Annotated in this window: 49 protein-coding genes and 1 pseudogene (1 of these 50 cut by a window edge); 23 read left to right on the top strand and 27 right to left on the bottom strand. The window is 62.7% G+C overall.

Annotated elements, in window-relative coordinates:
* The 11 genes from lhgO to ACIOVD_RS15695 all read left to right on the top strand — a co-directional run.
* On the top strand, positions 1-971 hold the 3' portion of the coding sequence (gene lhgO, locus ACIOVD_RS15745; protein ID WP_401128910.1) for an L-2-hydroxyglutarate oxidase. Its footprint begins 223 nt before the window's first position; 971 of the gene's 1,194 nt are visible here — the last part of the coding sequence; the start codon falls outside the window, past its left edge; its stop codon occupies positions 969-971.
* A gap of 65 nt (positions 972-1,036) precedes the next feature.
* On the top strand, positions 1,037-2,365 hold the full coding sequence (locus ACIOVD_RS15740; protein ID WP_095168800.1) for an MFS transporter: 1,329 nt from the start codon (positions 1,037-1,039) through the stop codon (positions 2,363-2,365).
* Between the two features lie 456 nt (positions 2,366-2,821).
* Positions 2,822-3,781 (top strand): MoxR family ATPase, encoded by a 960-nt coding sequence (locus ACIOVD_RS15735; protein WP_020800601.1) that lies wholly within the window; start codon positions 2,822-2,824, stop codon positions 3,779-3,781.
* A gap of 5 nt (positions 3,782-3,786) precedes the next feature.
* Entirely contained in the window at positions 3,787-4,731 is a 945-nt protein-coding gene (locus ACIOVD_RS15730) for a DUF58 domain-containing protein (protein ID WP_095168801.1), read from the top strand.
* The gene (locus tag ACIOVD_RS15725; protein WP_095168802.1) at positions 4,728-5,222 is read left to right on the top strand and encodes a DUF4381 domain-containing protein; all 495 of its coding nucleotides are present in this window, start codon (positions 4,728-4,730) and stop codon (positions 5,220-5,222) included. Before ACIOVD_RS15730 ends, ACIOVD_RS15725 begins: the two co-directional genes overlap by 4 nt.
* The gene (locus ACIOVD_RS15720; protein ID WP_401128905.1) at positions 5,215-6,291 is read left to right on the top strand and encodes a vWA domain-containing protein; all 1,077 of its coding nucleotides are present in this window, start codon (positions 5,215-5,217) and stop codon (positions 6,289-6,291) included. Before ACIOVD_RS15725 ends, ACIOVD_RS15720 begins: the two co-directional genes overlap by 8 nt.
* Entirely contained in the window at positions 6,288-8,051 is a 1,764-nt protein-coding gene (locus ACIOVD_RS15715; RefSeq protein ID WP_401128903.1) for a VWA domain-containing protein, read from the top strand. Before ACIOVD_RS15720 ends, ACIOVD_RS15715 begins: the two co-directional genes overlap by 4 nt.
* On the top strand, positions 8,048-9,688 hold the full coding sequence (locus tag ACIOVD_RS15710; RefSeq protein WP_401128900.1) for a BatD family protein: 1,641 nt from the start codon (positions 8,048-8,050) through the stop codon (positions 9,686-9,688). Before ACIOVD_RS15715 ends, ACIOVD_RS15710 begins: the two co-directional genes overlap by 4 nt.
* A 113-nt stretch (positions 9,689-9,801) precedes the next feature.
* Positions 9,802-11,046, top strand: a complete 1,245-nt coding sequence (locus tag ACIOVD_RS15705; protein WP_401128898.1) for an exonuclease SbcCD subunit D C-terminal domain-containing protein — start codon at positions 9,802-9,804, stop codon at positions 11,044-11,046.
* Positions 11,043-14,684 (top strand): AAA family ATPase, encoded by a 3,642-nt coding sequence (locus tag ACIOVD_RS15700; RefSeq protein ID WP_401128895.1) that lies wholly within the window; start codon positions 11,043-11,045, stop codon positions 14,682-14,684. Before ACIOVD_RS15705 ends, ACIOVD_RS15700 begins: the two co-directional genes overlap by 4 nt.
* The gene (locus tag ACIOVD_RS15695; RefSeq protein WP_401128892.1) at positions 14,681-15,292 is read left to right on the top strand and encodes a glutathione S-transferase; all 612 of its coding nucleotides are present in this window, start codon (positions 14,681-14,683) and stop codon (positions 15,290-15,292) included. The genes ACIOVD_RS15700 and ACIOVD_RS15695 overlap by 4 nt, the downstream gene beginning before the upstream one ends.
* 154 nt (positions 15,293-15,446) lie before the next feature.
* Here ACIOVD_RS15695 and ACIOVD_RS15690 read toward each other — a convergent pair whose 3' ends face one another.
* The 11 genes from ACIOVD_RS15690 to ACIOVD_RS15640 all read right to left on the bottom strand — a co-directional run bounded on the left by ACIOVD_RS15690 (position 15,447) and on the right by ACIOVD_RS15640 (position 27,882).
* Complete coding sequence (locus ACIOVD_RS15690) at positions 15,447-15,626, bottom strand: hypothetical protein (protein WP_095168809.1); 180 nt, start codon at positions 15,624-15,626, stop codon at positions 15,447-15,449.
* 156 nt (positions 15,627-15,782) lie between these two features.
* Positions 15,783-16,958 (bottom strand): lactonase family protein, encoded by a 1,176-nt coding sequence (locus ACIOVD_RS15685; protein WP_401128889.1) that lies wholly within the window; start codon positions 16,956-16,958, stop codon positions 15,783-15,785.
* The gene (locus ACIOVD_RS15680) at positions 16,945-17,241 is read right to left on the bottom strand and encodes a DUF5629 family protein (protein ID WP_401128887.1); all 297 of its coding nucleotides are present in this window, start codon (positions 17,239-17,241) and stop codon (positions 16,945-16,947) included. Before ACIOVD_RS15680 ends, ACIOVD_RS15685 begins: the two co-directional genes overlap by 14 nt.
* 118 nt (positions 17,242-17,359) lie before the next feature.
* The gene (locus ACIOVD_RS15675; RefSeq protein ID WP_371917593.1) at positions 17,360-19,735 is read right to left on the bottom strand and encodes an RND family transporter; all 2,376 of its coding nucleotides are present in this window, start codon (positions 19,733-19,735) and stop codon (positions 17,360-17,362) included.
* A 37-nt stretch (positions 19,736-19,772) separates the two neighbouring features.
* Positions 19,773-20,825, bottom strand: a complete 1,053-nt coding sequence (locus ACIOVD_RS15670) for a WD40/YVTN/BNR-like repeat-containing protein (protein WP_401128884.1) — start codon at positions 20,823-20,825, stop codon at positions 19,773-19,775.
* 537 nt (positions 20,826-21,362) lie between these two features.
* The gene (gene pepN, locus ACIOVD_RS15665; protein WP_401128881.1) at positions 21,363-24,020 is read right to left on the bottom strand and encodes an aminopeptidase N; all 2,658 of its coding nucleotides are present in this window, start codon (positions 24,018-24,020) and stop codon (positions 21,363-21,365) included.
* Between the two features lie 13 nt (positions 24,021-24,033).
* Positions 24,034-24,864 (bottom strand): DUF2797 domain-containing protein, encoded by an 831-nt coding sequence (locus tag ACIOVD_RS15660; protein WP_401128878.1) that lies wholly within the window; start codon positions 24,862-24,864, stop codon positions 24,034-24,036.
* Complete coding sequence (locus tag ACIOVD_RS15655; RefSeq protein WP_095168815.1) at positions 24,861-25,121, bottom strand: YeaC family protein; 261 nt, start codon at positions 25,119-25,121, stop codon at positions 24,861-24,863. The genes ACIOVD_RS15660 and ACIOVD_RS15655 overlap by 4 nt, the downstream gene beginning before the upstream one ends.
* Positions 25,122-25,154: 33 nt before the next feature.
* The gene (locus ACIOVD_RS15650; protein ID WP_095168816.1) at positions 25,155-26,024 is read right to left on the bottom strand and encodes a rhomboid family intramembrane serine protease; all 870 of its coding nucleotides are present in this window, start codon (positions 26,022-26,024) and stop codon (positions 25,155-25,157) included.
* Positions 26,021-26,992, bottom strand: coding sequence for a metallophosphoesterase (locus tag ACIOVD_RS15645; RefSeq protein ID WP_095168817.1), 972 nt, complete (start codon positions 26,990-26,992; stop codon positions 26,021-26,023). The genes ACIOVD_RS15650 and ACIOVD_RS15645 overlap by 4 nt, the downstream gene beginning before the upstream one ends.
* Positions 26,992-27,882 (bottom strand): NAD(+) kinase, encoded by an 891-nt coding sequence (locus tag ACIOVD_RS15640; RefSeq protein ID WP_095168818.1) that lies wholly within the window; start codon positions 27,880-27,882, stop codon positions 26,992-26,994. Before ACIOVD_RS15640 ends, ACIOVD_RS15645 begins: the two co-directional genes overlap by 1 nt.
* A gap of 104 nt (positions 27,883-27,986) precedes the next feature.
* Between ACIOVD_RS15640 and ACIOVD_RS15635 the strand changes: the two genes are divergently transcribed.
* Positions 27,987-28,937: a DUF1853 family protein gene (locus ACIOVD_RS15635; protein ID WP_401128873.1), complete on the top strand. Its 951-nt coding sequence runs from the start codon at positions 27,987-27,989 to the stop codon at positions 28,935-28,937.
* 129 nt (positions 28,938-29,066) lie between these two features.
* Here ACIOVD_RS15635 and ACIOVD_RS15630 read toward each other — a convergent pair whose 3' ends face one another.
* From ACIOVD_RS15630 to ACIOVD_RS15620, 3 genes are all read right to left on the bottom strand, one after another.
* A complete protein-coding gene (locus ACIOVD_RS15630) occupies positions 29,067-30,350 on the bottom strand; it encodes an arsenic transporter (protein WP_159995787.1) in 1,284 nt (427 codons plus the stop codon).
* A 43-nt stretch (positions 30,351-30,393) separates the two neighbouring features.
* Complete coding sequence (locus ACIOVD_RS15625; protein ID WP_095168821.1) at positions 30,394-30,741, bottom strand: metalloregulator ArsR/SmtB family transcription factor; 348 nt, start codon at positions 30,739-30,741, stop codon at positions 30,394-30,396.
* 209 nt (positions 30,742-30,950) lie between these two features.
* Positions 30,951-31,508, bottom strand: a complete 558-nt coding sequence (locus ACIOVD_RS15620) for an NADPH-dependent FMN reductase (RefSeq protein WP_095168822.1) — start codon at positions 31,506-31,508, stop codon at positions 30,951-30,953.
* Positions 31,509-31,692: 184 nt separating this feature from the next.
* Here ACIOVD_RS15620 and ACIOVD_RS15615 point away from each other — a divergent pair, with 184 nt between their 5' ends.
* Complete coding sequence (locus ACIOVD_RS15615) at positions 31,693-31,929, top strand: hypothetical protein (protein WP_095168823.1); 237 nt, start codon at positions 31,693-31,695, stop codon at positions 31,927-31,929.
* Positions 31,930-32,016: 87 nt separating this feature from the next.
* Positions 32,017-32,910, top strand: a complete 894-nt coding sequence (locus tag ACIOVD_RS15610) for a LysR substrate-binding domain-containing protein (protein ID WP_401128868.1) — start codon at positions 32,017-32,019, stop codon at positions 32,908-32,910.
* Here the strand turns inward: ACIOVD_RS15610 and ACIOVD_RS15605 are convergent.
* The 11 genes from ACIOVD_RS15605 to ACIOVD_RS15555 form a co-directional block, all read right to left on the bottom strand.
* Entirely contained in the window at positions 32,876-33,490 is a 615-nt protein-coding gene (locus ACIOVD_RS15605; protein WP_095168825.1) for a GNAT family N-acetyltransferase, read from the bottom strand. The genes ACIOVD_RS15610 and ACIOVD_RS15605 overlap by 35 nt on opposite strands.
* Positions 33,491-33,504: 14 nt before the next feature.
* On the bottom strand, positions 33,505-35,760 hold the full coding sequence (locus tag ACIOVD_RS15600) for an Orn/Lys/Arg decarboxylase N-terminal domain-containing protein (RefSeq protein ID WP_401128864.1): 2,256 nt from the start codon (positions 35,758-35,760) through the stop codon (positions 33,505-33,507).
* A gap of 304 nt (positions 35,761-36,064) precedes the next feature.
* Complete coding sequence (gene dnaQ / locus ACIOVD_RS15595) at positions 36,065-36,823, bottom strand: DNA polymerase III subunit epsilon (protein WP_095168827.1); 759 nt, start codon at positions 36,821-36,823, stop codon at positions 36,065-36,067.
* Between the two features lie 89 nt (positions 36,824-36,912).
* Complete coding sequence (locus tag ACIOVD_RS15590; RefSeq protein WP_095168828.1) at positions 36,913-37,686, bottom strand: 1,6-dihydroxycyclohexa-2,4-diene-1-carboxylate dehydrogenase; 774 nt, start codon at positions 37,684-37,686, stop codon at positions 36,913-36,915.
* 146 nt (positions 37,687-37,832) lie between these two features.
* Complete coding sequence (gene benC, locus ACIOVD_RS15585) at positions 37,833-38,846, bottom strand: benzoate 1,2-dioxygenase electron transfer component BenC (RefSeq protein ID WP_401128860.1); 1,014 nt, start codon at positions 38,844-38,846, stop codon at positions 37,833-37,835.
* 10 nt (positions 38,847-38,856) lie between these two features.
* Positions 38,857-39,345: a benzoate 1,2-dioxygenase small subunit gene (gene benB / locus ACIOVD_RS15580; protein WP_095168830.1), complete on the bottom strand. Its 489-nt coding sequence runs from the start codon at positions 39,343-39,345 to the stop codon at positions 38,857-38,859.
* Entirely contained in the window at positions 39,342-40,706 is a 1,365-nt protein-coding gene (benA, locus tag ACIOVD_RS15575; protein WP_095168896.1) for a benzoate 1,2-dioxygenase large subunit, read from the bottom strand. Before benA ends, benB begins: the two co-directional genes overlap by 4 nt.
* Positions 40,707-40,822: 116 nt before the next feature.
* Positions 40,823-41,779: an AraC family transcriptional regulator gene (locus ACIOVD_RS15570; RefSeq protein WP_095168831.1), complete on the bottom strand. Its 957-nt coding sequence runs from the start codon at positions 41,777-41,779 to the stop codon at positions 40,823-40,825.
* Between the two features lie 154 nt (positions 41,780-41,933).
* Positions 41,934-42,863, bottom strand: coding sequence for a catechol 1,2-dioxygenase (gene catA, locus ACIOVD_RS15565; RefSeq protein WP_095168832.1), 930 nt, complete (start codon positions 42,861-42,863; stop codon positions 41,934-41,936).
* Positions 42,864-42,913: 50 nt separating this feature from the next.
* Positions 42,914-43,204 carry a muconolactone Delta-isomerase gene (gene catC, locus ACIOVD_RS15560; RefSeq protein WP_159995779.1) on the bottom strand — a complete coding sequence of 97 codons (291 nt, stop codon included), beginning with the start codon at positions 43,202-43,204 and terminating at the stop codon, positions 42,914-42,916.
* Positions 43,205-43,214: 10 nt separating this feature from the next.
* Positions 43,215-44,363 (bottom strand): muconate cycloisomerase family protein, encoded by a 1,149-nt coding sequence (locus tag ACIOVD_RS15555; RefSeq protein ID WP_401128854.1) that lies wholly within the window; start codon positions 44,361-44,363, stop codon positions 43,215-43,217.
* A gap of 127 nt (positions 44,364-44,490) precedes the next feature.
* On the opposite strand from ACIOVD_RS15555, the gene ACIOVD_RS15550 reads away from it, so the two are divergent.
* Complete coding sequence (locus tag ACIOVD_RS15550; protein ID WP_095168835.1) at positions 44,491-45,372, top strand: LysR family transcriptional regulator; 882 nt, start codon at positions 44,491-44,493, stop codon at positions 45,370-45,372.
* A 280-nt stretch (positions 45,373-45,652) separates the two neighbouring features.
* On the opposite strand, the gene rnhA is transcribed toward ACIOVD_RS15550, so the two are convergent.
* Together rnhA and ACIOVD_RS15540 are read right to left on the bottom strand one after the other, a co-directional pair.
* On the bottom strand, positions 45,653-46,096 hold the full coding sequence (rnhA, locus tag ACIOVD_RS15545) for a ribonuclease HI (protein ID WP_095168836.1): 444 nt from the start codon (positions 46,094-46,096) through the stop codon (positions 45,653-45,655).
* A 92-nt stretch (positions 46,097-46,188) separates the two neighbouring features.
* Positions 46,189-46,947 carry a class I SAM-dependent methyltransferase gene (locus ACIOVD_RS15540; RefSeq protein ID WP_095168837.1) on the bottom strand — a complete coding sequence of 253 codons (759 nt, stop codon included), beginning with the start codon at positions 46,945-46,947 and terminating at the stop codon, positions 46,189-46,191.
* 65 nt (positions 46,948-47,012) lie between these two features.
* Between ACIOVD_RS15540 and gloB the strand changes: the two genes are divergently transcribed.
* From gloB to fabI, 8 genes and pseudogenes are all read left to right on the top strand, one after another.
* Entirely contained in the window at positions 47,013-47,780 is a 768-nt protein-coding gene (gene gloB, locus ACIOVD_RS15535) for a hydroxyacylglutathione hydrolase (protein ID WP_320334561.1), read from the top strand.
* A gap of 99 nt (positions 47,781-47,879) precedes the next feature.
* Positions 47,880-49,307 (top strand): transglycosylase SLT domain-containing protein, encoded by a 1,428-nt coding sequence (locus ACIOVD_RS15530; protein WP_401128849.1) that lies wholly within the window; start codon positions 47,880-47,882, stop codon positions 49,305-49,307.
* A gap of 252 nt (positions 49,308-49,559) precedes the next feature.
* On the top strand, positions 49,560-51,392 hold the full coding sequence (locus ACIOVD_RS15525) for an extracellular solute-binding protein (protein WP_320334462.1): 1,833 nt from the start codon (positions 49,560-49,562) through the stop codon (positions 51,390-51,392).
* Positions 51,389-53,230 carry an extracellular solute-binding protein gene (locus ACIOVD_RS15520; RefSeq protein WP_095168841.1) on the top strand — a complete coding sequence of 614 codons (1,842 nt, stop codon included), beginning with the start codon at positions 51,389-51,391 and terminating at the stop codon, positions 53,228-53,230. The genes ACIOVD_RS15525 and ACIOVD_RS15520 overlap by 4 nt, the downstream gene beginning before the upstream one ends.
* 1 nt (position 53,231) lies before the next feature.
* Positions 53,232-54,305, top strand: coding sequence for a microcin C ABC transporter permease YejB (locus ACIOVD_RS15515; RefSeq protein WP_095168842.1), 1,074 nt, complete (start codon positions 53,232-53,234; stop codon positions 54,303-54,305).
* 1 nt (position 54,306) lies between these two features.
* Positions 54,307-55,326 carry an ABC transporter permease gene (locus ACIOVD_RS15510; RefSeq protein ID WP_095168843.1) on the top strand — a complete coding sequence of 340 codons (1,020 nt, stop codon included), beginning with the start codon at positions 54,307-54,309 and terminating at the stop codon, positions 55,324-55,326.
* Between the two features lies 1 nt (position 55,327).
* Positions 55,328-56,938: an ABC transporter ATP-binding protein gene (locus ACIOVD_RS15505; protein ID WP_320334461.1), complete on the top strand. Its 1,611-nt coding sequence runs from the start codon at positions 55,328-55,330 to the stop codon at positions 56,936-56,938.
* A 19-nt stretch (positions 56,939-56,957) separates the two neighbouring features.
* Positions 56,958-57,280 (top strand): annotated as a pseudogene (fabI, locus tag ACIOVD_RS15500) (enoyl-ACP reductase FabI); the annotation flags it as partial.

The raw sequence follows: 57,280 nt of genomic DNA, 5'->3' as shown, positions 1-57,280 counted from the left end.
AGGCGTTCTGCACCGAGCACCAGATCAAGTTCGACGTCTGCGGCAAGTTGTTGGTGGCCTCGACGCCGCTGGAAGTCAGCCGCATGCATGCCCTGTATGAGCGCTCGAAACAGAACGGTCTGAAAGTCGAGCAACTGGATGCGGCCGAACTGCGCCGCCGCGAGCCAAACATCGTCGGCCTGGGCGGACTGTTTCTCGATGCCACCGGGATTGTCGACTACCGCCAGGTATGCCAGGCCATGGCTCGGGTCATCGAGGCCGCAGGCGGCGAAATCCGCCTGCAGACCAGCGTTACCGCGATTAGCGAAAGCGCCGACAGCGTCACCGTCAGCAGCCTCGACCAGGTCTGGCAGGCCCGGCAACTGGTGGCGTGCGCCGGCTTGCAATCCGACCGCCTGGCAAAGCTGGCCGGGGTCAAGATTGACCATCAGATCATTCCGTTCCGTGGCGAGTACTACCGCCTGCCAGCGTCCAGGAATGAGATCGTCAACCACCTGATCTACCCGATTCCCGACCCGGAGCTGCCGTTCCTCGGCGTGCACCTGACGCGGATGATCGATGGCAGTGTCACGGTCGGCCCCAACGCCGTACTGGGCCTGGGCCGGGAGAACTATCGCAAGTTCTCGATCAACTGGCGCGACGTCGCCGAGTACGCGAGCTTTCCGGGCTTCTGGAAAACCATCTGGAACAACCTCGGCTCCGGCACCACGGAAATGAAGAACTCGCTGTTCAAGCGCGGCTACCTGGAACAGTGCCGCAAATACTGCCCGTCGCTGGAAGTCGACGACTTGCTGCCCTATGAGGCCGGGATCCGCGCCCAGGCGGTCATGCGCGACGGCACCCTGGTGCATGACTTCCTGTTCGCCGAGACGCCGCGCATGGTCCACGTGTGCAACGCCCCTTCGCCGGCCGCGACCTCGGCCATTCCCATCGGCCAGATGATCGCAGAGAAAATCCTCAAGAATCGCTGAACCCCGCTGCACGGGTGGCTTCACCCACTAAAAAATAACTACAAAGACCCACAAGGAAATCACCGATGTCGGTACATCAAGCGGCCCCGACCGCCCCGGAAACTCCGCTGCAAAAGCAAAAACGCCTGCGCAAGGTGGCTGCCGCGACAATCTTCGGCTCGATGCTGGAGTGGTACGACTTCTACCTGTACGCCACCATGGCGGCGATCGTCTTCTCGAAAATCTTCTTTGATCCGAGCAACCCCGCAGTCGCCTCGCTGCTGGCCTTCTCGACTTTTGCCATTGGCTTTATCGCCCGTCCGTTCGGCGGCATTCTGTTTGGCTACCTGGGCGACCGTTTCGGCCGCAAGCAAGTACTGGTCATCACCTTCTGCATGATGGGCGTGTGCACCACCCTGATCGGGCTGATTCCCAGCTATGCCGCGATTGGCATCTGGGCGCCGATCATCCTGGTGCTGGTGCGGATCATCCAGGGCCTGGGCGCGGGTGCCGAACTGTCTGGCGCTGCGGTCACTTCCTACGAACACGCCAGCGAAGGCAAGCGCGGCAGCCAGGGTGCCTGGCCGGCCCTGGGCCTGAACCTGGGCTTGCTCCTGTCGTCGCTGACCGTCTACGTGCTGACCATGAATGGCAACGACTTCCTGCTGTCCGGCGGCTGGCGCATTCCGTTCATCTGCAGCATCGTCCTGGTGGGTGTAGGCCTGTGGGTGCGTCGCAGCATTCCGGAAACCCCGCAGTTCAAGGAACTCGACGCCACTGTTGCCAAGGAACAGGTTTCGCCGCTCAAGTTGCTGTTCAGAAATGACATGAAGGGCCTGGTGGTGGTGCTGTTCGTAGCGATTGGCTACAACGCCCTGAGCTACATCTTCAAGACCTTCTCCCTGGCTTACCTGACCCAGTTCAAAGGTGTCGAAGCCCACGTCACCTCGTTGTCGGTGACCATTGCCAGCCTGGTGGCGATCGTTGCCGTGCCGTGCTTCGGCTGGCTCTGCGACAAGTGGAGCAGCAAAAAAGTGCTGATGCTCGGCGGTGTGCTCTCGGCGCTGTTCGCCTATCCGTTCCTGACCCTGCTCAACACTGGCGAGCCGCTGATGATCTACCTGGCCATTGCTATCGGCACCGGGATCCTCGCGCCCATGATGTTCGCGCCCCAGGGCTCGTTCCTCAGCCGGCAGTTCCCGACCCAGACTCGTTCTTCGGGGTTTGGCACCGGCCGTGAAATCGGCACCGCGATCGCCGGTGGTCTGGCGCCTTTGGGTGGGCTGGCGTTGGTGGCTAACTCGGCGACCCACTCTACCGATGGCGTGGCGGTGATTTTGCTGATTTCCGGGGTACTGGTGGTGGTGTTTGCGCTGTTTGACCAGGGGCGTAAGCATTCGAGCTTCAAGAACTGATTACGGGTTGGGGTCGCGCGTATGGGGGCATATCCGTTTCTGCGGTGAGGCCTGATCAGGCCAGCTCCCATAGGCTTGGTGAGTGTATGCAACATCCTGAGCCCCCAACACCATTGTAGGAGCGAGCTTGCTCGCGATGGTCTCGAGAGCGCTGGGTTCATCCTGAATGCCTGCGTTATCGTTGACGACCATCGCCAGTTCAAGCCGCAAGCGGGCGCCCGCTCCTACAGTGGTTGCGGCTGCCCACTGGAAAAACCTGGCCGCCGTGCTTTTGATCTTGATGCACAGCCCGAACGTCAGTGGCAAGAACGCTAGGTTACTTGCGCCCACCTACTTATTTGCAGATTTTTCCCCGGTGCCGTTAGTCGCCAGGGGCCCGGATAGATTAAAGTAGCAGCCCCCGCCCGGGCGCTCTTGATGCTGTGTACCCCGGGCCTCTTCCAGGAACACTCGACGATGGAACACCGTGAAGCGCTGCTGGCGCTGCGAACCTTTCTTTCCACGCAGATTCTCGGCCAGGAAAAACTCATCGAGCGTTTGCTCATCGCCTTGCTCGCCGACGGCCATATGCTGGTCGAGGGCGCACCGGGCCTGGCCAAGACCAAGGCCATCAAAGAGCTAGCCGAAGGGATCGAAGCCCAGTTCCATCGTATCCAGTTCACCCCCGACCTGTTGCCCGCCGACATCACTGGCACCGAAATCTATCGCCCGGAAACCGGCAGCTTCGTGTTCCAGCAAGGGCCGATCTTCCACAACCTGGTGCTGGCCGACGAGATCAACCGGGCTCCGGCCAAGGTCCAGTCGGCGCTGTTGGAGGCTATGGCTGAGCGCCAGGTCAGTGTCGGGCGCAGCACTTACGAGCTGTCACCGCTGTTCCTGGTGATGGCCACGCAGAACCCGATCGAGCAGGAAGGCACCTATCCGCTGCCCGAAGCCCAGCTCGACCGCTTCCTGATGCACGTAAAAATCGGCTTCCCGGACGCCGCCGTCGAGCGACGGATCCTGCAACAGGCACGCGGTGAAGCGCTCAATGGCGAAACCAAACCCGAACGTCGAGTCAGCCAGCAAGCGATTTTTGCCGCGCGCAAGGAAATCCTCGGCTTGTACATGGCCGACGCCGTGGAGGAGTACCTGGTCCAACTGGTGATGGCCACCCGCACACCGGGCAAGTTCGACCCGGAAATGGCCGAATGGATTGCCTACGGCGCCAGCCCGCGGGGTTCGATTGCCCTCGACCGCTGCGCCCGGGCCCACGCCTGGCTGGCTGGCCGCGACTTCGTCAGCCCCGAGGACATCCAGGCGGTACTGTTCGACGTGTTGCGCCACCGCATCATTTTGTCCTTCGAAGCCGAAGCCGCCGGTATCGACCAGGACCGCGTGGTCCAGCGGATTCTCGACGTCGTAGCCGTCGCTTGACCCCGATGAGCACCCCCGCAGCGCCCGAGCCGGGCATCCGTGTCAGCCTCTCGGAGCTGATCGAGATGCGCCATCGCGTGCGCGAAGTCCAGCTGTTTTCCACACCGAGCCAGCGCAGCCCGCTGATCGGCCTGCACCACTCCAAGCTACGCGGGCGTGGCGTGGACTTCGACCAGGTGCGGGTCTACCAGGCTGGCGACGACGTGCGCACCATCGACTGGCGCGTCACCGCACGCACCCAGGAACCCCACACCAAGCTGTTTCACGAAGAACGCGAACGCCCGATCTTCATCATGGTCGAGCAAAGCCGCCGCTTGTTTTTCGGTTCTGGGCTGATGTTCAAGTCAGTCCTCGCCGCCCAGGCCGCGAGCCTGATCGGCTGGGCCGCGCTCGGCCACAACGACCGGGTGGGCGGACTGGTCTATGGCGACAACGAACACTACGAGATCAAACCACGACGCAGCAAACAGAGCCTGCTGCAGTTGCTCAACCGCCTGGTGCGAGTCAATCAGAGCCTGAGCACCGAAGGTGAACCGCCCAGCGACGACCTCGGCATGGCCCTGCGTCGCGCCCGGGAAGTGTTGCGCCCCGGCAGCCTGGTGATCGTGATCTGCGACGAGCGCGCCCTGACCGAGGGCGCCGAGCAGCAGCTGAGCCTGCTGTCACGCCACTGCGACCTGTTGCTGCTGCCGCTGTCCGACCCCTTGGACCACGCCCTCCCCGCCGCCGGCCTGTTGCGCTTTGCCGAGCGCGGCGCGCAACTGGAGCTCGACACCCTGAACGTCGAACTGCGCCAGAGCTATCGCGCCCAGGCCGAAGCGCGGATCGCCCGCTGGGAGTTGCTGGCGCAAAAACTGCGGGTGCTGCTGATGCCACTGAGCACCCAGAGCGAAATGGTCGAGCAACTGCGCGAATACCTCAACCCGCAACGCCCGGGGAAAAGCCAATGAGCAGCCTCGAGCAACTGCAACCGCTGATGACGCCCCCGCCGATCCCGTTCTGGCCGCCTGCCCCGGGCTGGTGGCTGTTGCTCCTGCTGCTGCCTGCGCTCGGCTTTGGCCTGTGGCAGTTGCGCCGGTTGCTGCCGGTCAAGCGCAACCTGGTGCGCGCCGACCAACCTCTGGACCCACTGCGGGTCGCGGCGCTGGCCGAGCTGGCGCAGATGCCCAAGCCCTACGACGGCGCACCGGCCGGGGCCTGGCTGCAACAACTCAACGGGTTGCTCAAGCGCCTGTGCCGCAACGACTATCCCTACAGCCAGAGCCACACCCTCAACGGCCGCAAATGGCTGGCGTTCCTCGATAACCGTTGCCCCGCTGCCGGCCTCACCCGCTGGATGATCCTGGTCGAAGGCGCCTACAAGCCGGAATGCAAACTCGATGACAAGGCCATCGCCGGCCTGACCCAGGCCATCGACACCTGGATCCGCAAACATGTTTGAGTTCGCCTGGCCGTGGATTTTCGCCTTGCTGCCGCTGCCGTGGCTGATGCGCGTGCTGCTGCCGGTGGCCGACAGTGGCGAGCCGGCGCTCAAGGTCAGCTTCCTCAGCGACCTTGAAGGCCTGGCGCGCCGTCGCGCCCGAGCCAACCTGCCGGCCTGGCGCCAGCAGGCACCGTTCATACTCCTGTGGTTGCTGCTGCTGGTAGCCGCTGCCCGCCCGCAATGGCTGGGTGAGCCGTTGCCAATCGCCGCCAGTGGCCGCGATTTGCTGGTGGCCATCGATGTGTCCGGCTCGATGGACTTTCCCGACATGCAGTGGCAAGGCGAAGACGTCAGCCGCCTGGAATTGGTCCAACACCTGCTGGGCGACTTTCTCGAGCAGCGCGATGGTGACCGGGTCGGCCTGATCCTGTTCGGCAGCCAGGCCTACCTGCAGGCCCCGCTGACGTTCGACCGCCGCACCGTGCGGGTCTGGCTCGACGAGGCGCGGATCGGCATCGCCGGCAAGAACACCGCCATTGGCGACGCCATCGGCCTGGCCCTCAAGCGCCTGCGCCAGCGTCCGGCGCAAAGCCGAGTGCTGATCCTGGTCACCGATGGCGCCAACAATGGCGGCGAAATCGATCCCCTGACAGCCGCACGCCTGGCAGCCGAAGAAGGCGTGAAAATCTACCCTATCGGCATCGGCGCCGACCCGGAACAAACCGGGACCCTGGGCCTGCTCGGCCTCAACCCGAGCCTGGACCTTGACGAGCCGGCGCTCAAGGCAATTGCCGAGGCCACCGGCGGGCGCTACTTCCGCGCCCGCGACGGTGCCGAGCTGGAGGCGATCAAGCAGACCCTCGACGAACTGGAACCGGTGATCCAGCAACCCACCCAGGCCCGCCCCGCCCAGGCGTTGTACAGCTGGCCATTGGCGGCAGCGTTGCTGATGAGCATGCTGCTGGCGATTCGCGAACGCTGGCCGCACAACCCACTGCAACGCCTGTTGAATTCATCGCACTTTCTGCAACAGCACCCGGACTGGCGCCAACGGCTCAAACGCCTGCGTCTGCGGAGGCGTCGATGATCGCCCTCTGGCCCCATTGGTTCCGCCCCTGGTGGTTACTGCTGCTGCCGCTGCTGGGCTGGTTGCTGTGGCAACTCTGGCACCGGCAAAAACGTGCCGGGCGCTGGCAGATGATCCTGCCGCCGGCCTTTCACGCCGCACTGCTCAAGGGTGGCAGTGGCCGTGAGAGCAAGACCCCGTGGATCGTCCTCGGCCTGGCGTGGCTGCTGGCCGTGCTGGCGCTGCTCGGTCCGAGCTGGGACCGGGTCGAACAGTCCGCGCAAAAACCTGCCGACCCGCTGGTGGTATTGCTCGAACTGACCCCGCAAATGCTCGCCACCGACGTCACGCCGACGCGCCTCGAGCAAGCGCGGCGCAAACTACTCGACCTGCTGCAGAGCCGCAGCGATGCGCAAACCGCAATCGTCGTGTATTCCGGCAGCGCCCACACCCTGGTGCCGCTGTCGGATGACCTGGCCACCAGCCGCAACCTGCTCGAAGCCCTCAAGCCCTCGATCATGCCGCAAGTCGGCCAGCGCGCCGACCTCGCCGTGGCCAAGGCACTGACCTTGCTGGAGCGTGGCGCCCTGGGCCAGGGACGAATCCTGTTGATCGGCTCGTCTCTAAGCGAACAGGAGCGCCAGGGTATTCGCCAGGCCCTGCGCGGGCAGGCCCCGCAGTGGTTGATGCTGGGCATCGGCACGCCCCAGGGTGCACCTGTCACCGCCGAGGATGGCAGCTTCCTCAAGGACGCCCAGGGCGCGATCCTGGTGCCACGCCTGGACAGCCCGAGTTTAAAAGCCTTTGCCAATGAGCTGGGCGGCCGCTATCGCCAGGCGCGGGTGGATGACAGTGACCTGCGCGGCCTGGGCCTGTTTGACGCACCCCACAGCCTGCGTGAAGACGGCCAGACCTTGCGCCTCGACACTTGGGCCGACCAGGGCTATTGGCTGTTACTACCGCTGTTGCTGCTCGCCGCCTGCGCCGGGCGCAGGGGCTGGCTGTTGTGCCTGCCGCTGTTGTTCATGCTGCCGCAACCGAGCCAGGCCTTCGAGTTCAACGACCTGTGGTTGCGCCCTGATCAACAGGGCCTGCACCTGCTCCGCCAGAAGCAGCCGCTGGCCGCCGCCGAGCATTTCCAGGACCCGCAATGGCAAGGGGTGGCGCTGTACGAGGCCGGCCAGTATGCCGCGGCCGCCGAACGTTTCGCCCAGGGCAGCGACGCCCGGGCCCACTACAATCGCGGCAACGCCCTGGCCAAGAGCGGTGAACTGGAAGCGGCGCTGGATGCCTACGAGCAAGCCCTGGAGCAACAACCGGAATTGCGCCCGGCACAAACCAACAAAGCCCTGGTCGAGGCGCTGATCAAGCAGAACGCCACGCCGCCTGCCACCGAGCCAGAACCAACCAGTGAGGAAACCCCGCCAGCCGGTGCACAAACACCGCCGCCGGGGACTGCGACACCGCCTTCCAGCAGCGCAGAACAGCCCGCCGAGACCCCGAGCGAGCCAGCCGAACCCGTGGTGGAGAATCCAGCCGAGCCGCAACCCGACCCCGACCACCCGCCCCAGCCGGGTGATAATGAAGTGCCGGGCAGTGAGCTGGGCGACGAGCGAACCACCACCCCACCGCTGAGCAGCGCCGATAACGACTTCAATGGCGAACACCGCGAAGCGCTGGAACAATGGCTGCGTAAAATCCCCGATGAACCGGGAGAACTGCTCAGACGCAAGTTCTGGTACGAACAGCAACAACATCAAGATCAGGGAAAAACTCGATGAACCGCTGCACCGCACTCTTGCTCGGCCTGCTGTTCTGCACCCTGCAAACCCAGGCGGCGGGCCTGGTCGCCAGCGTCGACCGCAACCAACTGAGTTCCGGGGAAACGGTAGAGCTGACCCTGGAATCCAACGATGTCACGCTTTTCGGCAAACCCGACCTGAGTGCCCTGGAGGCGCAGTTCGAAGTACGCGGCACCCGTCAGGTCAACCAATTGACCAGCCTCAACGGCGAAAATCACGCCACCACCCGCTGGATCATCACCCTGCTGCCCAAGCTCACCGGCAGCGTGGTAATTGCGCCGTTGCAACTGGGGGAATTCACCAGCGAACCGATTGAGCTGACCGTGGTGCAAAGCCAGACCCAGGACACCCCGAGCAAACTGGCACCGGTGTTCGTCGAGGCCAGCCTGGATCAGGACAGCGTCTACGTGCAGGCCCAGGCCATCCTGACCCTGCGCATCTACCACTCGGTGTCGCTGTACGACGACAGCAATATCACACCGCTGCAGATTCCCGATGCGCGCGTCGAACCGCTGGGCGAGTCGCGCACCTACGAAAAAGTCATCAATGACCTGCGCCATGGGGTGATTGAACAGCGCTATGCCATTTACCCGCAGCACAGCGGTGTCCTGAGCATCCCGCCGCAGATATTCAGCGCCACCCTGGTGGACGCCCAGCCGAGCCAAGACTCCGCGGCCCAGGGGCCGAAATCCGGCAAGTTGCTGCGCGTCAGCTCCGCCGAGACCACCCTGACCGTCAAGGTCAAGCCCGCCGAATATCCGCCGGATACCCCATGGCTACCGGCCCGAAGCCTGAGCCTGGGGGAACACTGGAACCCGGAACCGGACCGCAGCCAGGTCGGCGACTCGCTGACCCGCAGCCTGACGCTCAAGGCCGAAGGCTTGGCCAGTTCGCAACTGCCGCCCTTGCCGGCGACTGACGTCAGCGGCCTGCGCCGCTACCCCGACCAACCGCAACTGAGCAATCAGCAGAGCGACCGTGGCCTGATCGGTAGCCGCGAGGACCGCGAAGCCCTGGTCCCCACCCGCAGTGGCAACATCGAGTTGCCGGGCGTCGAGGTGGTGTGGTGGAACACCGACGAAGACCGCCTGGAACGCAGCAGCCTGCCGGCGCGAACCCTGCACATCCAGAACAACCCGAACTTGATGATCGACACCCCGGCCGGCAACGCGCCGGCCCAGCCCACCGCCGACAGCGAAGCGCTGTGGTACTGGAAGCTCGCCACGCTGATCCTATCCTGCACCACCCTGCTCGGCTTCGGCCTGTGGTGGCGCGCGCGCTGGCAACCGGCGATCCTGCGCGCCGCCCAGACCGGGCCGAGCCCACGCACCCTGCTCGATGACCTCAAGCGCGCCAGCCAGGCCAACGACCCCCAGGCCACCCGCCAGGCGCTGGACGCCTGGGCGCGCCAGCAACCGGAAACCCTGGCTGACATGGCGGCGCGCTTCGTACCGCTGTCCGACGCCCTCGACGGCCTCAACGGCGCGCTCTACAGCGAAACCGGACAACACTGGCAAGGCGAAGACCTGTGGCGCGCGATCCGCGCCATCCCCACCGCCGAACGGGTCCAGGACCCGGTGGGCGACAGTGGCTTGCCGCCGCTTTATCCTAAGTAATTTCGATACCCTGCAGGGGCAAGGCTTGAAGGTGATCACGTCCCAAAGAACGTTATCGCCAGCAAGCGTTGCTCCTACACAGTCCACCTCTTTCAGAATGAGCGGAGTTTGCCTTGCGTCTGTTTCACACCTCCGACTGGCACCTTGGGCAAAACCTGCATGGCCAGGAACGCGACTACGAACACGGTTGTTTCCTCGACTGGCTGCTGCGTCAACTGGGGCAGGAAAAGCCCGACGTGCTGCTGATCGCTGGCGATATCTTCGACACGGTCAACCCACCGGTCAAAGCCCAGGAACGCCTGTACGACTTCATCGTCAGTGCCCACGAACAACAGCCCGCGCTGAGCATCGTGATGATCGCCGGCAACCACGATTCCGGCTCCCGGATCGAACTGCCCGCGCCGCTGATGCGCCGCCTGCGCACCCACGCCCTGGGCCGAGTGCTGTGGCTCGATGACGGGCAACTGGATGCCGAACGTTTGCTGATCCCGCTGCCCGACGCCTCGGGCGAGATCGCCGGCTGGTGCCTGGCACTGCCATTTCTGCGCCCTGCCGAAGTCACCGGCGCCCACCTGGGCGACAACTACCTGCGCGGCATCGGCCAGGTGCATGAGTGGCTGATCGCAGCCGCCAACGCCAAGCGCCAGCCGGGCCAGGCGCTGATCGCCATCAGTCATGCGCACATGGCCGGCGGCTCGGTGTCCGAGGACTCCGAGCGCAGCCTGATCATCGGCAACGCCGAAGCCCTGCCCGCCAGCCTGTTTGGCCCGAGCATCAGCTACGTCGCCCTCGGCCACCTGCACAAGCCGCAGAAGGTCAACGGCGAGGAGCGCATTCGCTACTGCGGTTCACCCATCCCCTTGTCGTTTTCCGAAATTGGCTACCAGCACCAGATCCTCGACGTGCGTCTTGACGGCTCGACCCTGGTCAGCGTCGAGCCGCGCCTGATTCCGCGGGCAGTCAACCTGCAACGCATGGGCCCGGCACCGTTGGCCGAGATCCTCGGCCAACTGGCAGCACTGCCCGACATCGACCTGCTGGCCGATGTCCAGCGCCAGCCCTGGCTGGAGGTACGGGTGCGCCTTGACGAGCCGCAACCGGACCTGCGTCAACAGGTGGAAAACGCCTTGCAAGGCAAAGCCGTGCGCCTGGTGCGGATCGCCGCCGAATACGCCGGCAGCGGCGCGGGGGGCGGCAGCGATGAGGGCGACACCTTGATCGAACTGGACCAACTGACACCCCAGGAGCTGTTCAGTCGCGCCTGGCTGGATAATTACGGCAGCGCCGTCGACGAACAGACCCTCAGCGATTTTGCGCAACTGCTGCAAGACGTTCAGCAGGAGAGCGAACAGCCATGAAGATCCTCGCCATCCGCCTGAAGAACCTGGCCTCGCTGGCCGGGCCGTTCGAGATCGACTTCAGCGCCGAACCGCTGGCCAGTGCCGGCCTGTTTGCGATCACCGGCCCCACCGGCGCCGGCAAAAGTACCCTGCTCGACGCCTTGTGCCTGGCCCTGTTTGGCGCCGTACCGCGACTCAACAACACCGGGCGTGACGCCAAGGTCCCGGACGCCGACGGCGAAATCGCCACCGGCGATCCACGCACCCTGCTGCGCCGCGGCACTGGCGACGGCTACGCCGAGGTCGACTTCCTCGGCATTGATGGCCGGCGCTACCGCGCGCGCTGGGAAGCCAACCGCGCCCGGGAAAAAGCCAACGGCAAACTGCAGGCCAGCCGCCAGAGCCTGCGCGACCTGGACACCGATCAACTACTGGCCAGCCAGAAAGGTGAATACAAGACCCAGCTCGAAGCGGTACTGGGCCTGAACTTCGAACAGTTCACCCGGGCGGTGATGCTCGCCCAGAGCGAATTCAGCGCCTTCCTCAAGGCCGACGACAACGACCGTAGCGAACTGCTGGAAAAACTCACCGACACCGCGCTCTACACCCGTCTGGGCAAACGCGCCTTCGACAAGAGCAAGGAAACCCGCGAGCTGCACAAACAGCTGCAGGACCAGGCCAGCGGCGTCACCCCCCTGGAGCCCGAGGCCCGCACCGAACTCGACCAGCGTTTCAGCCAGGCCCAGCAGCAGTTGAAGACCCAACAGGCGCAGCTCAAGCAGTTGGAACTGCAGCACACCTGGCTCAAGGAACTGCAACAGATCCAGGACCAGCAACTGGCGGGCGCCGAGCAACTGCAACAAGCCCAGCACGCCTGGGATGCCCTGGCGGACGCACGGCTGAACCTCAAGCGCCTGGAGCACCTGGCCCCGCAACGCCACCAGTTTGCCCGCCAGGCCGAGCTAGATGCGCAGTTGAGCCCCTTGGCCGCATCGATCCAGCACCACAGCGCCCAACAGGCCGAACAACTGGCCCGTCAGGCACAGCTGGAACTGAGCCTGGAGTCGGCCAAGGCGGCACTGATTCAGGCGCAACAGCAGCACACCAACAATGTTCCGCTGCTGCGTCAGGCATTCGAAGAACAAGGCAACCTGGCGCGACTGACCCAGGCCATCAGCGCCTCGGCGGAGCTCAAGCAGAGCGCCGAACAGGCAAGCCTGCAAGGCCAGCAAGCCATCACCCAGATGCTCGAACAACAACAGCGCGTGGCCGAGCGCCTGGTCAGCATCGCCAGCCAGTTGGAGCAAAGCCTGCAGTGGGCGCCGGTCAGCGATGCCTGGAACCTGCACCGCGAGCGCTTGCAGCAACTGATGCTGGTGGGCAATCGCCTGAAACAAGGCGAGGCGGAACTGCAGGGGCTGCAACATCAGGCGAGCACCAGCGCCAGCCGCCTGGAGGAGCAGCGTCAGCTGCTACAGGTGCTGTACAGCGAAGCCGACGTCGAACCTCAGGCAGTCGCCGAGCAGATCCAGATTCTCGGCAGCCTGCTGCAAGACAACCGCAAGCAACTGCGGGCGGTGGAAGAGCTGACGCGGCTGTGGGCCAACCAACAGGAGCTGGACAATCGCGGGCAAGCCCTGCAACAGCGCCTGCACAGTGCCCAGGGCGAACGCGAACGCCTGACCCGCGAAGGCGTTCAAGCCAAGGCCGAGCTGACCGTGGCCGAGCAGACACTGACCGTCACCCAAGCGCTGCTGGAGCGCCAACGCCTGGCCCGCAGCGCCAGTGTCGAGGAGTTACGCGGGCAGTTGCAGGACGATCAGCCATGCCCGGTCTGCGGCAGTGTCGAGCACCCGTATCACCAGCCCGAGGCCTTGTTGCAAAGCCTGGGCCGACACGATGAAAACGAACAGGCCAGCGCCCAGAAAGCCGTCGACCTGCTCAAGGAAACCCTCGCCGAACTGCGCGCCGAAGTCGGCGGCGTGATCGCCCAGCAAAAAGAGCTGCTGCAACAGCAGGAAAACCTGCTCACCCAGCAGCAGAGCCTGGCCCCGAGCCTGGAAGCCCATCCGCTGGCAGCCCAGTTGCTGGCGCAGGATCCTGGCCGCCGCGAAGCCTGGCTGGCCCAGCAAAACACTCAGTTGAACCAGAACCTCAGCCAGGACGAACAGCGCCAGGGCGCCCTGCTCACCCTGCAACAGGACGCCGCGCGCCTGGCGCAGCAACTGCAGGCCGCCGAGCAGGCCAGCCAGCAGGCGGCGCAACAGCTGACCTTGCAACAGCGCGAACTGGGCAACGACCGCCTACGCCTGGACGAAGAGCTTGCCGCTTTCGCCAACCTGCTCCCGAGCGCCATCCTTGAAGGCCTGCGCCATGAACCTGCAGCGACCTTCCTCCAGCTCGACCAACAGGTGGCCCAGCGCCTGGAGCAACTGGCGCGCCAGCGTGAAGAACTGGACGAGCAGCAGCAACGCCAGCCAAGCCTGGAAATGGAACAAGACCGCCAACTGACCCGGCTGCAACAGACCGAGGCCGCGCAACAGCAGCACGCCCTGCTCAGCGCACAGCTGCACGGCGCCCAACAGCAACTCAGTGCGCTGCTGGGTGAACAGCCGAGTGCCGAAGCCTGGCAAACACAACTGGAGCAGGCGCTCGAACTGTCGCGCGAGGCACAAGCCACGGCCAGCCAGCAACTGCAGGAAGTGCATAGCCAGCTCATTCAGCTGGCAGCCGAACTCAAGGCCCAGCAACAGCGCCAGCAGGCGCTGGACAGCGAACGCCAAGCACTGCAGAGCAACGTCGCCGAATGGCGTGCCCTGCACCCCGAACTCGACGACGCAGGCCTTGCGCAGTTGCTGGGTTACAGCGACGAACAGGTCAGCCAGTTGCGCCAACAGTTGCAACGCAGCGAAACCGCGATCGAGCAAGCCAAGGTCTTGCTGCAGGAACGCGAGCAGCGCCTGCACGAACATCAGGCCCAGCACAACGCTTACCTGGACGGCGAACAACTGGCCGCGGCCCTGGGCGATCTGCAAGCACAGGCCGCCATCAGCGAACAACAATGCGCCGAGTTGCGCGCACAACAGGCCGAGGATCAACGACGCCAGGATGCCAACCAGGCGCTGGCGCAACGCATCAGCCAGGCGTATCTGGAGTGGCAGCGCTGGGCCCGGCTCAATGCCTTGATCGGCTCGGCCACCGGCGACACTTTCCGCAAGATCGCCCAGGCCTACAACCTCGACCTGCTGGTGCATCACGCCAACGTGCAATTGCGCCAACTGGTGCGGCGCTACCGGCTCAAGCGCGGCGGCAGCATGCTCGGCCTGCTGGTGATGGACACCGAGATGGGCGACGAACTGCGTTCGGTGCATTCATTGTCCGGCGGGGAAACCTTCCTGGTCTCGCTGGCGCTAGCCCTGGGCCTGGCCTCGATGGCTTCGAGCACCTTGAAAATCGAGTCGCTGTTCATCGACGAAGGTTTTGGCAGTCTCGATCCGGAGTCGCTGCAACTGGCGATGGACGCCCTCGACGGCCTGCAGGCCCAGGGACGCAAGGTGGGGGTGATTTCCCACGTGCAGGAAATGCACGAGCGGATTCCGGTGCAGATTCAGGTGCGTCGCCAAGGCAACGGACTGAGCACCCTGGAGGTGAAATGAACCGGCTGTATTCCTTCCGCCGCTGCCCCTACGCCATGCGGGCACGCATGGCGCTGCGCTATAGCGCGGTGCCATTGGCCATCGTCGAAGTCAGCCTCAAGGCCAAGCCGCCGGAGATGCTCGCGCTTTCAAGCAAGGGCACGGTGCCGGTACTGAGTACCGATGGCCGAGTGATCGACGAAAGCCTGCAGATCATGGCCTGGGCGCTGGAGCAGAACGATCCCGAGGACTGGTTGCTCAAGGACAACCCTGTCGCTCAATCACTGACGGCGGCGCTGATCGAAGAAAACGACCAGGTGTTCAAGGTCAGCCTCAATCGCTACAAGTACGCCGAGCGCTACCCGGAGCATTCCAGGGAGCACTACCGCGCCGAGGGCGAAGTGTTCCTGCGCAAGCTCGATGGCTTGCTGCAACAGCAGCGCTATCTAGTGGCCGATCACCCAAGCCTGGCCGACATTGCCCTGATGCCCTTTATCCGCCAGTTCGCCCACGTCGACCGCGACGGCTTCGCGCAGCTACCGTATACGCAGTTGCAGGTGTGGCTTACGGGGATGATCGAGTCGCCGTTGTTCACGGCGATCATGGCCAAGCAACCCGAGCATCACTGATACCACTGAATCAGGCACCATTGATGTTGGCTATGCCGGCCTCATCGCGGGCAAGCCCGCTCCCACAGTGATTTTGCAAACCCGTGGGAGCGACCCGCTCGCGATGGCGGCGGAACAGGCACCATTGATGGTGTCACACTTGGTGCCTGGCAGATCAATGCTGGACTTTGTGATCCAGCGCCGCATAGAAATTGGCGCTCTGTTGCAGGTATTTCTGGGTGTAGGTCTGGGTGCCGGTTCTTTTGTCGTTGATCTCGACGCTGGCATTGGCTGGCAGCACTACGCTGGCTGAGATGGCGGACGCGGCGATGACGGAGAAGAGATTGAAGTTCATGGCGGTAACCCTCGTGTGCAGTTGGCTTGCTTGCCTGTGTAGGCCGTGAAGCAAACTTACGCCCGAGGGTTGGCGCGCTTGAAATCTTTTGTATCAGTAGCCGATATCACTGCGATTAATACAACGGTGCAAGCCCCGTCAGGCGGGGCCTCACGCTTACGGGCGGGACAGGAACTTGAGATCGCTGGGCGCATCGAACGCCAGCTTCTGCACGGTTTTACCCAGCAGGCCGCTGTGTCCATCACGCTCGATGACGACGATCTGGTTACTTTTCTGGTTGGCCACCAACACAAACCGGCCACTCGGATCGAGGCTGAACTCGCGGGGATGATCGCCTTCCACCGAACGCCGTTGCAGCTCCTTGAGCTCACCCGTGCTCGGGTCGATGGCAAACACCAGCAGCTCGTTGGCCGTACCGCGGTTGCTGACGTAGAGGAACTTGCCATCGGCAGAAGCATGCAACGCGGCTGCGGCTTTTTTCTCCGCTGGCTGCCCGGCTGCCAGGTCCACCAGTTGGCGCTGGGTCAGCGTGCCATCCTGGTAGTCGAACACCGCGACTTGCGCGCTCATCTCCATGCTCAGGTAGGCATGCTTGCCATCGGCGGCGAACAGCAGGTGCCGTGGCCCGCTGCCTGGTGGCAACTGCACCGAGGCTGGCGTGGCGGCCGTCAGCGGGTGCTCCGGATTAGCCTTGGGGTCGTAGCGATAGACAAACACCTGGTCGGCCCCCAGGTCATTGGAAAACACGAACCGACCGTCCGGTGACGACACCGTCGAATGCACGTGGGCCGACATCTGGCGCTCGGGGTTGACCCGGCTCGCCGGATGGCTGCTCAGTTGCACTGGTGGCGACAATCGGCCCTCGCGGCTGACCGGCAAGACCGCCAGGCTGCCACCCGGGTCGGCCGCTACCGAGTAGTTGCTGACGAACAGGTACTGGCCATCGGCGCTGAGGCTCGAATGAGTCGGCTCGTTGCCCAGGCTCTGTACCTGGTTGATCAAGCTCAGTTGGCGGGTCTTCGGGTCGATCGCCAGGCTGCTGACGCGTCCGACCACGTCAGCTTGTCCGGGGCCATTCTCGTTGACCACGAACAGTTGCCGCTGATCGCGGGACAAGGTCAGCCACGAAGGGTTGGCGCTCTGGAACACTTGCAACGGCGTGGCGTCGAGCTGGCCGCTGCGGCTGTCGAACTGCAGGCGATAGATGCCCTGGCTCTGGCCTTGGGTGTAGCTGCCAATCAACAGTTCATGGGGCTCGACGGGAGCGGCCTGCACCCCCATCGCGGCGAAGCTGCTGGCCACCAGGAGCGGCCAGAGGTTACGCATCGCCATGGTCTTCGCCTTCATCATTGCTGCCACTGAACGCGCTCATGCACACCAGGCGGTGCTCACCGGCATCGCCGCGCAGGGTCCAGCTCTGCAGGTCGGCGTCGAACACGGCCGCCTGTACCTGGGCCAGGCTGAACACCCAATGCTTGGCCGCGCGGCCATCCATGCACTCGATGTGCAACTGATCCTCCTCGTCCAACGAGAAGTCGAAGGCGTGCAGGCCATCGATTTCCAGCATGTCGCAGGTTTCGAGAATGGTGAGCAAGGTATCGGTTGCAGCAGTCATGGCGATCAATCATCAAGTTGAAAGGCGCAATGATAGCGGCCGTGAGCCCGACAGCGCAGCGAACCGGCAAAAAAAAACCGCAACCCTGGGGCTGCGGTTCTTTCACTTCAGGTCAGGATCAGTGGGCAAACAGCGAATTACCCTTCTGCCCTGCCAGTTTCTCCGGCTTGATCAGGAACCGCGCCAGGGCTGGCAACAGCCACAGGGCGCCGAACATGTTCCACAGCAGCATGAAGGTCAGCATCAGGCCCATGTCGGCCTGGAACTTGATCGCCGAGAAGATCCAGGTGCACACGCCGATGGCCAGGCACAGGCCGGTGAACAGCACCGCCTTGCCGGTGGATTTCAGCGTCTGGTAGTAAGCCTCCTGCAATGGCAGGCCGGCGCGCAGGAAGCTTTCCAGGCGGCTGTAGATGTAGATGCCGTAGTCCACGCCAATCCCCACCCCGAGCGCCACCACCGGCAAGGTTGCAACCTTCACGCCGATGCCCATGAAGGCCATCAGGGCGTTGCCCAGCACCGAGGTCAGGACCAGCGGCAGGACGATGCACAAGGTCGCCGCCCAGGAACGGAAGGTGATCATGCACATGGTGGCGACACAGATGTAGACCAGGATCAGGATGGTCAGCTCCGACTCCTTGATCACCTCGTTGGTGGCCGCCTCGATCCCGGCGTTACCGGCGGCAAGGATGAACTCCAGGCCGTCCTTGTTGTTTTCCTTGGCAAACTCCTGCACCGCATGCACCGCGCGGTCGAGGGTTTCGGCCTTGTGGTCGTTGAGGAACACCAGCACCGGCGCCAGGGAGCAACTGTTGTTGTACAGGCCGTCGGCGCGGGCGATGGAGTTGTTCAGCACGTCAGGGTTACGCGACAGGGTTTCCCATTTCAGGTTGCCCTCGTTCATGCCCTTGATCATCTGCTTGGACACGGTCACCAGGGAAATCGCCGACTGCACGCCCTCGGTGTTCTGCATTTTCCACATCAGCTCATCGATCGGTGCCATGGCCTCGTAGCGCGAGCAGCCTTCGGACTTGGTCTTGACCATCACCACCAGTACGTCGGAGCTGGTGGAATAGTTGTTGATGATGAAGTTGTTGTCCTTGTTGTAGCGCGAGTCCGGACGCAGCTCCGGTGCGCCCTGGTCGAGGTCACCGATTTTCAGGTTCTTGCTGTACCACAGGCCGCCACCGAAGGCGATCAGGGCGATCAGGATCGACACCGGCGCGACTTTGGAGCTGGCGAAGTTCGACAGCAGGCGCCAGAACGGGTGTTCGCGGGTCGCGTCTTTCTTGCTTTTGGCGATAGCACGCTTGCTGATGCCGACGTAGGAAATCGCCACCGGCAACAGGATCAGGTTGGTGAACACGATCACCGCCACGCCGATGGAGGCGCCGATGGCCAGCTCGCGAATCACCCCGATGTCAATGATCAGCAAGGTAATGAAGCCCACCGCGTCCGCCAGGATCGCGATCATGCCCGGCAGGAACAGCTGGCGGAAGGTACGCCGGGCTGCGGTCAGCGCGTTGTCGGCCTCGCTGGATTGCAGGGCGATACCGTTGATTTTCTGCACGCCGTGGGAAATACCGATGGCGAAGATCAGGAACGGCACCAGCATCGAGTACGGGTCCAGGCCGAAGCCGAACGCATGCATCAAGCCCAGTTGCCAGATCACCGCCACCAGGGTGGTACTCAGTACGGCGATGGTGCTGCGCACGCAGTTGGTGAACCACAACAGCAGGACCAGGGTGATGACAAAGGCCACGCCGAAGAAAAGCACCACCATGATCAGGCCATCGATCAGGTCACCGACCTTCTTGGCAAAACCGACGATGTGAATCTTGATGTTGGGGTTCTGTTGCTCGAACTTGTTGCGGATCTTGTCTTCAAGTTCGTGGGAGAACTTCTGGTAGTCCAGCGCCAGCAGCTTGCCCTGGTCTTGCGGGTCCGGGTAGGACTCCAGCAGCGGAATGTCGACGATGCTCGACTTGAAGTCGTTGGACACCAGGCGCCCGACCTGGCCGGACTTGAGCACGTTGTTGCGCAGCAGTTCGAGGCTGTCGGCCGAGCCGTTGTAGCTCTGCGGGATCACTTCGCCGCCGGCAAAGCCCTCCTCGGTCACTTCGGTCCAGCGTACGCTGGGGCTCCACAGCGACTTCAGGCCCGAGCGATCGACGCCGGAGATGTAGAACACCTCGTCGTTGATCTGGCGCAGGGTCTCCATGTACTCCTTGGAGAAGATGTCACCGTTGGTGGCCTCCACCGAAATCCGCACGGTGTTGCCCAGGTTCGCCAGGTCGTTGCGATGTTCCATCATTTTTTCAATGAACGGATGCTGCAGCGGGATCATTTTTTCGAAGCTGGTCGAAGGCCGGATCAGCGTCGCCTGCCAGAACAGGAAAATGCTCACCAGCAGGCAGATCACGATGACTGCCGGGCGGTTGTTGAAAATCAGGCGCTCGAGAAACGTCGCCTTGTCTTGATGATGACTGCTCATGGATGTCATTTCTCCGCCTTCTTATTATTTGCCCGGCTCATTTATTCAGTTCTGCGCCGGTTGGCGAAGTGGCGCGAACGCCGCCCTGTCCGACCAAAATCAAATTGCCGTTGCCTGCCGCCGTGACGCCCGCCACCGAAATCCGGTCTGGGCGATTGAACACACTGAAGGTCTGCCCGTCGTCATTGCTGCGCACCACGCTGCCGCCGTTGCCGACGATCACGATCGAGCCATCCTCGAGCAAGGTCGCGCCAGACAGGCCGAATTCCAGGGCGCCGCGCGCGGCCTTGAGCTCGACCGGCTCCCAGGTGCTGCCAAAATCGCTGGAGCGGAACAGGTTGCCGCGCAAGCCGTAGGCCAGCAGCGTCGATGGCTGGGCGGTGCCGATGACCCCGAACAGCGAACCCTCGTACGGGCCTTCGACCCGTTCCCAGGTCTGGCCCCAGTCGGCGGAGCGGAACATGCTGCCCTGCTCTCCGACGATGAACAGGCCGGCATCCTTGACCGCGGCAATGCCGTTGAGGTGGTACTGATCTTCGTTGTCGAGGCGGTCACTGACGTCTTCCCAGGTTTTCCCGGCGTCGGTGGTTTCCAGTAGCGCGCCATAGGCACCCACGGCAAAGCCGTTGCTGGCGTCCTTGAACCAGACGTCGAGCAACGGCGCTTCGCGCTTGAGGTCTTCGAACTGCTTGGTCCAGGTCACTCCGCCGTCGGCGCTGGCGAGGATCTGCGCATCGTGACCGACGGCCCAGCCATGCTGGTCATCGACGAAGAACACCGAGGTCAGCAACTGCCGCGAAGGCACCTTGGCCTGGGTCCAGGTGCTGCCCTGGTCATCGGAATAGAGAATGTGCCCGCGGTCACCGACCGCGATCAGCCGTTTGCCGGCATGCACGACATCGAGCATCAAGCCCTTGGCGGACTTGGCCGATTCAATGGAATAGACCGTATCGACGGCTGGCGTGGCATTCGCCAGGGCCGGTGCCGACAGGACCGCGCTGCCCAACAGCGAGAGCGCTGTAGCCAGCAACGCGAATCTGCGTAGTGCCGGCGGGCGGCCAATACCCACACCCATGACAGGCTCACTCATAGACCTTTCCCCCATTATTATTGTTAGGTCGTTCAACCTTTCAGGGCGCCGTGCGGGGCGTGCTACCAGATGACCGGATTCAGCGTTGAGCTGAAACCTGCAATCTAGAGCCCCTTCTCGGAAGCTGGCCTATCCTATCCAGCTTTAGAATCGTCTGACAATCGACGCCACGTTATGTTTTGTTAACTTGGGGAGTAAGGGTAGGCGCTGAATGGCAAGGCATTAGTGCGCATGATGAAAAAAGGCCACGAAGGTTAATGCCGATCAGTTAAGCCCTTTTGTAGGAGCGAGCTTGCTCGCGAAGAACTCAACGACGCCGCGTTTATACTGAATACACGCGTTATCGTTGACGTTTTTCGCGAGCAGGCTCGCTCCTACATTAGTAGATTCTGCTGTTCGCAGATTTTGCATCACATACAGCAAACCTGTGGGAGCGAGCTTGCTCGCGATGGCGGTGGGTCAGGCGCCATCGATGTTGAATAGGAAACCGCAAGCAGGTGCCGCAAGCGGGCACCGCAAGCGGGAGCCCGCTCCTACCTAAGCCAGGCTTTTGCTGACCACCTCGAAGACGTCGCTGGACAGCTCGCCCGAGGCGCGGATGCGTTCCAGTTCAGCTTTCATCAGCGCCTGGCGGGCGCTGTCGTATTTGCGCCAGCGGGTCAACGGCGCCAGTTGGCGCGAGGCGATCTGCGGATTGAAGCCGTTGAGCTCGATCACCAGGTCGGCGAGGAAGCGATAGCCCGAGCCGTCGGCGGCGTGGAAGTTGATCAGGTTCTGCCCGGCGAACGCCCCCACCAGCGCCCGGACCTTGTTCGGGTTCCTGAGGTTGAACGCCGGGTGCTCCATCAGTTGCCGCACGCGCTGCAAGCCACCCGGCAGGCCGCTGCCAGCCTGAACGCTGAACCACTGGTCCATGACCAGCGGATTGTCCTTGAAGTGCTCGGCGAAGCTCGCCAGGGCCTTGGCCCTCTCGGCCTCGAACGGCGAATTGACCAGCACCGCCAACGCCGTCAGGCGCTCGGTCATGTTGTCGCAGGCCTCGAACTGCTCAAGGGTCGCGGCCAGGACTTCAGGCTTGGCGCTGAGCATCAGGTAGGACAAGGCGATGTTCTGCAGGCTGCGCCGGGCAAAGTGCTCGGCCTCAGCGAGGTACGGTGTCTGCCGGGACAGCTCGCGATTGGCCTGATAACGCAGCCACAACCCTTCGAACAGTTGCTCGGCCAGTTGTTTGCGAGCAAATTCACGGGCGGCATGAATGGCCTCGACGTCCGCCACTTCGCTGATTTCGGTCAGGTAGGCTTCACTCGGCAGCGAGAGCATTTCGGCAACCATGGCCTGGTCCAGGCCCGGATCGGCGAGCACGCTGCGCAGCGCTTCGATCAAACGCTGGTCGAGGGCCAGTGCCTGCCCCGCCTGGTGCTGGCCGATCAGTTCCTGGAGCACTTGCACCGACAGTTGCTGGCCGGCTTCCCAACGGTTGAAGCCGTCGCTGTCGTGCTGCATCAGGAACATCAATTGGTCGCGGTTGTACGGGAAGCTCAGTTTCACCGGTGCCGAGAAACCGCGCAGCAAGGACGGCAGCGGGTGTTCGGCAATGTCGAGGAAGGTGAAAGTCTGTTCGGCTTCGGTCACCGACAGCACGCGGGAGGTGCCACTGGCCGCCGCTTCGCCGCTCAGGCGCAGGGCAATCGCCGCGCCCTGGCGGTCCAGCAGGCCCAGTTCCAGGGGAATCACGAACGGCAGTTTCTGCACCTTGTCCGGGGTTTCCGGGCAGCTCTGGCGCACGGTCAGGCTGTAGGTCCTGGCCGCGGCATCGTACGACTCGCTGACCGCCAGGCGTGGCGTGCCAGCCTGGCTGTACCAGCGCTTGAACTGGGTCAGGTCGACCGCGTTGGCGTCTTCCATGGCCTTGATGAAATCATCACAGGTCACGGCCTGACCGTCATGGCGCTCGAAGTATAGGTCGCTGCCTTTGCGGAACCCTTCGTTGCCGAGCAAGGTGCGGATCATGCGCACCACTTCCGAGCCCTTCTCGTAGACCGTCAGGGTGTAGAAGTTGGAAATCTCGATGAAGCTGTCCGGGCGCACGGCATGCGCCATGGGGCCGGCATCCTCGGCGAACTGATGGGTGCGCAGGTAGGCGACGTCCTCGATCCGCTTGACGGTGCGCGAATGCATGTCAGCGGAGAACTCGGCATCGCGGAACACCGTGAAACCTTCCTTGAGCGACAACTGGAACCAGTCGCGGCACGTCACGCGGTTGCCCGACCAGTTGTGGAAGTACTCGTGGGCGACCACCGCCTCGACCCGCTGGTGGGCGGCATCGGTGGCGGTTTCGGCACGGGCCAGCACGCAACTGGAGTTGAAGATGTTGAGACCCTTGTTCTCCATGGCACCCATGTTGAAGTCGTTGACCGCGACGATCATGAAGATGTCCAGGTCGTACTCGCGACCGTAGACTTCTTCGTCCCAGCGCATGGACTTCTTCAGGCTGTTCATGGCGTGCTGGCACTTGTCGATGTTTTCCGGCTCGACATAGATGCGCAGGGCCACGCTGCGTTCGGTCATTGTGGTGAAGGTGTCTTCGACGCACCACAGGTCACCGGCCACCAGGGCGAACAGGTAGGCCGGTTTCATGAACGGGTCTTCCCAGGTCGCCCAGTGCCGGCCGTCTTCGCCTGGGCCTGAGGCAATCGGGTTGCCGTTGGACAGCAGCACCGGATAGCTGTGCTGCTCGGCGCTGACCGTGGTGGTGAACTTGCTCATCACGTCCGGGCGGTCGAGGTAGTAGGTGATCTTGCGAAAACCCTCGGCCTCGCACTGGGTGCAGAACATGCCACTGGACTTGTACAGGCCTTCCAGGGCGGTGTTGGTTTGCGGGTGGATGCGCACGCTGGTATCGACCGTGAAGCTGGTGCTGGTCGGGTGCAGGGTCAGGTGGCTGTCGCTCAACTGATAGTCGGCCGGCGTCAGCGTGTTATCGCCCAGGGCCACCGACAGCAGTTCCAGCTGCTGGCCGTCGAGCACCAGCGGCGGCAGGCCGGCGCCTTGGGCCGGGTTGCGGCGCATCACCAGTTGCGCATGGACCAGGCTGTGGTCCTCGAACAACTCGAAGGTCAGGTGCGTCTCGTCGATCAGGTACTCAGGCGCCTGATAGTCCTTCAGGTAAATCATCTTCGGTTGTTCGGTGCGCATGGCTCGAATCCTTCTACTGATGCACGGCGAGCTGGTAGGCCGTGTATTTACGAATATTGATCACGCCGGTGTCGAAGATCAGGTACTGGCCCTTGATCCCCATCAGCGTGCCTTCGGCAATCGGGTTCTTGTCCAGGTTAAAACTGACAATCTTCGCCGGGTATTGTTGCACCGGGTAATGGATCTCCAGCGGCTCGACATCGGTCACCGGTTGGATCGCCTGCAAGCCAAAACGCGCCTGCAAGCCTTGCAGGCCTTCGGCACAGCTGGCAAACAGTTGATCGCGAACCGCGGCCAGGTCGACCGTGGGCGCTTCGCCTTTGAGCAAGGCACGCCAGTTGGTCTTGTCGGCCACCTGGCTGCGGAACAGGTCTTCGACGAACCCCGATTGCTGACGGGTCGACACCCGCATGATCGGCAGTGCCTGGCGGGCGCCCTGGTCGATCCAGCGGGTCGGCAACTGGGTGGCGCGGGTGATCCCGACCTTGACCCCGGATGAGTTGGACAGATACACAATGTGATCGGTCATGCAGAACTGCTCGCCCCAGCCCGGGTCGCGGCAAGTGCCAGCGTCGTAGTGACAGCGTTCCGGGCTCATGATGCAGACGTCGCACTGCGCCAGCTTGGTCATGCACGGGTAGCAGTAACCCTGGCTGAAGCTGGTCTTGGTCTTGCGTCCACAATGGCTGCAGTGGATCGCCCCCAGGAATTCCAGGCGCAGCGTGCTGCCGATCAGCGGGTTGACCGGCACCTCGGTATCGCCCAGGCGAAAAGCGTATTGCACCGCCGACGCGTCGAGGCGCGCCGACATTTTACTGATTGCACCGCGGCCAATCTCGATCAATGGATGGCATCCGACTTGAACAGGATATTCGGCACTTCGATCGACTTGGAGCTGCATTCCTGCGGGCCCATGTAGCCGGTGCGCTGGTCTTCGGGCAGGTTCTGCACTTCCCAGGCAATCATTGCCTGCAACGACAGTTCACGCTGCTCGGCGGTGAGTTTGCCGCCGTCGGACCACTTGCCGATCTCCACCGCCAGTTTCAGGCTCTGGTAGATCTCGGGGGTGATGTTGTTGATCATTTCGCTAAAAGAGGACATCAGGGTCTCCGTGCTCTTCATTTACTAAACAGATTAGAGGGCTGTTTTACGACGACTGTACAAGCCGCCCAACAAACCGGTGGCGCAGCCGACGAGTAACCCGCCGACGTGGGCCGCATTGGCGATTTCGCCGAAACCGATCAGCGAGATCAGCCCCGACAGACAGAGCACCAGCCACACCAGCATCATCACCAGCACGCCACGCGGCAGGCGATAAGCCGGGTTCGGCGCCAGCCATTGGTAGATCCAACAGTGCCCAAGCAGGCCGTACAGCACTCCGGACAGGCCGCCGAACAGCCCCGGACCGCCGTAAAAATACTGGGCGTAGTTCGACACCAGGCTGAACAGCAGGGTCAGGCCCAACAGGTTGATGCCACCCTGGCGCGCTTCGATGCGCCGTCCCAGTTCCCAGTACCACATGCCGTTCATGGCCACGTGCAGGAAACCGAAGTGGATCAGCATCGGCGTCACCAGGCGCCACCACTGCCCCGCCGCCAGGCTGTCGGCCAGGGGGGTGAAGTGGATGTACTCGCCCACCACGCGAAACTGCAGGAAGGTGAACCAGCGCATCGTATCGAGGTTGGTCCCCAGTAAGGTGATAGCGCCGACGATCAGCGTCAGCAGCAGCACCAAGGCGGTCATGGGGCTGGCGCGCAGTTGCGCAATAAAACCCGGACGCTGGGATTTCGCCGCGGGCGGCAAGTCCAGTTGCTGATCGGGATCACCTGCTGGAAACCGTTGGTACAGCGCGCGCACGTCTTCGCTGACGGCGTGCGGCACCCAGAGCACCTGCTGTCCCGCCTCCTCGCTGACTCGATGGGGCACCTGCATACGTTGCAGCAGTTTGACAAAACCACTGAGGTCCACAGTCAGGGGCAGACGTAATACAGCAACAGCACTCATTGCGGGGCCTCCGGCCGTTCGACATCGACCCAGACGAATTTGCTCGGGTCGAGTCGGGTTTCCTGGTCAAGTCGATAGGCAACCAGCTTGCCGTACAGCACTGCGCTGTAGTCCAGGCACGCCAGGTTCTGGCGGATGGGCGCTGGTTTGCCGCTGCGCCAGTAGTGGCCGACGAACAACAAGGGCTCGTCGACGCCATAGCGCAGCAGGGTGTCTTTTTCCACTGGGGTCAGCGGGGTCTGGGCCACGGGTTCGGGCAAGGCGTCCGGCTGGAACACGATGTCGCCGTAGGTCTGCGGGTTGTCTTCCCAGAATTTGGTACGGAAGAACGAACGCGTCAGGCCATCGCCGCTGGTCATGGTCAAGCCGTGGGGCAGGCGCATGTCGGTGCCGCGCAACAGGCGGTCGAAGGCCATGCAGGCAAAGCTGCCGCTGACCGCCGCGGCCTGGACGAAGTGTTCATCCACGCAGCCGTCAGGGTGCTGGCGGCGCAGCAGGTCGATCAAGCCACCGTCCCAGCAGGCATGCACTACCCGGAAACGCCCGGCGTCGACAAACAGCGGCATCTCGTAGAACCATTCGAGGAAGTCGTGCCAGTCTGCGGGGTGGTGGGCAAACTGGCTCAGGGTTTCATCGATCAGCCGGGCATGGCGCGGGGTGTGCTCGCGCACGTACTGCTTGCCGCTGCCCGGTGGTGCCGGTGTGCTCCAGCCCAGCGCGTTGAACTCGTGGTTGCCCATGATGCACAGCGCCTGGCCTGCCTCGACCATGTCGTGCACCAGGTGCAGCGCCTCGCGGATGCGCGGGCCACGGTCGATGACATCGCCCAGGAACACCGCCATGCGCGATGGGTGACGCCACACGCCACCCAGCTTGTGGTACCCGAGTCGGTCCAGCAGATGCTCAAGGGTATGAGCGCAACCGTGCACGTCACCGATCAGGTCGTAGCTACGCGCGGGATCGAGCATCAGTCGCCTCCACCACCCAAACGGCTGCCCCAGCCAAGCTTGGTCCGGCAGACTTCGTAGTAGTTGTGGTCCAGTGGGTGGATCAGCCGCAACTTCTGCGCCTTCTTGCTGATAGTGATGGTGTCGCCGGGGGCGCAGGTAAAGTGATTCTGCCCATCACAGGAAACCTGCGGGTAAATCTGCATATCCTTGGACACGACGATTTTCAGCTCACTGTTGCCATCGACCACGATCGGCCGTCCGGACAAGGTATGGGGGTACATCGGCACAATCACAATGGCATCGAGCTTGGGATGCATGATCGGGCCGCCGGCCGACAGCGCGTAGGCCGTGGAACCGGTGGGTGTGGCGACGATCAGGCCGTCGGCTTTCTGGCTGCAGACGAACTGGCCGTCGATGTACAGCTCGAACTCGATCATCCGGGTCGACTTGCCGGGGTGCAGCACCACGTCATTGAGGGCATCGCCCTGGCCGATGGCTTCGGCATGGCGGCGCACTTCGGCCTGGAGCAGGAAGCGGTTTTCCACCAGGTAGTGGCCGTCCAGCACTTCGGCGACCTTGACTTCCAGCTCGTCGGGGCGGATGTCGGTGAGGAAACCCAGGTTGCCGCGGTTGATCCCCAGCACCGGGATGTTGTGTCGCGCCAGTGCCCGTGCGGCGCCCAGCAGGCTGCCGTCACCGCCGACCACAATCACCATGTCGCAGACTTCGCCAAGCATCTTGCGCGACGAGGTCTGCAGGCCGTGGCCGGGCAGGACTTCGGCGATGGTGTCTTCGAGAATCACGTGCAAGTGCCGGTCAAGCAGGAATCTTTTCAGTCGGCGAACGGTATCCAGCACCTGGGAACTGCCCAGGCGACCGATAATGCCGATATTGCGAAATTGCTCCATGGGGCTCCTGCGGGGGTCTGCGACGGCGAAAACCACGATTATGGGCGAAAGCGCTGCGTAGACAAAATCCTTTCAGCCGGGACTTTAGAAGCTATGCTCGCAAAATGATCCTGTTCCCCGATTTGCTCACCCTGCCCCACCAGTTGCACCACCCGCAAGTGCGCGACCTGGCGTGGGTGATTCTCGCCCCGCCAATGCTCAGCGCCACGCCCTGGCCGCAACGCCATCCGCTGGCCGGCAGCGCCTGGGTGGACGATCCGCAGCGCCTGGAGCGCTGGCTGCGCGAGCTCGACCGCGACAGCTACGCGCTGCTGCACTGGTTGTCCCAGGCTCGCACCCGGCGCTTGGGCCTGTATTACGAACGTCTGTGGCAGTTTGCCGTGCAGCATGCGCCGGGGATCGAACTGATTGCCGCCAACCTGCCGATCCGCCGCGAAGGTCATACCCTGGGGGAGCTGGACATGTTGCTGCGCGACCGCGACGGCGTGCATCACCTGGAGTTGGCAATCAAGCTCTACCTCGGCCCGCAACAAGGCAACGGCCAGGACCCCGCACAGTGGCTGGGCCCCGGTTGCCACGACCGACTGGACCTGAAGCTGGCACATTTGAGCCAGCACCAGCTGCCGATCTCCGCGCGCCCGGAGAGCCGCGCGGCCCTGGCCGCCCTGGATATCGGGGAGTTCAGCGCCAGGCTATGGCTCGGCGGCTATCTGCTGTACCCCTGGCCGGGGCACGCCGAACCCCCGACCGGTGCCCACCCGCAACACCTGCGCGGCAGCTGGCTGCACCAGAAGGACTGGCCGGCCTTTGTCGCGCAACGCCCGCCCGGGCGTTGGGTAAACCTGCCCCGCCACGCCTGGCTGGCGCCTGCGCACTACAGCGCCGACCAGGCCTGGCGCCCGGAGCAACTGCACGCCTGGCTGGCTGAGCTGCAACCCATGGCGCCGGCACAGTTGATGGTGCGCCTGAGCGAAAACCTGCAGGGCGACTGGGAGGAAGCCGAACGGTTGTTTCTGGTTTCTGATTTGTGGCCGAACGTTCCGGGGTCGAGCTGAGATGTGCGGTGGGTGGGCCGGCCTCATCGCGGGCAAGCCCGCTCCCACAGGTTTGGTGGTGTATGCAAAACCTGCGAACACCCCAAACACTGTGGGAGCGGGCTTGCCCGCGATAGGGCCAACGCGGTCCTAAACCGACAACCGCACCGCCAAGGCCGCCAGCGTCACCAGCAACACCGGCAATGTCAGCACAATCCCGACCTTGAAGTAGTAGCCCCAGCCGATCTGGATGTTCTTGCGTTGCAGCACATGCAGCCACAGCAAGGTCGCGAGGCTGCCGATCGGGGTAATTTTTGGCCCCAGGTCGCTGCCGATCACGTTGGCGTAGATCATTGCCTCCTTGACCACCCCGGTGGCCTGGCTGGCATCGATCGACAAGGCACCGATCAGCACCGTCGGCAGGTTGTTCATCAGCGACGACAGCAGCGCCGTCAGCAGCCCGGTGCCCATGGCCGCGCCCCACACGCCGTACTGGGCGAACAGATCCAGCCAGCCGGCCAGGTAGGCGGTCAGCCCGGCATTGCGCAGGCCGTAGACCACCAGGTACATGCCCAGGGAAAAAATCACAATATGCCACGGCGCTTCCTTCATCACCTTGCGCGTGGAGATCTTATGCCCACGGGCAGCGATAGCCAGCAACAGCGCCGCGCACACCGCGGAAATCGCGCTGATGGGAATCCCCAGCGGCTCCAGGGCAAAACACCCCAGCAGCAGGATCGCCAGCACCGCCCACCCGGCGAAGAAGGTGGCTTTGTCGTGAATCGCGGTCTTCGGCTCCGCCAGTTGCTCAGGCTCGTAACGCTGCGGTATATCGCGGCGGAAATACCACAGCAGTACCGCCAGGGTCGCGGCCACGGCCACCAGGTTGACCGGCACCATCACCGCGGCATAGCGGTTGAAGCCAATGTGGAAAAAGTCGGCCGAGACAATATTCACCAGGTTCGACACCACCAGCGGCAGGCTGGCGGTGTCGGCGATAAATCCGGCGCCCATCACGAAGGCCAGGGTCGCCGTCGGCGAAAACCGCAGGGCCAGCAGCATTGAAATGACGATCGGAGTGAGGATCAGCGCGGCACCATCGTTGGCGAACAGCGCCGAGACCAGGGCCCCGAGCAAGACCATATAGGCAAACAGCTTGCGCCCGCTGCCGTGCCCCCAGCGCGCCACATGCAGGGCCGCCCAGGCAAAAAAACCGGCTTCATCCAGCAGCAGGCTGATGATGATCAGGGCGACAAAGGTCCCGGTGGCATTCCAGATAATTTCCCAGACCAAGGGGATGTCGCTCAAGTGCACCACGCCACTGAGCAAGGCCAGCACCGCGCCGAGCATGGCGCTCCAGCCGACGCCCAGGCCCTTGGGTTGCCAGATCACCAGGGTGATGGTCAGCAGAAAAATCAATGAGGCGATCAGCATGCACAGCAACCTTCAATCAACGAGTTTGGGAAAGAGAAAACCATCAGCAGCAACGTTGTGGACGGCCAGGCATCGCCACCAACCGCGCGATATCCGCAGCCAACCAGGCCTCGTTGGCGACCAGGGCTTCGCGCAACAGCCGGGCGACCCAGGGCGCAAGTTGCGGATGAACCCGGTAATACACCCACTGCCCTTGCCGGCGATCGGCGAGCAGACCACTGCTGCGCAATTGCGCCAGGTGCCGGGAGATTTTCGGCTGGCTGAGGTCCAGCGCCGCAGTCAGCTCACAGACACAAAGCTCGCCTTCGTGGGTGATGAGCAAGGCGATACGGCTGCGGGTGTCATCGGCCAGCGCCTTGAATACTTCGACGGGATTGCAGGATGGGGACATGGAGGGAGTGCGCCTGGACTAACCAGGCGCAAATATATGGAATTTCGAATATCTGGTAAAGCACAGACTTTGGGAATCGGGTTCACCCGTGCAACTGTCGAGCTCGCGAGACTGCGTCAACGGCCGCAGGACGTTCATTCGATATGGCAATACCGCGTGGGGTCGCTGCGCAACCCCACGCGGCCTTCGGCAACTGCTACAAAGCTCACTCAGGATTTTTTGTGTTGCTCGACCCACTTGGCGTAGGCGTCGATGAAGCCTTGCAGGAACGGCCGGACCTTTTCCGAGAGCTTGCCCGCCTCATCGAAGGCCGAACCCGCGCCCCCCAGGTACGCTTCCGGCTGTTGCATGCACGGCACGTCGAGGAATACCAGGGACTGGCGCAGGTGGTGGTTGGCGCCAAAACCGCCAACCGCACCGGGTGAAACGCTGATCACCGCGCCCGGTTTACCGCTCCAGGCGCTCTTGCCGTAGGGCCGTGAACCAACGTCGATGGCGTTCTTCAACGGTGCCGGTACCGAGCGGTTGTATTCCGGGGTCACGAACAGCACCGCGTCGGATGAGCTCACCTGATCGCGAAAAGTGCTGTAGGCTGCCGGCGGGGTTACGTCGATGTCTTCGTTGTAAAGCGCCAGATCACCAATCTCGACGATGTTCAAGCGCAGGTTGGCGGGGGCCAGTTCGGCCAGCGCCAGCGCGACCTTGCGATTGATCGACTGTTTTCTCAAGCTACCCACCAGGACAGCAACCGTATAGACCTTGCTCATTGGAGATTCCCGACTATCTGGCTAAAGGAGCCTGTAGTTATAGATGATTCGGTGCCATTTCAGGGGGTTGTTGTGCGGTTATCGCGGCAAAACACTATTTTTTTCCTGTAGGAAAACTTACCAAGCTTATCGACGGTCTACAGAACCGCAAATTGAGTGACTTATCTCCAGAGGTTCTAAGCAGATGGCAGCAGTACTCGTCGGACAATTCCATGCAAGAGACGCGGAAGGCCGTGTCTATTCGGTGCATGAGTTCCAGGATTCCACCCCGTCGGCAGACGGTTTCAGCACCTCCGTTCCTGTTACCACCTACAAGCTGGCCATCGGTGATCGAGTCAACAAGCTCGACGGCAACGAATTTGTGCTGGTGCAATCGGGCGTCACCATCATTCGTGAACCGGACGCCAACGTCGCCTCTTGAGCCCGCCGTCATGAGCTGAAGTCAACGTCACGGACTTGGGTTAGGATTCAGCCACTACCCCTCACCTGCTGAACATGGACTTCACGCATGCGTCTACGCCATATCGAAGTGATCCAGGCACTCCTGCAAACCAGCCATCTGGGCACCGCTGCCGAGATGCTGCAATTGCCGGTGGCCGCGATCGAGGGGATGTTGCGCGAGGCCGAGGATCATCTCGGCTTCATGCTGTTTGCCAGCGTGCGCGGGCGCCTGCAGGCGACCCGCGAAGCTCGCCAGCTACAGGTGCAGATCGACCGCGTGTATGAAGCCTTCGAGCCCGTGCAACGCCTGGCCGACAGCCTGCGCCAGTACCAGGCCCCGCCATTACGGGTGATCTGCACTCCGCCCCTGGCCCAGCAACTGGTGCCCCAGGGACTGGCGAGCCTGCGCCGGCGGTTTCCCGATGCGCCCTGCTCGCTGCACAGCCAACCCACCCGCGATATCGTCAAGAGCCTGCTGCTGCGTGAAAGCGACCTCGGCTTGAGCCTGCATGACCCCGAACACGCCGACATTCACTGCCAACTCCTGGCCCAGGGCAAGCTGCAGTTGCTGGCCCCCCACGGCTGGCTGCAACCGCGACAGAAGTACATCGGCGTGCAGGACCTGGCGGGCCAGTCATTGGTCGGGCTGGAAGGCCACGACCCACTGAGCCCGCTGTTCGACAGTAAATTGCAGGCCCTGCGCCCCGCCCCGGTGATTCACACCCGGGTGCAGACTCACCAGATGATGCGCAGCATGGTCGAGGCCGGCGAAGGCCTGGCCATCGTCGACCCATTTACCGCCCTGGGTGCCAAGGCCGGTGGCCTGGACGTCTGCCCACTGTCACCGGCGGTGCCGATCAACCTGTATGCCCTGACCCTCGACAATGCTGTCGCCACACCAGCATTGAGCGCACTGCTGGAGATTATCAAGGCACAAGCCGAGGCGATGCTGGCGGGCTGACCGGGTGCTCCAGCGGGTCGGCAAACAGGCGGTACCAGAACAACGCCACTTCCGCCGTCTGCGGGTCGATACCGCGATATCGCAGGTGATCGATGCCGCCAATCACATACCCACAACGCTCATACAGCCGGCAGGCGCCCAGATTGTTGTTCTGGGTTTCCAGCATGATCCCCGGCAACTTCTTCTTGCGACTCCAGAACTGCGCCACGTCGAGCAATGCCTTGGCCACGCCATGGCGCCGCGCCGGCGCATGCACCGCCAGCTCATCGATATGGGCGAAGCCGTTCCAGTTGGTGCTGACCACGATGTGCCCCACTGGCTGGTCATCGAGGAAGGCCATGAAAATCGCACTGTCGGCGGCGTCGTGGAAACTGGCGAACTCCTCGGGGTCGATGCCGTAGCATTTGCGATAAGGCGTGATGGTTTGCAGCGGCCAGGCCGCCACAGGTGTATCAAGTTGGGCGCGGGCATAGGCCCTGACTTCAAAACTGAAGTCGCTGCCCCAGATGTACGCGGCAAAACCCTGGTCAGCGACACGCACTGCCAGGCCCGGGTATTTGGGGTTGATGACCGGTTGCATGCTGGGAAACGTCCTCAAATCTTGATGCAATCGACGGTGTAGTTCCGCCCATTGCCCTCATCTTCATGTTGCAGGCCGTGCACATCGGCGACGAACCCCGGGAAACTGCGGTCAAACGTGCGGGCAAACGCCAGGTAGTCGATGATCGAGCGAGTGGCCTCGGTAAAACGCTCACCGGGCATGATCAGTGGAATCCCCGGCGGGTACGGTACCAGCATCACGGCGGCGATGCGCCCTGGCAATTGATCGATGGGCACCGCCTCGACTTCGCCACGGACCAGTTGATCATAGGCATCGGCCGGCTTCATCGCGACTTCCGGCAGCACCGTGTACATGCGCTTGAGGTGCTTGGCCGTGGCGTTGCTGCGATAGCAGGCGTGCAGTTGATCGCACAGGTCGCGCAAGCCCATGCCCTGGTAACGGGCGCCGTCCTGTTGCGCCACACAGGGTAGGCAGACGGCGAGGCTGACGTTGGCATCGTAGCTGCGCTTGAACTCCAGCAACTCGGTGAGCAAGGTGCTCCATTTGCCCTTGGTGATGCCCATCGAGAACAGCACCAGGAACGAATACAGGCCGGTCTTCTCGACCACCAGGCCGCGCTCCCAGAGGAACTTGCTGACCACCGCCGCCGGGATCCCACGCTCGCTCAGCGCCCCGCCGGCGGTCAGGCCGGGCATCACCAGGGTCACCTTGACCGGGTCGAGCAGCACGTAGTCCTCGGCGATATCACCAAAACCATGCCACTCGTCTTCGGGCAGCAACAGCCAGTCCGCGGTTGCGACCCGGTCGATACCGGTCACCAGCGGTGGCTGCCAGATCGAGAACCACCAGTCATCGGCAGCAATGTGCTGACGCAGATTGGCCAGCGCCCGGCGAAAGCTCAGGGCCTCATCGAACATCTCCTGCAACAGCGAGCGCCCCGCCGGCCCCTCCATCATCGCCGACGCCACGTCCAGCGAGGCAATGATGCTGTACTGCGGCGATGTCGAGATGTGCATCATGAAGGCTTCATTGAAGCGGTCGCGATCCAGTTGCCGGGCACCACCGTCCTGCACGTGAATCATCGAGGCCTGGCTGAAGGCCGCCAGCAGCTTGTGGGTCGAATGGGTGGTGAATACCAGCGGGCTGTCGGCCGAACGCGAAGTGCCCATGCCGTAGCGCCCGGCGAAGAACTCGTGAAACGCCGCATAGGCGTACCAGGCCTCGTCGAAGTGCAGGACTTCGACGCTGTTGCCCAGGGTTTGCTTGATCAGCTCAGCGTTGTAGCAAAGGCCGTCGTAGGTCGAGTTGGTGACCACCGCCAGCTTGACTTTGGCGGCACGGCCACGGGTCAGCGGGCTGGCATCGATCTTGGCCTGGATCGATTCAGGGCTGAACTCGCTCAAGGGGATCGGGCCGATGATCCCCAGCTCGTTGCGCTCGGGGCACAGGTACAGCGGGATGGCCCCGGTCATGATGATCGAATGCAGCACCGACTTGTGGCAGTTGCGGTCCACCAGCACCAGGTCATCGCGGGCGACCATCGCCTGCCAGACGATCTTGTTGGCGGTGGAAGTGCCATTGATCACGAAAAAGGTGTGATCGGCACCGAAGTTGCGCGCGGCCCGGGCTTCGGCTTCGGCCAGGGGGCCGGTGTGGTCAAGCAGCGAGCCGAGTTCGGGCACCGAGACCGAGAGGTCCGAGCGCAAGGTGTTTTCCCCGAAAAACTGGTGGAAGGCCTGCCCTACCGGACTCTTGTGATAGGCCACGCCCCCACCGTGCCCCGGGGTGTGCCAGGAATAGTTGGAGTCGGCGGTGTGCTGCACCAGGGCCTTGAAGAACGGCGGCAGCAAGCCATCCAGGTAGCTGCGGGCGGCCCGCGCCACCTGGCGTGCGAGAAAGGGCACGGTGTCTTCGAACAGATAAAGAATGCCGCGCAACTGGTTAAGTTCGCTCATGGCGTCGGCCGGGGCGTTTTCCAGGGTGACCTGTTCGCCCAGGGCAAAAATCGGCAGGTTCGGTGCGCGGGCGCGGGCCACCCGGATCAACTCGGCCATGTTCTGCAGCAGGTGGGTGTTTTCCCCCGCCCCCTCGGCGGCAATCAACATGCACGCCAGGCCGTGGTGAGTCGAGGCAACCAGTCGCCCTTCCGCGTAATCCACCGCCGACACGACGCTGAAACCTTCCTGCTCCAACTCCCTGGCGATACCCCGGACGCGGTCACCGGCAACCGTGTCGGCCTTGATGTCGCGGTGAACGATGAGGACCGGGAACTTCAAGTCTTTGTACATGGGGCTTGGCGTCCTGAGACGGCGGACCATGGTCTGCCAATACACTCAGGGTAGAGGGTTGCGGCCCATGTAGCGAGCGATGCACCGGAACCTACGGGTAAACGGTATGGCTGATACGAGAACACCATGAACCCGGCACAAAAGCCCGCACAATCCATGGGTACACCGTCCCCCTGTGGGAGCGGGCTTGCCCGCGATGGTCGTGAACGATGCCGCGCCAAGCCAGGCTCAACGCGGGGTCCTTAAGTCCATCACGGACAAGCCGCAAGCGGGCGCCCGCTCCCACAGGGTCGGCGCTACTTCCTCAGCCCAGGGCTTTGGCTTCGGCCAGTTGGGTCCACAGCGCGGGCGCGCCGGCGGACTTGGCGATGATTTCCAGGCGCACGGCATGCTCGGCCAGTTCGGCTTCGCTGGCCCGAATGATCCGCGCCGGGGTGCGATCCGCCGGCAGGCGACGGATTTCACTGGCCTGGCTGCCGGAGCCATCACCCGAACCGTTACCGTCAGACGCATTGCCAGCCAGCGACAGGCTGGTCTGGCCGCCGGTCATGGTCAGGTAGACGTCGGCAAGGATCTCGGAGTCGAGCAACGCGCCGTGCAGTTCACGGCCGGAGTTGTCGACGCCATATCGCTTGCACAGGGCATCGAGGTTGTTGCGCTGCCCGGGGTGACGCTCCCGGGCCATCATCAGGGTGTCGAGGATCGAGCAGTGCTGGGTGATGTCCGCCCGGTCGTGCGCGCCCATCAGGGCAAATTCGTTGTTGATGAAACCAACGTCGAACGCCGCGTTATGGATGATCAGTTGGGCGCCCTTGATGAATTCAAAGAACTCATCGGCCACTTCAGCGAAGCGCGGCTTACCCACCAGGAACTCGTTGGTGATGCCGTGGACGCCAATCGCGCCCTCGTCACTTTCCCGATCTGGCTGCAAATAGACGTGGAAATGCCGGCCCGTCAGGCGTCGGCCGAGCAACTCGACGCAACCGATCTCGATGATCCGGTGCCCGTCGGTTACCGGCATGCCGGTGGTTTCGGTGTCGAGCACCACCATCCTCTGAGCCATCTATGTACACCCCTTCTGCGTAGCATTTTGCGTAGGGCGGCGATCTTAACACAGAGCTGCAAAGCACCGCCCGATGGCAGTTGCAGGCCTCAGCCCTGGTCGCCACCGCCCACCGGCATTACCAACCCGGTGATATAGGCCGCGGCGTCGGACGCCAGGAACAGGATCGGCTCGACCTGTTCATCAATGGTGCCATAGCGCTTCATCAGGCTGCTGTCGACGGTCTGGTCGACGATCTGCTGGTACCAGACCTGCTCCTGCGGGCTCTGCTCGGCGCTGTTGCGCGGGATTCGCCGCGGCGGCGCTTCGGTGCCACCTGGGGCCGTGGCATTGACCCGAATCCCGCGCCCGGCGGTTTCGAAGGCCAGGCACGCCGTAAGGGCGTTGACCCCGCCCTTGGCCGCGCCATAAGGCACACGATTGACACTGCGGGTGGCGATGGAGGAGACGTTGACGATCGCCCCACTGCCCTGCTCCAACATGTACGGCAATGCGGCGTGACAGCACCACAGGGTCGGAAACAACGACCGCCGGACCTCCGCCTCGATCTGCTGCGCCTCGTAATGTTCGAACGGCTTGGCCCAGATGGTGCCGCCAACATTGTTGATCAGGATGTCGAGACGTCCGAAACGCTCGACCGCGGCCTGCATCACCCGGTCGCACTCGGTGTATTGTTCAAGGTCGGCCGTGAGGGTCAGGACTTCGCAGTGTGCGCCCAGTTGCTCCTGCAACTCGAACACCAGCTCAGAGCGATCGACCAGCACCAGGCGCGCACCTTCCGCCGCCATGCGCTCGGCCACTCGACGCCCGATACCCTGGGCTGCGCCGGTAACCAGCGCGACTTTTTCGTGGAATCTGTGCATTTCCAATCCTCAAGACGGTGTGACTGATCCCTGTGGGAGCGGGCTTGCCCGCGATGACTTCGGCACAGTCAACATCATTGTTGGCTGACCCGGCGCTATCGCGGGCAAGCCCGCTCCCACAGGGATGGGGTGGCTGCCTGAGCCTGTCAGGCAGCACTGGCGGCAAATTTTTCGTAGTAGAAATTCTTTGGTGCAATGCCCTGCTCGCGGATGTACTGGCTCACCGCCTCGACCATCGGCGGCGGACCGCAGAGGTAGACGTCGACGTCGCCATCGTTCAAATGCCGGGGTTCGATGTGCTGGGTCACGTAGCCCTTGAGCGGGTGGCTGCTTTGCGGGTTGGCCACGCAGGCGCTGAAGCTGAAGTTGGGGATGCGTGCGGCAAAGGCTTGCAGGCGATCGAGCTCCACCAGGTCAAAATCGTTGGTCACCCCGTAGATCAGGTGCAACGGATGGGCACTGCCCTGGTCGGCGATTTTTTCCAGCATGGCGGTGAATGGCGCCAGTCCCGTGCCCCCCGCCAGCAGCAACAACGGCCGCTGGATATCACGCAGGTAGAAACTGCCCAGGGGGCCCGCCAGACTCATGCTGTCGCCGGCCTTGGCGATGCCGGTGAGAAAGCTGCTCATCAACCCGCCCGGGACGTTGCGGATCAGGAAGCTGACCTCGCCGTCACGCTGCAGCGAGCTGAATGAATAGGCGCGGGTCTGCTCGCTACCGGGAATGCCCAGGTTGACGTATTGCCCCGGCAGGAACGCCAGCTTGCTCAGGGCCTCACCCTTGATCGACAGGGCTATGGTGCTGTCCGACAACTGCCGCACCTGGCTGATGGCGGCGCTGTAGCTGGCCTGCTGGGTGCGGCAGACATCGGACGAGGCCGGCACCCGCACCACGCAATCGCTCTGGGCACGCATCTGGCAGGTCAGGACAAACCCCTGCTCGGCTTCTTCGGCCGTCAGCGCGTCTTCGATGTATTCCTCACCCAGGTCATAGCGCCCGGCCTCGGCAAAACACTTGCAGGTCCCGCAGGCGCCATCGCGGCAATCCAGCGGGATGTTGATGCCCTGGCGGTAGGCGGCATCGGCCACAGTCTCACCGGGGTTGGCGTCGACAAAACGGGTGACGCCGTCTTCAAAATTCAAAGCGATGGAATGGGACATGACCGCGGCCTCACAAATGGTAGACATCGATGACCTGGCGAACGTAGTCGTTCTTCAGGATCACTTTCTTGGCCTTGATCAGCGGGCTGTCACCGCGCACGTCGAGGGTGTAGAAACTGCTGCCGAAATAGCTGTCGACGGTCTTGTAGCGAAAACTCAGGGTGTGCCAGTTGAAGCGCACCTTGCACAGGCCGTCGTGCTGTTCGAGCAACTCGATGTTGCTGATGTTGTGGGAGGTCCGGGTGTCCGGCACGCTGGCGCTGGAACGTTCGGTCTTGATACGGAAGATGCGGTCTTCAAGGCCGGTGCGGTTGCCGTACCAGATCAGGGAAATTTCCCGCTGCGGGTCTTCGGTCAGTTCGTCGTTGTCGTCCCAGGATGGCATCCAGAAGCTGGCGTCGGCAGCGTACAGCTCCAGCCAGTTGTCCCAGTCCTTGTCGTCGAGGTAGCGCGCTTCGCGGTAGAGAAAGTCGCGCACGGTGTCGTAGGTCACGCTCATGCCAGTTCCTCCACCTTGATCAACGCCGACTGCTCGGCGTCCAGCGCCTTGAGCATGGTTTGCTGCCAATACTTGTGTTGCAGCACGAACAGCCCTTCGTCTTCGGTGCGAACGCCACTGAGCAACGGGTGCAGGTCTATTTCCTTGGCCGCCTCGTCGGCGCCTTCGACCCAGTGTTCGGCGCCACGGGACATGTCGTTCCAGGCGCTGGTGCTGCCCTGGTAGCCCATCTGGCAGGAGCGGAACTCTTCCAGGTCGTCCGGGGTGGCCATGCCGCTGACGTTGAAGAAGTCTTCGTACTGGCGGATCCGGCTCGAGCGCGCGGTGTCGCTCTCCCCTTTGGGGGCGATGCAGTAGATGGTGATTTCGGTGCGGTTGACCGAGATCGGCCGGGCAATGCGGATCTGCGAGCTGAACTGGTCCATCAGGTACACGTTGGGGTACAGGCACAGGTTGCGCGAGTTCTCGATCATCCAGTCGGCGCGCGCCTTGCCGAAGTCCCTGGCCAATTCGTCACGGCGTTCGTACAGCGGACGGTCCTCGGGGTTGGACCAGCGGGTCCAGAGCAGCATGTGGCCCTTGTCGAAGGAGTAGAAGCCGCCGCCCTGCTTGGCCCAGGTGCCGGCGCTCATGGTCGGGTTCTCGTCCCCGCATTCACGCTGCTTGCGCTGGTTCTGGGTGGCTGCGTAGTTCCAGTGCACGGAGCTTACGTGGTAGCCGTCGGCGCCGTTTTCCGCGGTGAGCTTCCAGTTGCCTTCGTAGATGTAGCTGCTGGAGCCGCGCAGCACTTCCAGGCCGTCGGCGGACTGATCGACGATCATGTCGATGATCTTCGCCGATTCCCCCAGGTGCTCGACCAGCGGCACCACATCGGCCTTGAGGCTACCGAACAGGAAGCCACGGTAGGACTCGAAGCGCGCGACTTTGGTCAGGTCGTGGGAGCCTTCACAGTTGAAGCTGGCCGGGTAGCCTGCCGCCGAGGGGTCCTTGACCTTGAGCAACTTGCCGGAGTTGTTGAAGGTCCAGCCATGGAACGGGCAGGTGTAGGACGATTTGTTGCCGGTCTTGTGGCGGCAGAGCATCGCCCCACGGTGGCTGCAGGCGTTGATGAAGGCGTTGAGCTCACCGTCCTTGTTGCGCGCGATGAAGATCGACTGGCGGCCCATGGTGGTGGTGTAGAAATCGTTTTTGTTGGGGATCTGGCTCTCGTGGGCCAGATACAGCCAGTTGCCCTCGAAAATGTGCTGCATTTCAAGATCGAACAGGCGCGGGTCGGTAAACATCTCGCGCTTGCAACGGAAAATACCCTGTTCTTTGTCGTCTTCGAGCAGGGAGTGAAGGTATTCGGGTCGCAGGGACATGGCCGCCGCCTCCATTGTTTTTATTCAGGCAAGGCTCATGCTAGAGCCGGTGCTAGAGGGGCAATAGCCATTGGCTGCAGATCATTATCCGTTTTGTGCAATTGCCCCCATGGCGGTCAATGGCGGCGCTTGAGGGTATCGGAAGGCAATTCGCCGAACTGTTTACGGTAGCTCTCGGAAAACCGCCCCAGGTGCAGGAAGCCGTAGTCCATGGCCAGTTCGGTGACGTTGCGCACCGTGCAGGTGGGGTCGCTGAGGCAGGCGTTGACCCGCTCCAGTTTCTTCTGCCGGATGTAGTTTTTCGGCGTGCAGGCGGCATGCCGTTCGAACAGGCCATACAGCGAGCGCAAGCTCATGCGGGCCTGGCGCGCCAGTTCCTCGCTGCAGATGTCCTGCTTGAGATTGCGCTCGATGTAGTCGGCGATCAGCTCGAAACTCGAGGTCTGGGAACCAAGACCGGCGCGGCTGACGTTGGTTTTCATCAGGCTGAGCATCTTGCTGACGATGATCTGCGCGTAGTGCTCCTGGACCCGGGGCATGCTCTCGGTGGCCTCGGCTTCCTGGCAGACCATGCCCAGCAGATTGACGAAGCCTTCGAGTTCGGCCAGTTGGTAGCGGTTTTCGAGGAAGCGTACGCCCTGCCCCGGATGCAGCCAGCGTTGTTCCTGGCAGACCGACTCGAGCAGGCTGGCGGGCATTTTCAGGATGAATTTTTCGCAATCGTCGGAGTATGTCAGGTCCACCGGATCGTCCGGGTTGATCAGCAGCAATTCACCGGGGGCGAAGTAGTGTTCCTGCTTGTGACCGCGCCACAGGCAGTTGCCCTTGAGCAGTACCTGCAGGTGAAAGATGGTCTCCAGCGCTGGCGAGGTAACCCGCACACTGCCGCCGTAACTGATGCGGCACAGGTCCAGGCTGGCGAATTTGCTGTGATTGAGACTGGCTTGCGGGCTGCCACTCTTGGGCAGGCGGATGCAGTGGTTGCCCACGTGCTGATTGACGTAACCCGACACCGCGTAAGGGTCGGCCTGCGCAAAGACACTGCTGCGCTCACTCAAGAGATGCGCTTGCATAACCGGTCACTCTCATTATTTTTATAGGCTGTGCAGGGCTGCTCGTGGCGCCCTGCTCAGGCAAATCAGGCCTGGGCATTCTAGGCAACTTACCCCACAGCGCAAAGCCACGGGAAAACCGCAGGGTTTTACCGTGGCTCGATTCCCGCGTGGATCAGTCCTCCAGTGCGCGAACCCGCTCGTGACGCTGCTGCTCCTGGGGCTGGGCCGAGGATTGCAGGGTGAAGTCGAACTCGATTTCGGCAAACCGACCGCTCACGCCGTAGGCCGCGGCACGCTGCTGGTCGTCGCTGAAGGTAATCTGGGCGATCAGCTCGTCACGAGTGGCGTAGGCGAAGTCATCGTGCAGGTACTTGTCGCCATCCAGGTTGATCTGGGTGGTCAGGTGGCGATGGTCATCGGCCGAGATGAAGAAGTGAATGTGCGCCGGACGCTGGCCATGCCGGCCCAGTTGATCGAGCAGTTGCTGGGTCGGGCCATCCGGTGGGCAGCCGTAGCCCGACGGTACGATACTGCGAAAACGATAGCGGCCTTCGGCATCGGTGACGATGCGCCGACGCAGGTTGAACTCCGACTGGCTGCCATCGAAATACGAGTAGGTGCCGCCGGTGTTGGCGTGCCAGACGTCAACCACAGCCCCGGCCAGCGGCGTGCCGTCGGTGTTCTTGACCTGGCCCTGCATGAACAGCACCACACCCGGGTCGACGCCGTCATCCAGGCGTGCCTCTGCCTGGGACAGCGGTGCGCCGGCCACGTACAGCGGGCCTTCGATGGTCCGCGGAGTGCCGCCGGCCTTGCCGGCCTGCTCGTCTGCAGCGTCCATCAGCAGGTCCAGATAGTGTTCCAGGCCCAGGCCGGCCACCAGCAGGCCAGCTTCCTGGCGGCTGCCCAGCACGTTGAGGTAGTTGACCGCTTTCCAGAACTCTTCCGGGGTCACGTTGAGGTCTTCGATGATGTTCACCGAATCGCGCAGGATGCGGTAGACCAAGGCCTTGGCACGCGGGTTACCGTCATCGTTGAGCAGGCCGCTGGCTTCTTCGAGAAACTTCTGGGCCGTGGCAGTGTGGGAAATTCTGACGTTCATGATTAATCCTCATCTTGTATTTATTAGAGTACAGAACAGGCAACAGCGGCTCAGCGATCGTCCTCATGAATAGAAGAAGGATGCCTGCACATCGCCGTCACTTCGATAGCCATGTAGGGATACAGCGGCAATTGCATCAGCAGATCGTGCAGTTCTTGCACGCTGTCGACGTCGAACACGCTGTAATTGGCGTACAACCCGGCAATGCGCCACAGGTGCCGCCACTTGCCCTGCTGCTGCAGGCGCTGGGCCAGGGCCTTCTCGTCGGCCTTGAGTTGAGCGGCTCGCTCAGGGTTCATGTCGACCGGCAGGTTCACGGTCATTTTTACGTGGAACAACATGTGCAACTCCTCAGACTAAATGGTGGGCAGGGGCGCTCTTGTCCCGGCGGAAAAACGCCAGGCGCTCTTCGTCCAGGTTCAGGCCCAGGCCCGGCGCCGATGAAACGTGTAGGTGGAAATCGCGGTACACCAGCGGTTCGCTGAGGATGTCTTCGGTCAACAGCAGCGGGCCGAACAACTCGGTGTCCCAGCTCAGTTTGTTCAGGGTCAGGAACGCATGGGCCGAGGCCAGGGTACCGATCCCGCCTTCGAGCATGGTGCCCCCGTACAGGCCGATGCCCGCCGCTTCGGCAATCGCCGCCGTGCGCAACACCGCGCGGGGTCCGCCATTCTTGGCGATTTTCAGGGCGAACACCGAGGCCGCGCCTTCCCGGGCCAGGTTGAACGCGTCCTCGACGCACTCGATCGACTCGTCGGCCATGATCGGCGCCGGGCTCATGGCATTCAGGCGCACCATGCCGGAACGGTTGTTGCGCGAAATCGGCTGTTCGATCAGGTCGATGCCATTGCCGCCGAGAATCCGGCAGGCGCGCAGGGCCACGGCTTCGTCCCACGCCTGATTGACGTCGACCCGCACACTGGCGCGATCGCCCAGGGCTTTCTTGATGGCGATCACATGGGCCAGGTCGCGGTCGACGTCACCGGCGCCGATCTTCAACTTGAAGATCCGGTGCCGACGCAGGTCGAGCATCTGCTCGGCCTCGGCGATGTCCCGGGCGGTATCGCCGCTGGCCAGGGTCCAGGCCACCGGCAGCGAGTCGCGCACCCGGCCACCGAGCAATTCGCTGACCGCCAGCCCCAGGCGCTTGCCCTGAGCGTCGAGCAAGGCAGTTTCGATACCTGACTTGGCAAAGGTGTTGCCGCGAATGCTGCGCTCCAGGCGCAACATCGCCGCGTTGATATTGCTGGCATCCTGGCCCAGCAGCAGCGGGGTGAAATGCTGGTCGATGTTGGTCTTGATGCTGTCCGGGCTTTCATTGCCGTAGGCCAGGCCACCGATGGTGGTCGCCTCGCCTATCCCCTCGATACCGTCCTCGCAGCGTACCCGGATGATCACCAGGGTCTGGTTCTGCATGGTGTGCATCGCCAGCTTGTGTGGGCGGATGGTCGGCAGATCGACGATGATCGTCTCGATCGATTTAATGGCAGCAGCAAGCATGTCGATACCCGTCAGGTTCTTGAAGTTCTGGGATCGATTCTCGTACGGCTTTTTTCTGGGTTCCAATATAGAATTGGTCTGGATCGATACCTTAAAGGTATTCACTCCTGTGGACGGTGGAGGGCTCATGGAGCTGCGTCATTTACGTTACTTCCAGGTGCTGGGGCAAACCCTGAATTTCACCCGCGCCGCCGAGCGCCTGCATATCGCCCAGCCGCCACTGAGCCGGCAGATCCAGCAATTGGAAGATGAACTGGGGGTGGTGCTACTCGAGCGTGGGCGGCCATTGCGCCTGACCGAGGCGGGACGATTTTTCCTCGAGCATTCCACAGCGTTGCTCGAGCAACTGCACAAGGTCTGCGACAACACGCGGCGCATCGGCCTGGGCGAGAAGACCTGGCTGGGCATCGGCTTTGCGCCTTCGACCCTGTATGGCGTGTTGCCCGAGCTGATTCGCCGCCTGCGCAGCAACGAGATCCTGGAACTGGAGCTGGGGCTGTCGGAAATGACCACCCTGCAACAGGTGCAGGCACTCAAGGCCGGGCGGATCGATGTCGGATTCGGGCGGATTCGCATCGACGACCCGGCGATCATCCAGACGGTGCTCAACGAAGACCGCCTGGTCGCCGCCCTGCCCGCTGGCCACCCTCTGCTGGCAAGGCCCATCAGCCTCACCGAACTGGCCGCCGAACCCTTTGTGCTGTACCCGGGCAATCCCCGGCCAAGCTATGCCGATCACGTGATCGCGCTGTTCGAATCCTACGGGGTCAGCATCAAGGTGGCGCAGTGGACCAACGAACTGCAAACGGCGATAGGCCTGGTGGGCGCGGGAATCGGCGTGACGCTGGTACCGGCCTCGGTGCAGTTGCTGCACCGCGACGACATCGGCTTCACTCCACTGCTGGAAAGCAATGCCACCTCGCCGATCATCCTCAGCCAGCGCATCGGCGATGTGTCGCCGGGGCTGAACCATTGCCTGCGGTTGATCGAGCAGTTGCGCAGCGCTTGATCGCTCAAGGCAAACCCGATAGGAACGAGTCGGACGACGCTCCGTCTGCTCGCGATGGCCGTGTGTCAGGCGCCGTCAATGTTGAGTGCGCCGGAGCCATCGCGGGCAAGCCCGCTCCCACAGGCTTTGTGGTGTATGCGGGATCTGTGCGCATCCAAAACCACTGTGGGAGCGAGCTTGCTCGCGATAGCAATGTGCCAAGCACCATCGATGTTGAATGTGCCGACCCCATCGCGAGCAGGCCGCAAGCGGGCGCCCGCTCCCACAAGCCTTACAGATCCTACAGACCTCGGACTTCGTCGACGCCGCGGTTGGCCAATTGGTCGGCACGTTCGTTGCCTGGGTGGCCGATGTGCCCGCGGACCCATTTCCAGGTCACGTTGTGGCGGTTGACCTGCTCGTCCAGCAGTCGCCACAGGTCGGCGTTTTTCACCGGTTCCTTGGCCGCGGTTTTCCAGCCGCGCTTTTTCCAGTTGACCATCCACTCGTTGATGCCTTTCATCACGTACTGCGAGTCCGTCACCAGCAGCACGTCGCAGGAACGCTTGAGCTCTTCCAGGCCGCGAATCGCGCCCATCAGTTCCATGCGGTTGTTGGTGGTATTGGCTTCGCCGCCCCAGAGTTCCTTTTCCACGCCCTTGCAGATCAGCAGTGCGCCCCAGCCGCCGGGGCCAGGGTTGCCTTTGCAGGCGCCGTCGGTGAAGAGTTCTACGCTATCGCTCATGCCAATCTATCCAGAAAATGTCGGTGGCTTGCCGATCAACGACCGACAACGCCTGAGGCCGGGCAAGCCCGGCCGGGAAAATAATGAGGGTGTTACGGATCGCTGTGGCGGCGGTTGACCTTGGCCATCGGCAGTGGAATCAGCTTGCCCATTGGCTCGCGGCGAACCTGACGCACCGGGCGCAGGCCGACTACTATCTTGCGTGCCACCAATAAATAGAAACCACCACCGGATACCTGCCAGTCTCCGGCCTTGCGCTCCCAACCGGCCAAGCGTGTTTGCCAGGCGGGGGATGCGAGCGGCGGACGATAGCACCCGAAGCGGCGTTTCTCCAGCGCGAAGCCCAGCAGGTTGAGCCAGTCGGCAACCCGTGACGGCGAAATACAGCGCGCCTTGCGCAGCCCGTCATGGGCAAACACATGGCGCAGGCCCCAGGTGCTCCAGGGGTTGATACCGATGATCAGCAAATGCCCGCCAGGCCTTACGGCACTGGCCGCTTCGCGCAGCAGGCCATGGGGCGACAGGCAGAAGTCCAGGCCGTGCTGCATCACCACCACGTCGGCGGCGTGTTCGCTGAGGGGCCAGGCCTGTTCTTCGCAGACGATTTCCACCCCCGGCAACGGTGCGCCAAGGCGCACATTACGCTGCACCTGGGGCGCATTGGGTGGAGACTCGGCAGACGGCCCGTAATGCACCAGGTAGCCACCAAAAAAGCGCCCCAACTCGTCTTCGAGCATGCGCCGCTCTTCATTCAGTAGAAATTGCCCCAGGGGACCGGACAGCCACTCGCGGGCCGCGCTGATCAATGCCAGCCAGTCCGGGTCAGCCTGAGCGAACGCTTTATCGGTCATTGCATTCTCCAATGCGCCAGGAAGCTCTAAGATGCACCAATGTTTTCCGCTTGGCGAATCCCGCGATGATACAGATCAGTGCTCTTCCCGCGTTCACCGACAACTACATCTGGTTGTTACAGGATCATCGCAGCCAGTGCTGCGCGGTGGTCGATCCAGGCGATGCCGCGCCGGTCCAGGCCTGGCTGGCCCAACACCCGGAGTGGCGGCTGAGCGAGATTCTGATCACCCACCATCACCATGATCACGTCGGCGGAGTCGAAACCCTGAAGCACGCCACGGGCGCGACGGTCTACGGCCCTGCCAGCGAAAACATTCCCGGGCGCGACGTGGCCCTCAATGACAACGATCGAGTCAGCGTACTCGGTTGGGAGTTTGAGGTGTATGCGGTGCCAGGCCACACCCTGGGCCATATCGCCTATTACCACCACGGCCTGCTGTTCTGTGGCGACACCCTGTTCGCCGCCGGCTGCGGGCGCCTGTTCGAGGGCACGCCGCAGCAAATGCATGACTCCCTCAGCCGCCTCGCCGCCCTGCCCGAGGACACCCTGGTGTATTGCACCCATGAGTACACCCTGAGCAACCTGCGTTTCGCTGTCGCGGTCGAGCCCGACAACCGACATATAGCCGAGCGATTCGAGAAGGTCTCCCAGTTACGCGAAGCCGGACGCATGTCGTTGCCTTCGACCCTGGCGCTGGAAAAGCTGACAAACCCGTTTCTGCGTACTGGCGTAACATCTGTTAAAGAAAAAATAGACGAACGGAATGGCCCCGATAACCGGGCCCCCAGTGAGGTTTTTGCGGCCCTGCGCGCATGGAAAGATAAGTTCTAAGCAGTGCCACCATAGGCCGAAAAATTCTGAATGGTTGACCGCACCCGGTGCGCTTTCTAGAATCGCCCGACATTTTTGCCCGGAACTTACTTCCAGCCAATGTCGTCATCTATTCGTAAATCCATCCATTCAGACGCATTGACCCGCTTGGCTCAAGCCATCGCGGTGGCTGTGTCCGCCACCCTGGCGGGCTGTAGCAGCACCAGTCAGTTGCCGCAAACCGACGCGGCCCACACCTTATCCGTACGCACCAAGCAAAAACCGATCTGGCTCAGCGAGAAGCCCGCCCCGGAAATTCCCCAGGATGTCTGGGAGCGCATGCGCCAGGGCTTCCAGCTGCAAGATGGCCTGGGCGTCAACCCGCGCATCGAGCAACAGCGCTTGTGGTTCGCCAGTAACCCGTCCTACCTGGAAAGTGCCGGCGAGCGCGGCAGCCTGTACATCCACTACATCGTCGAACGCCTCGAAGAACGCAACATGCCGCTGGAACTGGCCCTGCTGCCAGTCATTGAAAGCTCCTACAACCCGATGGCCTACTCGCGTTCCCATGCCGTTGGCCTGTGGCAGTTCATTCCGTCCACCGGGCGTTACTTCAACCTGCGCCAGACCCGCTTCTACGATGGTCGTCGCGACATCACGGCCTCCACCACGGCCGCGATGGACTACCTGACCAAGTTGCACGACATGTTCAACGGCGACTGGCTGCTGGCCCTGGCGGCCTACAACGCCGGCGAAGGCACGGTCAGCCGGGCCATCGAGCGCAACGAAAAGCTCGGCCTGCCCACCGACTACTGGAACCTGCCGTTGCCGGCAGAAACCCAGGCCTACGTGCCCAAGCTGCTGGCCCTCTCGCAAGTGGTCCTGGCGCCCGAAGCCTACGGCGTGAACCTCAATCCGATCGCCAACGAACCCTACTTCGAAGTCGTCGAGATCAACCAGCGCATGGACCTGTCCAAGGTTGCCGCGGTGGCCAACATCGACGAAGACGAACTGTTCCAGCTCAACCCGGCCTTCAAGCAACGCACCACCATCGACGGCCCTCAGCACCTGCTGGTGCCAACGTCCAAGGCGCAACTGCTGACGACCAGCCTGTCGACCATGAAACCCGAAGAGCTGATCAGCAAGCGTTCGCTCAAGCCGGTGTTCGAGGGCGCAGACAGCCCGGCGCTGGCTACGGCCAAGCGTAGCTATCGGGTCAAGCGCGGCGACAACCTGACCTCCATCGCCAAAGCCAACCGGGTCGACGTCAAGGACCTGCAGCGCTGGAACAACTTGACCGGCAAGAACCTCAAGGCCGGCCAGACCCTGGTCATGCAGGACACCCGCAAGCGCAGCACCGGCCGCACCACCACGGTGCTGGCCGCCAACACCAAGAAGCAGACCCAGTACAAGGTCAAGCAAGGCGACTCGCTGTACATGGTAGCCAAGCGCTTCAACGTCGAGATGCAACACCTCAAGCGCTGGAACCCGCGCGTTGGCCAGGCACTCAAGCCTGGGCAGATGCTGACGGTCTCCTCGCCACGCTGAGCCCCCCTGCCTGCGATGGTCGCCAACGATGACGCGTACATCCTGAATCACCGCGTTGTTCTTTAGTGCATCGCTGGCAAGCCAGCTCCCACAGTTTCTACCGCAAACCTTGTGGGAGCTGGCTTGCCAGCGATCGTCGTCAACGATGGCCCGTGTTGCGTGGGAGAACCTTGAACCCTACCTTTTTCCTGCCCATACAAGCTGTTACTGTACGAACCATGTAGCCCAAGCCGCCTGGATCGGATCTCTGACTTGAAGCGTCCCCTGCCCCTGTTCCTGATCAGTCTGGCCTTGAGCTTCCCCGCATGCGCGACGATCAGCGAAAGCCATGGTTATGCGCAGTTCGGCACACTCAAGTACCCGACACGTTTCACCCACTTCGACTGGGTAAACCCGCAAGCGCCCAAGGGCGGTACGTTGCGGCTCATGGCCTTTGGCACGTTCGACACCCTCAATCCCTACACCTTCAAGGGCACCAGCCCGGTCGCCACGGCTAACTTCCTGCAGTACGGAATCAACGAGTTGAACGAACCGTTGATGGTCGGCACCGGCCAGTACGCGCCATCAGGGGACGAACCGGCCTCCAGCTACGGCTTGATCGCCCAGTCCGTCGAGTACAGCGAGGACCGCAGCTGGGTGGTGTTCAACCTGCGGCCCGAAGCACGCTTTCACGATGGCCAGCCGATTACCGCCCGCGACGTGGCCTTTTCCTACCGACTGCTGCTCAAGGAAGGCCATCCGCGCTACCGCACCAGCCTTCAGGAAGTGCAGCGGGTGGATATCCTCAACCCCCTGCGCATCCGCTTCGTGTTCAAGCGGGCGGGCAACCCGTTGCTGATCCTGCGCCTGGGCGAGTTGCCGGTATTGCCCCAGCATTACTGGAAAGGCCGCGATTTCAAGGCCACCACCTTCCAGGCGCCGCTGGGCAGCGGGCCGTACCGCATCACCCGGGTGTCGCCAGGCCGGCAGTTGCTGTTCGAGCGAGTGAAGGATTACTGGGGCAAGGACTTGCCGGTCAATCGCGGCAAATACAACTACGATCGCGTCGAAGTCGAGTTCTATCGCGACAGCGATGTGGCGTTCGAAGCCTTCAAGGCCGGCGAGTTCGACATCTACATCGAGCACCAGGCGAAAAACTGGGCCAATGGCTACAACTTCCCCGCCGTACGCCGTGGCGAGGTGGTCAAGGCGCAGATCGAGCACCAGATCCCGACCCAGACCCAAGGCCTGTTCATGAACACCCGGCGCGCCTCGTTCGCCGACGCCAAGGTGCGCGAAGCCCTGGGCCTGATGTTCGACTTCGAATGGACCAATCGCACCCTGTTCAGCGGCGCCTACAAACGGGCCATGAGTTTCTACCCCAACAGTGAGTTTGCCGCCACCGGCCTGCCGGTGGGTCACGAGTGGCTGATGCTCTCGCCCTATCGCGAGCAGTTGCCCGCCAAGCTGTTCACCGCCCCCTTCAGCCTGCCGCAGACCGATGGCCGCGGGATTCCCCGCGACACCCTGCGCCAGGCCCTTGGCCTGCTCGCCGAGGCCGGCTGGAAGCTCAGCGGCCAGCGCCTGCAGAATGCCGCCGGCCAACCGCTGCGCCTGGAGATCCTGCTGGTCAATCCGAACCTGGAGCGCATTCTCCAGCCCTACACGGAAAACCTCGCCAGCATCGGCATCGACGCCCGCCTGCGCACCGTCGACCGGGCCCAGTACAAACAGCGCCTGGACCAGTTCGATTTCGACATGATCCTGATGACCCTCGACCAGACCCTGAGCCCGGGCCTGGAGCAGTGGCAGTACTTCCACTCCAGCCAGGCCAAGGTCAAGGGCAGCAAGAATTACGCCGGCGTGGCCAACCCGGTGGTCGACCACCTGCTGGAACAACTGCTCGCCGCCCAATCCCGTGACGCGCAACTGGCCGCCGGCAAGGCCCTGGACCGGGTGCTGCTGTGGCAGCACTACATCATTCCCAACTGGTACATCAATTATCATCGCCTGGCGTACCGCAACCGGTTCGCCTTCGTCACCACGCCGCCCTATACGCTGGGGCTCAACGCCTGGTGGCTGAAGACTTCGGAGAAAGCCCAATGATGCCTTTGCGTACCCTGCTGGGCCTGGTCTTCGCAGGACTGGCCTGCGTCGCCCAAGCGGCCCCGCAACATGCCCTGACCCTGTACAACGAGCCACCCAAGTACCCGGCGGACTTCAAGCACTTCGCCTACGTCAATCCCGACGCGCCCAAGGGCGGGATCTTCCGCCAGGCCGGTTTCGGCGGGTTCGACAGCCTCAACCCCTTCATCAGCAAGGGTGTGCCGGCCGACAACATCGACCTGATCTACGACACCCTGGCCCGCCAGAGCCTGGATGAACCCTTCACCGAGTACGGACTGCTGGCCGGCAAGATCGAAAAGGCCCCGGACAACAGCTGGGTGCGTTACTACCTGCGCCCCGAAGCCCGCTTCCATGACGGTCATCCGGTGCGCGCCGAGGACGTGGTCTTCAGCTTCCAGACCCTGATCAAGGACGGCGCGCCCCTGTTCCGCGGCTACTACGGCGACGTGGCAGAAGTGATCGCCGAAGACCCGCTGCGGGTCCTGTTCAAGTTCAAGCACAACAATAACCGCGAGCTGCCACTGATCCTTGGCCAACTGCCGGTGCTGCCCAAGCACTGGTGGCAAAACCGCGACTTCAGCAAGGGCAACCTCGAGGCGCCGTTGGGCAGCGGTCCGTACCAGGTCAGCGAGGTCAAGGCCGGGCGTTCGATCCGTTATCAACGGGTCAAGGACTACTGGGGCAAGGACCTGCCGATCAACCGCGGCTTCTACAATTTCGACACCCTGAGCACCGACTACTACCGCGACAACACGGTGGCACTGGAGGCACTCAAGGCCGGACAGTTCGATTACTGGCTGGAAATGACCGCCAAGAACTGGGCCAACGCCTACAACATTCCCGCCGTCACCGAAGGTCGGCTGATCAAGGAGCAGATCCCCAACGGCAACCCCACCGGCATGCAAGGTTTCGTCTACAACCTGCGCCGTCCGGTGTTCCAGGACGTGCGAGTGCGCCAGGCCCTGAGCCTGCTGCTGGACTTCGAATGGACCAACAAACAACTGTTCAACGGTGCCTACGCCCGCACTCGCAGCTACTTCGAAAATTCGGAAATGGCCGCCAGCGGCCTGCCGGATGCCGAGCAACTGGCGATCCTCGAACCCTTGCGCGGCAAGATCCCCGACCAGGTGTTCAGCCAGCCCTTCGAGAACTCGGTGTGTGACGGCAGCGGCATGATCCGCGCCCAGCAGCGCCAGGCCTACCAACTGCTGCAGGAAGCCGGCTGGCGCATCGTCGACGACAAGATGGTCGACACCACCGGTAAACCGGTGAGCATCGAATTCCTGCTGGCCCAGACCGAATTCGAGCGAGTCCTGCTGCCGTTCAAGCGCAACCTCAGTGACCTGGGGATCGAGCTGGTGATCCGCCGGGTTGACGTGTCCCAGTACATCACCCGCGTGCGCTCACGGGACTTCGACATGGTGGTCGGCAGCTTCCCGCAGTCCAACTCACCGGGCAACGAACAGCGTGAGTTCTGGAAATCGGAAAGTGCCGACAAGCCCGGCAGCCGCAACACCATCGGCCTGAGGGACCCGGCCATCGACCAACTGGTGGAAGAACTGATCAACGCCGATTCACGCCAGAGCCTGGTGGCCCACGCCAGGGCGCTCGACAGAGTGCTGCAATGGGGCTATTACGTGATCCCCAACTGGCACATCAAGACCTGGCGCGTGGCGTATTGGAACCACATCGGCCACCCCAAGATTTCGCCGGCCTATGACATAGGCATCAACACCTGGTGGATCAAGCCCGATGCCAAGCCCGCGATCGAGGTGCTGACCAACGAGCAAACCGAACCTGCAGGCGTGGAGCAATAAGATGCTGGCGTACATATTACGGCGACTGTTGCTGATCATCCCGACCCTGTTCGGCATCCTGTTGATCAACTTCGTGATCATCCAGGCGGCCCCCGGCGGCCCTGTGGAGCAGATGATTGCCAAGCTCGAAGGCTTCGAAGGCGCTACCAGCCGGATTGCCGGTGGCGGCGCGGAAGTCTCGGTGGCCGGCTCCAGCTACCGTGGCGCCCAGGGCCTGGACCCGGCGCTGATCAAGGAAATCGAGCACATGTACGGCTTCGACAAGTCGGCGCCGGAACGCCTGTGGATCATGGTCAAGAACTACGCCCGCCTGGATTTCGGTGAAAGCTTCTTTCGCGACGCCAAGGTCATCGACCTGATCAAGGAAAAGATGCCGGTGTCGATCTCCCTCGGGCTGTGGAGCACCCTGATCATGTACCTGGTGTCGATCCCCCTGGGGATCGCCAAGGCCACCCGCCACGGCAGTCACTTCGATGTCTGGACCAGCTCGGCGATCATCGTCGGCTACGCGATCCCGGCGTTCCTGTTCGCCATCCTGCTGATCGTGGTGTTCGCCGGGGGCAGCTACCTGGACTGGTTCCCCTTACGCGGCCTGACGTCGAACAACTTCGACGAATTGAGCTGGAGTGGCAAGATCCTCGACTACTTCTGGCACCTGGCACTGCCCGTCACGGCGCTGGTGATCGGCAACTTCGCAACCATGACCCTGCTGACCAAGAACAGCTTTCTCGACGAAATCAACAAGCAATATGTGGTCACGGCCCGGGCCAAGGGCCTGACCCGCCATCGGGTGCTCTATGGCCACGTGTTCCGCAACGCCATGCTGCTGGTAATCGCCGGATTCCCCTCGGCCTTCATCGGGATCTTCTTCACCGGCTCCCTGCTGGTGGAGGTGATCTTCTCCCTCGACGGCCTCGGCTTGATGAGTTTCGAGGCGGCGATCAACCGCGACTACCCGGTGGTCTTCGGCACGCTGTTCATCTTCACCTTGCTCGGCCTGGTGGTGAAACTGATCGGCGACCTCACCTACACCCTGGTCGATCCGCGCATCGACTTCGAAACCCGGGAGCATTGAGATGAACCTGTCCCCTCTCAACCGCCGGCGTTTCGAACTGTTCAAGGCCAACAAGCGTGGCTGGTGGTCGCTGTGGCTGTTCCTGATCCTGTTTGGCCTGAGCCTGGGCGCCGAACTGATTGCCAACGACAAGCCGCTGGCGGTGCATTACGACGGCGGATGGTACTTCCCGGCACTCAAGCGCTACCCGGAAACCACCTTCGGCGGCGAGTTCCCGCTGGAAGCCAACTACAAGAGCCCCTACATCCGCGAACTGCTCAAGGCCAAGGACGCCTGGACCCTATGGGCGCCGATCCCCTTCAGCTACCAGAGCATCAACTACGACCTGAAAGTCCCGGCCCCGGCCCCGCCCTCGGCGGATAACCTGCTGGGCACCGATGACCAGGGCCGGGACGTGCTTGCGCGGGTGATCTATGGCTTTCGGGTGTCAGTGCTGTTCGCCCTGACCCTGACCGTGCTCAGCTCGATCATCGGCGTTATCGCCGGGGCCCTGCAGGGTTTTTATGGCGGCTGGGTCGACTTGCTGGGCCAGCGCTTCCTGGAAATCTGGTCGGGGTTGCCGGTGCTGTACCTGCTGATCATCCTCGCCAGCTTCGTGCAGCCCAATTTCTGGTGGCTGCTGGGGATCATGCTGCTGTTTTCCTGGATGAGCCTGGTGGACGTGGTGCGTGCCGAGTTCCTGCGTGGGCGCAACCTGGAGTACGTGCGCGCCGCCCGGGCGCTGGGCATGCAGAACGGGGCGATCATGTTCCGCCATATCCTGCCCAACGCCATGGTCTCGACCATGACCTTCATGCCGTTCATTCTCACGGGCGCCATCGGCACCCTCACCGCCCTGGACTTCCTCGGCTTTGGCCTGCCACCCGGCGCCCCGTCCCTGGGTGAGTTGGTGGCCCAGGGCAAATCCAACCTGCAGGCACCCTGGCTGGGCATCAGTGCCTTTGCCGTGCTGGCGGTGATGCTCAGCCTGCTGGTATTTATCGGCGAGTCCGCTCGCGATGCCTTCGACCCGAGGAAGTGAAATGAATCAGGACAATCTGATCGAAGTGCGCGACCTCAGCGTCGAGTTCGTGGTTGGCGAGCACCAGCAGCGCGTGGTGCAAGGCGTCAGCTTCGACATCAAGCGCGGGGAAACCCTGGCTCTGGTGGGCGAAAGTGGTTCGGGCAAGTCGGTCACGGCGCACTCGATCCTGCGCCTGCTGCCCTACCCCCTCGCTCGTCACCCCACAGGGACCATCCAGTACGCCGGACACGACCTGCTGAGCCTGAAGGAGAAAACCATCCGCCACATCCGCGGTAACCGGATCGCGATGATCTTCCAGGAGCCCATGACCTCGCTGAACCCGCTGCACAGCATCGAGAAGCAGATCAACGAAGTGCTCGGAATCCACAAGGGCCTGACCGGCAAGGTCGCGACCCGGCGCACCCTGGAGCTGCTGGAGCTGGTGGGCATCCCCGAGCCCCACAAGCGCCTCAAGGCCCTGCCCCACGAATTGTCCGGCGGCCAGCGCCAGCGGGTGATGATCGCCATGGCCCTGGCCAACGAGCCGGAATTGCTGATCGCCGACGAACCGACCACCGCGCTGGACGTTACCGTGCAGTTGAAAATCCTCGAATTGCTCAAGGAGTTGCAGGCGCGCCTGGGCATGGCGCTGCTGCTGATCAGCCACGATTTGAACCTGGTGCAAAGAATTGCGCATCGGGTATGTGTCATGCAGCGCGGTTGCATCGTCGAACAGGCATCCTGCGCAGAATTGTTTCGCGCGCCGCAGCATCCGTACACCCGTGAGCTGTTGGCCGCGGAGCCCAGCGGGCGGCCTGCAACCAATGAAATTGGGCCGCCGCTGCTGCAAGTCGAGGACCTGAAAGTCTGGTTCCCGATCAAGAAAGGCTTCTTGCGCAGCACGGTCGATTATGTGAAAGCGGTGGATGGCATCAACTTCAGCCTGCCCCAGGGCCAGACCCTGGGTATTGTCGGCGAGAGTGGTTCGGGGAAATCGACCCTGGGCCTGGCGATTTTGCGCCTGATCGCCAGCAAAGGCGCGATCCGCTTTGCAGGCAAGCAGTTGGACGGCTTGACGCAGCAGCAGGTCAGACCGCTGCGGCGGGAGATGCAGGTGGTCTTCCAGGACCCCTTCGGCAGCCTGAGCCCACGCATGTGCGTGAGCCAGATCGTCGGCGAAGGCTTGCAGATCCACAAGATCGGTACGCAAGCCGAACAGGAGCTGGCTATCATTGCAGCCCTTGAGGAGGTAGGACTGGACCCGGCAACCCGGCACCGCTACCCCCATGAATTTTCCGGCGGGCAACGGCAAAGAATCGCCATTGCCCGGGCTTTAGTGCTAAAACCGGCGTTGATTTTGCTGGACGAGCCGACTTCGGCTCTGGACCGCACCGTGCAACGCCAAGTGGTTGAACTGCTGCGCAGACTGCAAAGCAAGTACAACCTGACGTATCTGTTTATCAGCCATGACCTGGCTGTGGTGAAAGCGCTGAGCCACCAGCTGATGGTGGTCAAGCATGGCCAAGTGGTCGAACAGGGAGACGCGCAAGGTATCTTTGCCGCCCCCCAACATCCGTATACACAGCAGTTGCTGGAAGCCGCTTTCCTGGCACCAGCCACTGCGCAATAACCTGAAAGAGGAGCAACACATGGGTTTTCTCGCCGGTAAGCGCGTACTGATCGTCGGTGTCGCAGCAAGCTGTCCATCGCATCCGGCATCGCTGCCGCCATGCATCGCGAGGGCGCTGAGCTTGCCTTCACTTATCAGAACGACAAACTCAAGGGTCGCGTCGAAGAGTTCGCACAAGGCTGGGGCTCGAGCCCTGAACTGTGCTTCCCGTGCGACGTGGCCAGCGATGAAGAAATCGCCAAGGTCTTCGAAGCACTGAGCAAGAAGTGGGACGGCCTGGACTGCATCGTGCACTCCGTCGGCTTCGCCCCGGGCGACCAACATGACGGCGACTTCACCGAA

This window comes from Pseudomonas sp. NPDC087626 (assembly GCF_044743405.1).
Taxonomy (GTDB): domain Bacteria; phylum Pseudomonadota; class Gammaproteobacteria; order Pseudomonadales; family Pseudomonadaceae; genus Aquipseudomonas.
The sequence above is the reverse complement of the archived record's forward strand: the minus strand, read 5'-3'. Positions and strand labels throughout refer to the sequence as shown.

Bases quoted from the DNA above. Each gene is read 5' to 3' on its own strand.
- ACIOVD_RS15570 (WP_095168831.1), bottom strand. From the start codon at position 41,779: ATGCAAGCGCATCTCTTGAGTGAGCGCAGCAGTGTCTTTGCGCAGGCC.
- ACIOVD_RS15590 (WP_095168828.1), bottom strand. From the start codon at position 37,686: ATGCACAGATTCCACGAAAAAGTCGCGCTGGTTACCGGCGCAGCCCAG.
- ACIOVD_RS15735 (WP_020800601.1), top strand. From the start codon at position 2,822: ATGGAACACCGTGAAGCGCTGCTGGCGCTGCGAACCTTTCTTTCCACG.
- ACIOVD_RS15510 (WP_095168843.1), top strand. From the start codon at position 54,307: ATGAACCTGTCCCCTCTCAACCGCCGGCGTTTCGAACTGTTCAAGGCC.
- ACIOVD_RS15725 (WP_095168802.1), top strand. From the start codon at position 4,728: ATGAGCAGCCTCGAGCAACTGCAACCGCTGATGACGCCCCCGCCGATC.
- ACIOVD_RS15540 (WP_095168837.1), bottom strand. From the start codon at position 46,947: ATGACCGATAAAGCGTTCGCTCAGGCTGACCCGGACTGGCTGGCATTG.
- ACIOVD_RS15710 (WP_401128900.1), top strand. From the start codon at position 8,048: ATGAACCGCTGCACCGCACTCTTGCTCGGCCTGCTGTTCTGCACCCTG.
- ACIOVD_RS15740 (WP_095168800.1), top strand. From the start codon at position 1,037: ATGTCGGTACATCAAGCGGCCCCGACCGCCCCGGAAACTCCGCTGCAA.
- ACIOVD_RS15670 (WP_401128884.1), bottom strand. From the start codon at position 20,825: ATGAGTGAGCCTGTCATGGGTGTGGGTATTGGCCGCCCGCCGGCACTA.
- ACIOVD_RS15550 (WP_095168835.1), top strand. From the start codon at position 44,491: ATGGAGCTGCGTCATTTACGTTACTTCCAGGTGCTGGGGCAAACCCTG.
- dnaQ (WP_095168827.1), bottom strand. From the start codon at position 36,823: ATGGCTCAGAGGATGGTGGTGCTCGACACCGAAACCACCGGCATGCCG.
- catA (WP_095168832.1), bottom strand. From the start codon at position 42,863: ATGAACGTCAGAATTTCCCACACTGCCACGGCCCAGAAGTTTCTCGAA.
- ACIOVD_RS15630 (WP_159995787.1), bottom strand. From the start codon at position 30,350: ATGCTGATCGCCTCATTGATTTTTCTGCTGACCATCACCCTGGTGATC.
- ACIOVD_RS15555 (WP_401128854.1), bottom strand. From the start codon at position 44,363: ATGCTTGCTGCTGCCATTAAATCGATCGAGACGATCATCGTCGATCTG.
- ACIOVD_RS15605 (WP_095168825.1), bottom strand. From the start codon at position 33,490: ATGCAACCGGTCATCAACCCCAAATACCCGGGCCTGGCAGTGCGTGTC.
- ACIOVD_RS15700 (WP_401128895.1), top strand. From the start codon at position 11,043: ATGAAGATCCTCGCCATCCGCCTGAAGAACCTGGCCTCGCTGGCCGGG.
- benB (WP_095168830.1), bottom strand. From the start codon at position 39,345: ATGAGCGTGACCTACGACACCGTGCGCGACTTTCTCTACCGCGAAGCG.
- ACIOVD_RS15690 (WP_095168809.1), bottom strand. From the start codon at position 15,626: ATGAACTTCAATCTCTTCTCCGTCATCGCCGCGTCCGCCATCTCAGCC.
- ACIOVD_RS15720 (WP_401128905.1), top strand. From the start codon at position 5,215: ATGTTTGAGTTCGCCTGGCCGTGGATTTTCGCCTTGCTGCCGCTGCCG.
- ACIOVD_RS15695 (WP_401128892.1), top strand. From the start codon at position 14,681: ATGAACCGGCTGTATTCCTTCCGCCGCTGCCCCTACGCCATGCGGGCA.
- ACIOVD_RS15615 (WP_095168823.1), top strand. From the start codon at position 31,693: ATGGCAGCAGTACTCGTCGGACAATTCCATGCAAGAGACGCGGAAGGC.
- pepN (WP_401128881.1), bottom strand. From the start codon at position 24,020: ATGCGCACCGAACAACCGAAGATGATTTACCTGAAGGACTATCAGGCG.
- ACIOVD_RS15650 (WP_095168816.1), bottom strand. From the start codon at position 26,024: ATGAGTGCTGTTGCTGTATTACGTCTGCCCCTGACTGTGGACCTCAGT.
- ACIOVD_RS15625 (WP_095168821.1), bottom strand. From the start codon at position 30,741: ATGTCCCCATCCTGCAATCCCGTCGAAGTATTCAAGGCGCTGGCCGAT.
- ACIOVD_RS15715 (WP_401128903.1), top strand. From the start codon at position 6,288: ATGATCGCCCTCTGGCCCCATTGGTTCCGCCCCTGGTGGTTACTGCTG.
- ACIOVD_RS15600 (WP_401128864.1), bottom strand. From the start codon at position 35,760: ATGTACAAAGACTTGAAGTTCCCGGTCCTCATCGTTCACCGCGACATC.
- ACIOVD_RS15640 (WP_095168818.1), bottom strand. From the start codon at position 27,882: ATGGAGCAATTTCGCAATATCGGCATTATCGGTCGCCTGGGCAGTTCC.
- gloB (WP_320334561.1), top strand. From the start codon at position 47,013: ATGATACAGATCAGTGCTCTTCCCGCGTTCACCGACAACTACATCTGG.
- ACIOVD_RS15680 (WP_401128887.1), bottom strand. From the start codon at position 17,241: ATGACTGCTGCAACCGATACCTTGCTCACCATTCTCGAAACCTGCGAC.
- ACIOVD_RS15655 (WP_095168815.1), bottom strand. From the start codon at position 25,121: ATGTCCTCTTTTAGCGAAATGATCAACAACATCACCCCCGAGATCTAC.
- ACIOVD_RS15685 (WP_401128889.1), bottom strand. From the start codon at position 16,958: ATGGCGATGCGTAACCTCTGGCCGCTCCTGGTGGCCAGCAGCTTCGCC.
- ACIOVD_RS15620 (WP_095168822.1), bottom strand. From the start codon at position 31,508: ATGAGCAAGGTCTATACGGTTGCTGTCCTGGTGGGTAGCTTGAGAAAA.
- ACIOVD_RS15635 (WP_401128873.1), top strand. From the start codon at position 27,987: ATGATCCTGTTCCCCGATTTGCTCACCCTGCCCCACCAGTTGCACCAC.
- rnhA (WP_095168836.1), bottom strand. From the start codon at position 46,096: ATGAGCGATAGCGTAGAACTCTTCACCGACGGCGCCTGCAAAGGCAAC.
- ACIOVD_RS15505 (WP_320334461.1), top strand. From the start codon at position 55,328: ATGAATCAGGACAATCTGATCGAAGTGCGCGACCTCAGCGTCGAGTTC.
- benC (WP_401128860.1), bottom strand. From the start codon at position 38,846: ATGTCCCATTCCATCGCTTTGAATTTTGAAGACGGCGTCACCCGTTTT.
- catC (WP_159995779.1), bottom strand. From the start codon at position 43,204: ATGTTGTTCCACGTAAAAATGACCGTGAACCTGCCGGTCGACATGAAC.
- ACIOVD_RS15610 (WP_401128868.1), top strand. From the start codon at position 32,017: ATGCGTCTACGCCATATCGAAGTGATCCAGGCACTCCTGCAAACCAGC.
- ACIOVD_RS15675 (WP_371917593.1), bottom strand. From the start codon at position 19,735: ATGAGCAGTCATCATCAAGACAAGGCGACGTTTCTCGAGCGCCTGATT.
- ACIOVD_RS15645 (WP_095168817.1), bottom strand. From the start codon at position 26,992: ATGCTCGATCCCGCGCGTAGCTACGACCTGATCGGTGACGTGCACGGT.
- ACIOVD_RS15515 (WP_095168842.1), top strand. From the start codon at position 53,232: ATGCTGGCGTACATATTACGGCGACTGTTGCTGATCATCCCGACCCTG.
- ACIOVD_RS15530 (WP_401128849.1), top strand. From the start codon at position 47,880: ATGTCGTCATCTATTCGTAAATCCATCCATTCAGACGCATTGACCCGC.
- ACIOVD_RS15730 (WP_095168801.1), top strand. From the start codon at position 3,787: ATGAGCACCCCCGCAGCGCCCGAGCCGGGCATCCGTGTCAGCCTCTCG.
- ACIOVD_RS15520 (WP_095168841.1), top strand. From the start codon at position 51,389: ATGATGCCTTTGCGTACCCTGCTGGGCCTGGTCTTCGCAGGACTGGCC.
- benA (WP_095168896.1), bottom strand. From the start codon at position 40,706: ATGTCCCTGCGACCCGAATACCTTCACTCCCTGCTCGAAGACGACAAA.